Annotated in this window: 48 protein-coding genes and 1 pseudogene (2 of these 49 only partly in view); 33 read left to right on the top strand and 16 right to left on the bottom strand. The window is 71.2% G+C overall.

Annotated elements, in window-relative coordinates; genetic code table 11:
- Positions 1 to 952: the 3' portion of a chaperonin GroEL gene (groL, locus tag HHL10_RS09470; protein ID WP_169160111.1), read on the top strand. Its footprint begins 692 nt before the window's first position; the window shows 952 of its 1,644 coding nt (coding positions 693-1,644); its start codon lies beyond the left edge, outside the window; its stop codon occupies positions 950 to 952.
- Between the two features lie 229 nt (positions 953 to 1,181).
- Here the strand turns inward: groL and yihA are convergent, their stop codons facing one another.
- Positions 1,182 to 1,940, bottom strand: a complete 759-nt coding sequence (gene yihA, locus HHL10_RS09475) for a ribosome biogenesis GTP-binding protein YihA/YsxC (RefSeq protein ID WP_169160112.1) — start codon at positions 1,938 to 1,940, stop codon at positions 1,182 to 1,184.
- A 131-nt stretch (positions 1,941 to 2,071) separates the two neighbouring features.
- Between yihA and HHL10_RS09480 the strand changes: the two genes are divergently transcribed.
- From HHL10_RS09480 to msrQ, 5 genes are all read left to right on the top strand, one after another.
- The gene (locus tag HHL10_RS09480) at positions 2,072 to 2,635 is read left to right on the top strand and encodes a c-type cytochrome (RefSeq protein ID WP_375138948.1); all 564 of its coding nucleotides are present in this window, start codon (positions 2,072 to 2,074) and stop codon (positions 2,633 to 2,635) included.
- Between the two features lie 136 nt (positions 2,636 to 2,771).
- Entirely contained in the window at positions 2,772 to 4,931 is a 2,160-nt protein-coding gene (locus HHL10_RS09485) for a cytochrome c biogenesis protein ResB (protein WP_235971246.1), read from the top strand.
- Positions 4,928 to 6,289 (top strand): c-type cytochrome biogenesis protein CcsB, encoded by a 1,362-nt coding sequence (ccsB, locus tag HHL10_RS09490; RefSeq protein WP_169160114.1) that lies wholly within the window; start codon positions 4,928 to 4,930, stop codon positions 6,287 to 6,289. The genes HHL10_RS09485 and ccsB overlap by 4 nt, the downstream gene beginning before the upstream one ends.
- A gap of 165 nt (positions 6,290 to 6,454) precedes the next feature.
- Positions 6,455 to 7,447 carry a protein-methionine-sulfoxide reductase catalytic subunit MsrP gene (gene msrP, locus HHL10_RS09495; protein ID WP_169160115.1) on the top strand — a complete coding sequence of 331 codons (993 nt, stop codon included), beginning with the start codon at positions 6,455 to 6,457 and terminating at the stop codon, positions 7,445 to 7,447.
- Between the two features lie 10 nt (positions 7,448 to 7,457).
- The gene (gene msrQ, locus HHL10_RS09500; RefSeq protein ID WP_169160116.1) at positions 7,458 to 8,180 is read left to right on the top strand and encodes a protein-methionine-sulfoxide reductase heme-binding subunit MsrQ; all 723 of its coding nucleotides are present in this window, start codon (positions 7,458 to 7,460) and stop codon (positions 8,178 to 8,180) included.
- Positions 8,181 to 8,262: 82 nt separating this feature from the next.
- Here msrQ and uvrA read toward each other — a convergent pair whose 3' ends face one another.
- Positions 8,263 to 13,932, bottom strand: a complete 5,670-nt coding sequence (gene uvrA / locus HHL10_RS09505) for an excinuclease ABC subunit UvrA (protein ID WP_169160117.1) — start codon at positions 13,930 to 13,932, stop codon at positions 8,263 to 8,265.
- Between the two features lie 312 nt (positions 13,933 to 14,244).
- On the opposite strand from uvrA, the gene HHL10_RS09510 reads away from it, so the two are divergent.
- The 4 genes from HHL10_RS09510 to HHL10_RS09525 all read left to right on the top strand — a co-directional run bounded on the left by HHL10_RS09510 (position 14,245) and on the right by HHL10_RS09525 (position 17,662).
- The gene (locus HHL10_RS09510) at positions 14,245 to 14,682 is read left to right on the top strand and encodes a response regulator (RefSeq protein ID WP_169160118.1); all 438 of its coding nucleotides are present in this window, start codon (positions 14,245 to 14,247) and stop codon (positions 14,680 to 14,682) included.
- A 108-nt stretch (positions 14,683 to 14,790) separates the two neighbouring features.
- Complete coding sequence (locus tag HHL10_RS09515; protein WP_169160119.1) at positions 14,791 to 15,777, top strand: Bug family tripartite tricarboxylate transporter substrate binding protein; 987 nt, start codon at positions 14,791 to 14,793, stop codon at positions 15,775 to 15,777.
- A gap of 101 nt (positions 15,778 to 15,878) precedes the next feature.
- Positions 15,879 to 17,426 (top strand): malonate--CoA ligase, encoded by a 1,548-nt coding sequence (locus HHL10_RS09520; RefSeq protein ID WP_169160120.1) that lies wholly within the window; start codon positions 15,879 to 15,881, stop codon positions 17,424 to 17,426.
- A 5-nt stretch (positions 17,427 to 17,431) separates the two neighbouring features.
- Entirely contained in the window at positions 17,432 to 17,662 is a 231-nt protein-coding gene (locus tag HHL10_RS09525) for a cysteine-rich CWC family protein (protein ID WP_169160121.1), read from the top strand.
- 16 nt (positions 17,663 to 17,678) lie between these two features.
- Here the strand turns inward: HHL10_RS09525 and HHL10_RS09530 are convergent, their stop codons facing one another.
- The 6 genes from HHL10_RS09530 to HHL10_RS09555 form a co-directional block, all read right to left on the bottom strand.
- On the bottom strand, positions 17,679 to 17,855 hold the full coding sequence (locus tag HHL10_RS09530) for a hypothetical protein (protein ID WP_169160122.1): 177 nt from the start codon (positions 17,853 to 17,855) through the stop codon (positions 17,679 to 17,681).
- Positions 17,856 to 17,938: 83 nt separating this feature from the next.
- Positions 17,939 to 18,730: a hypothetical protein gene (locus HHL10_RS09535; RefSeq protein ID WP_169160123.1), complete on the bottom strand. Its 792-nt coding sequence runs from the start codon at positions 18,728 to 18,730 to the stop codon at positions 17,939 to 17,941.
- Positions 18,731 to 18,900: 170 nt separating this feature from the next.
- Complete coding sequence (locus tag HHL10_RS09540; protein WP_169160124.1) at positions 18,901 to 19,233, bottom strand: BON domain-containing protein; 333 nt, start codon at positions 19,231 to 19,233, stop codon at positions 18,901 to 18,903.
- A gap of 100 nt (positions 19,234 to 19,333) precedes the next feature.
- Complete coding sequence (locus HHL10_RS09545) at positions 19,334 to 20,632, bottom strand: glucarate dehydratase family protein (protein ID WP_169160125.1); 1,299 nt, start codon at positions 20,630 to 20,632, stop codon at positions 19,334 to 19,336.
- Positions 20,633 to 20,767: 135 nt separating this feature from the next.
- Positions 20,768 to 21,742, bottom strand: coding sequence for a Bug family tripartite tricarboxylate transporter substrate binding protein (locus HHL10_RS09550; protein WP_169160126.1), 975 nt, complete (start codon positions 21,740 to 21,742; stop codon positions 20,768 to 20,770).
- Between the two features lie 131 nt (positions 21,743 to 21,873).
- The gene (locus HHL10_RS09555) at positions 21,874 to 22,899 is read right to left on the bottom strand and encodes a LacI family DNA-binding transcriptional regulator (RefSeq protein WP_169160127.1); all 1,026 of its coding nucleotides are present in this window, start codon (positions 22,897 to 22,899) and stop codon (positions 21,874 to 21,876) included.
- 108 nt (positions 22,900 to 23,007) lie between these two features.
- On the opposite strand from HHL10_RS09555, the gene HHL10_RS09560 reads away from it, so the two are divergent.
- On the top strand, positions 23,008 to 23,298 hold the full coding sequence (locus HHL10_RS09560) for a hypothetical protein (protein WP_169160128.1): 291 nt from the start codon (positions 23,008 to 23,010) through the stop codon (positions 23,296 to 23,298).
- Between the two features lie 33 nt (positions 23,299 to 23,331).
- Here the strand turns inward: HHL10_RS09560 and HHL10_RS09565 are convergent, their stop codons facing one another.
- Positions 23,332 to 23,922, bottom strand: a complete 591-nt coding sequence (locus HHL10_RS09565) for an IMPACT family protein (RefSeq protein ID WP_169160129.1) — start codon at positions 23,920 to 23,922, stop codon at positions 23,332 to 23,334.
- 93 nt (positions 23,923 to 24,015) lie between these two features.
- On the opposite strand from HHL10_RS09565, the gene HHL10_RS09570 reads away from it, so the two are divergent.
- The 5 genes from HHL10_RS09570 to HHL10_RS09590 all read left to right on the top strand — a co-directional run bounded on the left by HHL10_RS09570 (position 24,016) and on the right by HHL10_RS09590 (position 27,600).
- Positions 24,016 to 24,231, top strand: coding sequence for an oxidoreductase-like domain-containing protein (locus HHL10_RS09570; protein WP_205832969.1), 216 nt, complete (start codon positions 24,016 to 24,018; stop codon positions 24,229 to 24,231).
- A gap of 119 nt (positions 24,232 to 24,350) precedes the next feature.
- The gene (locus HHL10_RS09575; protein WP_169160130.1) at positions 24,351 to 25,322 is read left to right on the top strand and encodes an MBL fold metallo-hydrolase; all 972 of its coding nucleotides are present in this window, start codon (positions 24,351 to 24,353) and stop codon (positions 25,320 to 25,322) included.
- Positions 25,323 to 25,463: 141 nt separating this feature from the next.
- A complete protein-coding gene (locus HHL10_RS09580) occupies positions 25,464 to 25,763 on the top strand; it encodes a hypothetical protein (protein WP_169160131.1) in 300 nt (99 codons plus the stop codon).
- A 147-nt stretch (positions 25,764 to 25,910) separates the two neighbouring features.
- The gene (locus HHL10_RS09585) at positions 25,911 to 26,654 is read left to right on the top strand and encodes a carbonic anhydrase (RefSeq protein WP_169160132.1); all 744 of its coding nucleotides are present in this window, start codon (positions 25,911 to 25,913) and stop codon (positions 26,652 to 26,654) included.
- A 16-nt stretch (positions 26,655 to 26,670) separates the two neighbouring features.
- A complete protein-coding gene (locus HHL10_RS09590) occupies positions 26,671 to 27,600 on the top strand; it encodes an alpha/beta hydrolase (protein ID WP_169160133.1) in 930 nt (309 codons plus the stop codon).
- 21 nt (positions 27,601 to 27,621) lie between these two features.
- Here HHL10_RS09590 and HHL10_RS09595 read toward each other — a convergent pair whose 3' ends face one another.
- The gene (locus HHL10_RS09595) at positions 27,622 to 30,534 is read right to left on the bottom strand and encodes an adenosylcobalamin-dependent ribonucleoside-diphosphate reductase (protein ID WP_169160134.1); all 2,913 of its coding nucleotides are present in this window, start codon (positions 30,532 to 30,534) and stop codon (positions 27,622 to 27,624) included.
- Between the two features lie 281 nt (positions 30,535 to 30,815).
- Positions 30,816 to 31,634 (bottom strand): uroporphyrinogen-III C-methyltransferase, encoded by an 819-nt coding sequence (gene cobA / locus HHL10_RS09600; RefSeq protein ID WP_169160135.1) that lies wholly within the window; start codon positions 31,632 to 31,634, stop codon positions 30,816 to 30,818.
- A gap of 147 nt (positions 31,635 to 31,781) precedes the next feature.
- Here cobA and HHL10_RS09605 point away from each other — a divergent pair, with 147 nt between their 5' ends.
- The 13 genes and pseudogenes from HHL10_RS09605 to HHL10_RS31160 all read left to right on the top strand — a co-directional run bounded on the left by HHL10_RS09605 (position 31,782) and on the right by HHL10_RS31160 (position 48,347).
- Entirely contained in the window at positions 31,782 to 33,518 is a 1,737-nt protein-coding gene (locus HHL10_RS09605; protein WP_169160136.1) for a nitrite reductase, read from the top strand.
- A gap of 105 nt (positions 33,519 to 33,623) precedes the next feature.
- Positions 33,624 to 33,938: a c-type cytochrome gene (locus tag HHL10_RS09610; protein ID WP_169160137.1), complete on the top strand. Its 315-nt coding sequence runs from the start codon at positions 33,624 to 33,626 to the stop codon at positions 33,936 to 33,938.
- 16 nt (positions 33,939 to 33,954) lie between these two features.
- Complete coding sequence (locus HHL10_RS09615; RefSeq protein ID WP_169160138.1) at positions 33,955 to 34,293, top strand: c-type cytochrome; 339 nt, start codon at positions 33,955 to 33,957, stop codon at positions 34,291 to 34,293.
- The gene (locus HHL10_RS09620) at positions 34,290 to 35,498 is read left to right on the top strand and encodes a cytochrome D1 domain-containing protein (protein WP_169160139.1); all 1,209 of its coding nucleotides are present in this window, start codon (positions 34,290 to 34,292) and stop codon (positions 35,496 to 35,498) included. The genes HHL10_RS09615 and HHL10_RS09620 overlap by 4 nt, the downstream gene beginning before the upstream one ends.
- Positions 35,495 to 36,478: a siroheme decarboxylase subunit beta gene (gene ahbB / locus HHL10_RS09625; RefSeq protein ID WP_169160140.1), complete on the top strand. Its 984-nt coding sequence runs from the start codon at positions 35,495 to 35,497 to the stop codon at positions 36,476 to 36,478. Before HHL10_RS09620 ends, ahbB (HHL10_RS09625) begins: the two co-directional genes overlap by 4 nt.
- Positions 36,471 to 36,908, top strand: a pseudogene (locus tag HHL10_RS31330) (Lrp/AsnC family transcriptional regulator); the annotation flags it as partial. The gene ahbB (HHL10_RS09625) and the pseudogene HHL10_RS31330, both read left to right, overlap by 8 nt.
- A 135-nt stretch (positions 36,909 to 37,043) precedes the next feature.
- Complete coding sequence (gene ahbB / locus HHL10_RS30170) at positions 37,044 to 37,553, top strand: siroheme decarboxylase subunit beta (protein WP_310734571.1); 510 nt, start codon at positions 37,044 to 37,046, stop codon at positions 37,551 to 37,553.
- Positions 37,554 to 37,556: 3 nt separating this feature from the next.
- Entirely contained in the window at positions 37,557 to 38,777 is a 1,221-nt protein-coding gene (nirJ, locus tag HHL10_RS09635) for a heme d1 biosynthesis radical SAM protein NirJ (RefSeq protein ID WP_169160142.1), read from the top strand.
- On the top strand, positions 38,774 to 40,411 hold the full coding sequence (locus HHL10_RS09640; RefSeq protein ID WP_169160143.1) for a nitrite reductase: 1,638 nt from the start codon (positions 38,774 to 38,776) through the stop codon (positions 40,409 to 40,411). The genes nirJ and HHL10_RS09640 overlap by 4 nt, the downstream gene beginning before the upstream one ends.
- A gap of 180 nt (positions 40,412 to 40,591) precedes the next feature.
- Entirely contained in the window at positions 40,592 to 41,887 is a 1,296-nt protein-coding gene (gene glf / locus HHL10_RS09645) for a UDP-galactopyranose mutase (RefSeq protein ID WP_310734572.1), read from the top strand.
- Positions 41,887 to 44,070 (top strand): SDR family oxidoreductase, encoded by a 2,184-nt coding sequence (locus HHL10_RS09650; RefSeq protein ID WP_169160145.1) that lies wholly within the window; start codon positions 41,887 to 41,889, stop codon positions 44,068 to 44,070. The genes glf and HHL10_RS09650 overlap by 1 nt, the downstream gene beginning before the upstream one ends.
- Before the next feature lie 289 nt (positions 44,071 to 44,359).
- Positions 44,360 to 46,297 carry a methyl-accepting chemotaxis protein gene (locus HHL10_RS31155; RefSeq protein WP_310734563.1) on the top strand — a complete coding sequence of 646 codons (1,938 nt, stop codon included), beginning with the start codon at positions 44,360 to 44,362 and terminating at the stop codon, positions 46,295 to 46,297.
- Positions 46,298 to 46,619: 322 nt separating this feature from the next.
- Positions 46,620 to 48,347 (top strand): methyl-accepting chemotaxis protein, encoded by a 1,728-nt coding sequence (locus HHL10_RS31160; protein ID WP_169160146.1) that lies wholly within the window; start codon positions 46,620 to 46,622, stop codon positions 48,345 to 48,347.
- A gap of 73 nt (positions 48,348 to 48,420) precedes the next feature.
- On the opposite strand, the gene ccoG is transcribed toward HHL10_RS31160, so the two are convergent.
- The 5 genes from ccoG to HHL10_RS09685 all read right to left on the bottom strand — a co-directional run bounded on the left by ccoG (position 48,421) and on the right by HHL10_RS09685 (position 53,181).
- Positions 48,421 to 49,845, bottom strand: coding sequence for a cytochrome c oxidase accessory protein CcoG (ccoG, locus tag HHL10_RS09665; protein ID WP_169160147.1), 1,425 nt, complete (start codon positions 49,843 to 49,845; stop codon positions 48,421 to 48,423).
- Between the two features lie 132 nt (positions 49,846 to 49,977).
- Complete coding sequence (locus HHL10_RS09670) at positions 49,978 to 50,472, bottom strand: RrF2 family transcriptional regulator (protein WP_169160148.1); 495 nt, start codon at positions 50,470 to 50,472, stop codon at positions 49,978 to 49,980.
- A gap of 41 nt (positions 50,473 to 50,513) precedes the next feature.
- Positions 50,514 to 51,716: an NnrS family protein gene (locus HHL10_RS09675; protein ID WP_169160149.1), complete on the bottom strand. Its 1,203-nt coding sequence runs from the start codon at positions 51,714 to 51,716 to the stop codon at positions 50,514 to 50,516.
- A complete protein-coding gene (locus tag HHL10_RS09680) occupies positions 51,713 to 52,804 on the bottom strand; it encodes a DUF8744 domain-containing protein (RefSeq protein ID WP_235971249.1) in 1,092 nt (363 codons plus the stop codon). Before HHL10_RS09680 ends, HHL10_RS09675 begins: the two co-directional genes overlap by 4 nt.
- A gap of 17 nt (positions 52,805 to 52,821) precedes the next feature.
- Positions 52,822 to 53,181 (bottom strand): metal-sulfur cluster assembly factor, encoded by a 360-nt coding sequence (locus HHL10_RS09685; protein ID WP_169160150.1) that lies wholly within the window; start codon positions 53,179 to 53,181, stop codon positions 52,822 to 52,824.
- A gap of 179 nt (positions 53,182 to 53,360) precedes the next feature.
- On the opposite strand from HHL10_RS09685, the gene HHL10_RS09690 reads away from it, so the two are divergent.
- The 4 genes from HHL10_RS09690 to HHL10_RS09705 all read left to right on the top strand — a co-directional run.
- Positions 53,361 to 54,353, top strand: coding sequence for a recombination-associated protein RdgC (locus HHL10_RS09690; RefSeq protein WP_169160151.1), 993 nt, complete (start codon positions 53,361 to 53,363; stop codon positions 54,351 to 54,353).
- A 40-nt stretch (positions 54,354 to 54,393) separates the two neighbouring features.
- Positions 54,394 to 55,725: an erythromycin esterase family protein gene (locus HHL10_RS09695; protein WP_169160152.1), complete on the top strand. Its 1,332-nt coding sequence runs from the start codon at positions 54,394 to 54,396 to the stop codon at positions 55,723 to 55,725.
- A gap of 152 nt (positions 55,726 to 55,877) precedes the next feature.
- A complete protein-coding gene (locus HHL10_RS09700; protein ID WP_169160153.1) occupies positions 55,878 to 56,270 on the top strand; it encodes a TraR/DksA family transcriptional regulator in 393 nt (130 codons plus the stop codon).
- A 323-nt stretch (positions 56,271 to 56,593) separates the two neighbouring features.
- On the top strand, positions 56,594 to 56,674 hold the 5' portion of the coding sequence (locus HHL10_RS09705; protein ID WP_169160154.1) for a cation:proton antiporter domain-containing protein. 1,635 nt of this gene lie beyond the right edge of the window; the window shows 81 of its 1,716 coding nt (coding positions 1-81); its start codon is at positions 56,594 to 56,596; its stop codon lies beyond the right edge, outside the window.

A 56,674-nucleotide genomic window follows, 5' to 3' on the forward strand; every position in this document is an offset into this window, starting at 1 on the left:
CGACCTGCTGCCCACGCTGGAGCAGGTGGCCAAGGCCGGCCGTCCGCTGCTGATCATCGCCGAGGAAGTTGAAGGCGAGGCGCTGGCCACGCTGGTGGTCAACACCATCCGCGGCATCCTGAAGGTCGTGGCCGTCAAGGCCCCGGGCTTCGGCGACCGCCGCAAGGCCATGCTGGAAGACATCGCCATCCTGACGGGCGGCAAGGTCATCGCCGAGGAAGTGGGCCTGACGCTGGAGAAGGTGACGCTGGCCGACCTGGGCCAGGCCAAGCGCGTCGAAGTGGGCAAGGAAAACACCACGATCATCGACGGCGCCGGCGCCGGGGCCGACATCGAGGCCCGCGTCAAGCAGATCCGCATCCAGATCGAGGAAGCCACCTCCGACTACGACCGCGAGAAGCTGCAAGAGCGCGTGGCCAAGCTGGCCGGCGGCGTGGCCGTCATCAAGGTCGGTGCCGCCACCGAAGTCGAGATGAAGGAGAAGAAGGCCCGCGTGGAAGACGCGCTGCACGCCACCCGTGCCGCCGTTGAAGAGGGCATCGTCGCCGGCGGCGGCGTGGCCCTGCTGCGCGCCCGCCAGTCCGCTGGCGAGATCAAGGGCGACAACGCCGACCAGGACGCCGGCATCAAGCTGGTCCTGAAGGCCATCGAAGCCCCGCTGCGCGAGATCGTGGGCAACGCCGGTGGCGAGCCGAGCGTGGTGGTGAACGCCGTGCTGGCCGGTCAAGGCAACTACGGCTTCAACGCCGCCAACGACACCTACGGCGACATGATCGAGATGGGCATCCTGGACCCGACCAAGGTGACCCGCACCGCGCTGCAGAACGCCGCCTCGGTGGCCTCGCTGATGCTGACGACCGAAGCCATGGTCGCCGAGGCTCCCAAGGAAGACGCTCCGGCCATGCCGGGCGGCGGCATGGGCGGCATGGGCGGCATGGGCATGGACATGTAATGTCCGGCGCCCTGTAGTCCTACAGAGCCCCAACGAAAAGCCCGCGGCGAGAGCCGCGGGCTTTTTTCATGGCGCCGGCGCTTTGCCGAGACCGGATGTCGCCAAGCCGGCAGTCCCGGTGGTCCCGGCACTCACATCGGGCGGATCGTTTCCTGGGCGTTCGCGAATCCCGCGCTCAGCGTCACCCAGCGGGAGCGTTGTCCCCTGCAGGATGACAACGCTGGACCGTTCAGCCTTCGGCCTTGGGCGCCTGCTCCTGCACGGCCCCGTCCTCTTCCGGCGGCACCATGCTCGGCTCCGGCGCCTCCACGCGCACATGCTCCCGGGTCCAGGTGCGCAGCGTCAGCGCGGCGTCGCCCAGACCGGACTTCTTGAGCGCGGAGAACAGCAGCACGCCGATGTCGGCCTCGTCGGTGCTGAGCTCGCCCAGCACCTCGGAGGCGGCGCGCAGCGCGGCGTCGGCTTCCTTGCGCGAGAGCTTGTCGGCCTTGGTCAGCAGCACCAGCAGCTTCACCTCGCCGTTCTGCACGCGCGGGGCGATGAAGCCCAGCAGCTGCTTGTCCAGGTCGGTGAAGCCCAGGCGCGGGTCCACCATCAGCACCACGCCGGCGAGGTTGCGCCGCACTTCCAGGTAGTCGGCCATCACTTGCTGCCAGCGCAGCTTGGCCGAGCGCTCCACCGCGGCGTAGCCGTAGCCCGGCAGGTCGGCGAAGACGGCATCGGGCGCGTCCTTCGGCCCCAGGTGGAACAGGTTGATGTGCTGCGTGCGCCCGGGCGTCTTGGAGGCGAAGGCCAGGCGCTTTTGCTGCGCCAGGGTGTTGATGGCCGTGGACTTGCCGGCGTTGCTGCGGCCGACGAAGGCGATCTCGGGCAGTTCGGTGACGGGCAGCTGGTCGAGCCGGCTGGCGGTGGTCAGGAATCGCGCCGTGTGGGTCCAGGACAGTGCGGACTTGGCATCGGCTTCCACCGGTGTAAGGGACGTGTGCATGAGGCATTGTAAAATTTCAAGGTTTGCCCCCATTGACCCTTTCGGCAGCCATACCAATGAAGTCGATCCTTGCACGCACTCTCCAGACGGCGCTTGCGCCGGCCCTCGCGTTCGCTCTGGCGGCGCCGCTCATGGCTGCCGAACCGGCCGCCCCGGCCAAGCCGGACCTGGCCAAGGGCCAGGCCACGGCCCAGGTCTGCGCCGCCTGCCACGCCGCCGACGGCACGCGCGGCATCCCGAGCAACCCGATCCTGCAGGGCCAGCACCCGGAGTACCTGGTCAAGCAGCTGACCGAGTTCAAGGCCGGCAAGCGCCAGAACCCAATCATGCAGGGCATGGCCGCGTCGCTGAGCGAGGAGGACATGCGCAACGTCGCCGCCTTCTACGCCAGCAAGCAGGCCGAACCCGGTGCGGCCACCGACAAGGACCTGGTGCTGCTGGGCGAGAAGATCTACCGCGGCGGCATCGCCGAGCGCAACGTGCCGGCCTGCGCCGGCTGCCACAGCCCCAGCGGCGCCGGCATTCCCGCGCAGTACCCGCGCCTGGCCGGCCAGCATGCCGAGTACACCGCGGCCCAGCTCAACGCCTTCCGCGCCGGCGCGCGCGCCAACAGCACGCAGATGGTGGGCGTGGCCGCCAAGATGAACGACCGCGAGATCAAGGCGGTTTCCGACTACATCGCCGGGCTGCGCTGAACCGCAGCGCCCGCGCGTTCCCCCTGTAGTACCCCGAGGCCGGTCTTGCACCGGCCTTTTTTGATGGTGCCGTGCCGACCTTTCACGCTTGTCCGTTATCAAGCGGGGTACATGCACTGACCCGGACAATCCCGCGATGACCGTCTCCGCCCCCGCCGCGCGCGCGCCTCAGCAGCGGCTGCGCGACACCCTTGAGCTGGTGTCGTCGATGCGCTTTGCCATCGCGCTGCTGACCGTGATCTGCATCGCCTCGGTGATCGGCACCGTCGTCAAGCAGCACGAACCGCTCAACAACTACGTCAACCAGTTCGGCCCGTTCTGGGCCGAGGTGTTCGGCGCGGTGAACCTCTACAGCGTCTACAGCGCCTGGTGGTTCCTGCTGATCCTGGCCTTCCTGGTGATCTCCACCAGCCTGTGCATCGCGCGCAACACGCCGCGCTTCCTGGCCGACATGCGCTCGTTCAAGGAGAGCGTGCGCGAGTCGGCGCTGAAAGCCTTCCACCACAAGGCGCAGGGGCTGCTGCCCGGCGAGACGCCGCAGGCCAGCCTGGAGCGGGTGTCGGCGCTGCTGACGGGCAACGGCTGGAAGGCCAAGGTGCAGCAGCGGCCCAACGGCACCATGATCGCCGCGCGCAAGGGCGCGGCCAACAAGCTGGGCTATATCGCCGCGCACTCGGCCATCGTGCTGATCTGCCTGGGCGGCCTCTTCGACGGCGACCTGATCGTGCGCGCGCAGATGCTGCTGCTGGGCAAGACGCCGTACCAGGGCGGCGGGCTGATCCGCGACGTCCAGCCCGAGCACCGGCTCTCGCCCGTGAACCCCACCTTCCGCGGCAACCTGCTGGTGCCCGAGGGCGCGCGCGCGGGCACCGCGGTGCTGAACATGTCCGACGGCGTGGTGCTGCAGGACCTGCCCTTCGACATCGAGCTCAAGAAGTTCATCGTCGAGTACTACGAAACGGGCATGCCCAAGCTCTTCGCCAGCGAGATCGTGATCCACGACCACGAGAGCGGCAAAGCCACGCCCGCCACCGTCAAGGTCAACGAGCCCGCCTTCCACCGCGGCATCGCCATCTACCAGAGCAGCTTCGACGACGGCGGCTCGCGGCTCAAGCTCAACGCCATCCCGATGAAGCCCGGCGTGCAGCCCTTCACCATCGCCGGCACGGTGGGCGACAGCACGCCGCTGGAAAAGGTGGGCCAGCCCTACACGCTGGAGCTCACCGGGCTGCGCGTGATCAACGTCGAGAACCTGGGCGGCGGCAAGGGCAGCGACTCCGGTGCCGACGTGCGCAAGGTCGATCTGGTCGGCTCGCTGCAGCAGCACCTGGGCTCGGGCGCCAAGTCGCAGGGCGACAAGCAGCTGCACAACATCGGCCCCTCGGTGAGCTACAAGCTGCGCGACGCCAGCGGCCAGGCGCGCGAGTTCACCAACTACCAGCTGCCGGTGGAGATCGACGGGCAGCGCGTGCTGCTGGCCGGCCTGCGCGAGAACCCCAACGAGTCCTTCCGCTTCCTGCGCATTCCCGTGGACGAGCAGGACAGCGTGCAGGGCTGGCTGCACCTGCGCCAGGCGCTGGCCGACCCGGCCGCGCGCGAGCTGGCCGCGCGCCGCTATGCGCAGAAGGCCTCGCCCGCCGACAAGCCCGAGACCACGATGCAGCTGCAGGTGACGGCGCAGCGCGCGCTGGGCCTGTTCGCCGGCGCGGACAAGCCCGAGCCGGCCGCCGCCGCGGCAACCTCCGCAGCCTCGGGCGCCGCCGCCGCGCCGGCAGCGGAAACCACGCCCGGCGGCCTGGCCTCGCTGGCGCGCTTCATCGAGACCAACGTGCCCGAGAGCGAGCGCCCGCGCGTGTCGGAGGTGCTGCTGCGCATCCTCAACGGCAGCCTGTTCGAGCTGCTCAACCTCAGCCGCGAGCGTGCCGGGCAGCCGGCCATGGGGCCCAGCGAGAAGACCGAGGCCTTCATGACGCAGGCGGTGGTGTCGCTGTCCGACAGCTTCTACTACCCCGTGCCCGTGCTGCTGCAGCTCGACGACTTCCAGCAGGTGCAGGCCAGCGTGTTCCAGCTGGCGCGCGCGCCGGGCAAGAAGCTCGTCTACCTCGGCGCGGTGCTGCTGATCCTGGGCGTATTCGCCATGTTGTATGTGCGGGAACGCCGGCTGTGGGTCTGGGTCGAAGCGCAGGATCAGGGCTCGCGCATCACCACTGCCCTGTCCACCACGCGGCGCACCATGGACGCCGATACCGAATTCGAGCTGCTCAAGAAGGCCATCCTCAAGGACGCTGCCGCATGAACACCGTTGCCTCCCCCACGACCACCACCACTCTCGTGCTGGGCCGCAGCCACCCGCTGGCCGGCCGCAGCCTCTACGACTGGCTGTTCGCCCTGCTTGCCGTTGCCGGCGCCGTGTTCGCGTTCTCGCGCTACGGCGAGGCGATGGACGTGTACGAGAAGGGCATCCTCATCGGCAGTGTGCCGGCCGTGATCTGGCTGGGCTGGTTCTGGGGCCCGCTGCGCACGCTGATGCTGGGCGTGACGGCCGCCACGCTGCTGGCGATCTCGCTCTACAGCCGCACCCCCGACGCCTTTGGCGCCGACCTCGCGGCCGGCGAGAAGGTGTTCCTGCTCAAGTATTTCCTGTCCAGCCAGAGCGCGATCCTGTGGATGTCGGTGCTGTGCTTCATGAGCACGGTCTTCTACTGGTTCGGCTTCGCCGGCCAGGGGCAGGACAACGTGGCGCAGCGCCTGGGCTCCAAGATCGCCTGGGCCGCGGTGTTCATGGCGCTGACCGGCACCATGGTGCGCTGGTGGGAGAGCCACCAGATCGGCGCGGGCATCGGCCACATCCCGGTGAGCAACCTCTACGAGGTGTTCGTGCTGTTCTGCTGGCTCACCGCCCTGTTCTATCTCTACTTCGAGCAGCACTACCGCACGCGCGCGCTGGGCGCATTCGTGATGCTGGTGGTCAGCGCCGCGGTGGGCTTCCTGCTCTGGTACACGGTGGAGCGCGAGGCGCAGCAGATCCAGCCGCTGGTGCCCGCCCTGCAGAGCTGGTGGATGAAGCTGCACGTGCCGGCCAACTTCATCGGCTACGGCACCTTCGCGCTGTCGGCCATGGTGGCCTTCGCCTACCTGCTCAAGCAGCAGGCCACGGCCACGCGCTGGTGGCAGCTCGCGCCGCTGGGGCTGCTGGGCATCGTGCTGTGCTTCGAGCCGATCGTGTTCCGCCAGAGCGCGCAGAGCGCCAGCAGCAGCTTCTGGGTCGTGTACTTCGGCATCAGCACGCTGATCGTGGGCGGCATCCTGGCCGGGCGCCGCGCCATCGCCGCCAAGCTGCCCGCGCTGGAGCTGCTGGATGACCTCATGTACAAGGCCATCGCCGTCGGCTTCGCCTTCTTCACCATCGCCACCATCCTGGGCGCCTTCTGGGCCGCCGAGGCCTGGGGCGGCTACTGGAGCTGGGACCCGAAGGAGACCTGGGCGCTGATCGTGTGGCTGAACTACGCCGCCTGGCTGCACATGCGGCTGATGAAGGGCCTGCGCGGCAGCATGTCGGCCTGGTGGGCACTGGCCGGCCTGGTGGTCACGACCTTCGCCTTCCTGGGCGTGAACATGTTCCTCTCCGGCCTGCACTCCTACGGCGAGCTGTGAGGAGCCGCCCCGGCTGAGCACGCGAACGGCGCCCCGCGGGGCGCCGTTTTCATTGGGGCGCCCGGCATCCTGCTGTCAGTTTCATCACGCAAAGATCACATCGCTGCGCCGCCAGGAACTTCCCCGGGGCGTGCGAGGTCAGCCCAGTCCAGGAAGGACCCCACCATGCATTTCCTCAAGGACCGCGGTTTCAACCACCCCATCGCCTCCGAGATCACGCCGCAGGCGGTTTATGAGCAGCGCCGCCAGCTGCTGCGCACCCTGGCCGCCGGCGCCGCGGGCGGAGTGCTGGCCACCTGGGCCGCGCGCGACGCCCGCGCCGCCTTTGCCGGCCCCGGCAAGCACCCCAAGCTCACGGCCGCCGCCAGCACCGTGGCCGGCGCCAGCACCATGGAAAAGGTGACGGCCTACGACGACGCCACCACCTACAACAACTTCTACGAGTTCGGCACCGACAAGTCCGACCCGGCCGCCAACGCCGGCAAGCTGAAGACGCGGCCCTGGACCGTGGCAGTAGAGGGCGCCGTCGCCAAACCGCAGGTTTTTGATATCGAACAGCTTTTAAAACTGGCGCCGCTGGAGGAGCGCATCTACCGCCTGCGCTGCGTGGAGGGCTGGTCGATGGTGATCCCGTGGATCGGCTTCTCGCTGTCGGAAGTGATCAAGCGCGTCGAGCCCACCGGCAACGCCAAGTACGTGGAGTTCGTGACCCTGGCCGACCCGAAGCAGATGCCCTACGTGGGCTCGCGCGTGCTGGACTGGCCCTATGTCGAAGGCCTGCGCATGGACGAGGCCCTGCACCCGCTGACCATGCTGGTGTTCGGCATGTACGGCGAGGTGCTGCCGAACCAGAACGGCGCGCCGCTGCGCCTGGCCGTGCCCTGGAAATACGGCTTCAAGAGCGGCAAGTCGATCGTGAAGATCCGCTTCGTGGAGCAGCAGCCGCGCACGGCCTGGGTGAAGTCCGCGGCGCAGGAGTACGGCTTCTATTCCAACGTGAACCCCAACGTGGACCACCCGCGCTGGAGCCAGGCCACCGAGCGGCGCATCGGCGAAGGCGGCCTGTTCGCCAAGAAGCGCCCCACGCTGCTGTTCAACGGCTACGAGGCGCAGGTCGGCCAGCTCTACGCCGGCATGGACCTGAAGAAGAACTACTGAGGAGCCGAGCGTGGCGAACCCTGCGATCGCCGGCGCGGCGAGGAAGAAACCGTTGCTGCTGCACCCGGCCGCGAAGCCGGTGCTGCTGGCGCTCCTGCTGCTGCCGCTGGCCTACCTGGTGTGGGCGGCGGCCACCGACAGCCTGGGCGCGAACCCGGCCGAGGCGCTGATCCGCCGCAGCGGCGACTGGACCCTGCGCCTGCTGTGCGCCACGCTGGCCGTCACGCCGCTGCGCGTGCTGCTGAAGCAGCCGGCGCTGGCGCGCTTTCGGCGCATGCTGGGCGTGGCGACCTTCGGCTACGCCCTGCTGCACTTCGTCTGCTACGCCGTGCTGGACCAGGGGCTGGACCTCGGCGTGATCCTCAAGGACATCGCCAAGCGCCCCTTCATCCTGGTCGGCACCGCGGCGCTGCTGCTGATGGCGCCGCTGGCCCTGACCTCCTTCAACCGCGCCATCAAGGCGCTGGGTGCGGCACGCTGGCAGCGGCTGCACAAAGGCGTCTACGCCATCGCGCTGCTGGCGCTGCTGCACTTCTTCTGGATGAAGGCGGGGAAGAACGACTTCGGGGAGTGGTCGATCTACGCGGCCGTGATCGCGGCGCTGCTGGGGTGGCGGGTGTGGGAGGCAAGGCGGAAGGCGGCGCAGCCCACGGCTGGCGTGGCGCCAGCCGCCGCGAAGCGCCCAGTGCGTCAGCCTTCCCTCGCCCGCGAAGCGGGAGAGGGGCAGGGGTGAGGGCGCGGGCCTAGAAACAGCGCTGCCTGCGGCAGTGCCCCTTCCCTCTCCCCCGCTCCGCGGTGGCGAGGGGAATTCCGGCTCACCGCGCCAGCACCGGCCCCAGCGCCTTCCCCGTATGGCTCCCGGCCTTGACCAGCGCCTCCGGCGGCCCGGCCACGACGAGCTTGCCGCCGCCGCTGCCGCCTTCAGGCCCCAGGTCCAGCACCCAGTCGGCCTCGGCGATCAGGTCCAGGTCGTGCTCGATCACCACCACGCTGTGCCCGCCGGCCACCAGCCGGTGCAGCACGTGGATCAGCCGCTCCACGTCCGCCATGTGCAGGCCGACAGTCGGCTCGTCCAGCACGTACAGCGTATGCGGCGCCTTCTGCCCGCGCCGGCCCACCTCGTCGCGCACCTTGGACAGCTCCGTCACCAGCTTGATGCGCTGCGCCTCGCCGCCCGACAGCGTCGGTGAAGGCTGGCCCAGCGTCAGGTAGCCCAGCCCCACGTCCTTGAGCAGCTGCAGCGGGTGTGCGATGCCCGGCATCGAGGCGAAGAACTCCACCGCCTCATCCACTGCCATGTTCAGCACGTCGCCGATGCTCTTGCCGCGCCAGGTAACGGCCAGGGTTTCCGGGTTGAAGCGCTGGCCGTGGCACACGTCGCAGGGCAGCTTCACGTCGGGCAGGAAGCTCATCTCGATGGTTCTCAAACCCTGGCCTTCGCAGGCCGGGCAGCGCCCCTCACCGGTGTTGAAGCTGAAGCGCCCCGGCCCGTAGCCGCGCGCCTTGGCTTCCAGCGTCTGCGAGAACAGCTTTCTGATGGCATCCCAGAAGCCGATGTAGGTGGCGGGGCAGGAGCGAGGCGTCTTGCCGATGGGCGTCTGGTCCACCTCCAGCACGCGGTCCACGTGCAGCCAACCCTCCACCGCGCCGCAGCCGGTGAGCGACACGCCCTTGCCTCGCGCCGCGACCAGCGCCTGCACGTTGGCCAGCAGCACGTCGCGCGCCAGCGTGCTCTTGCCCGAACCGCTCACGCCCGTGACGGCCACCAGCCGGCGCAGCGGCACGCCCACGTCCACGCTCTGCAGGTTATGCAAGTTCGCCTTGCGCACGCGCAGCCACTGCACGCTGTCGTCCACCGGGCGCCGCGCCTCGATGGGGTGCTTCAGCGGCTGCGCCAGGAAGCGGCCGGTGACGGACTCGGGCTGCGCCGCCAGCTCCTCGGCCGTGCCCTGCGCCACCACCTGCCCGCCGCGCCGGCCCGCGCCGGGGCCGATGTCGATGATGTGGTCGGCGCGGCGGATGGTGTCCTCGTCGTGCTCGACCACCACCAGCGTGTTGCCGCGGCTGCCCAGCTCCTGCAGCGCGTCGAGCAGGATGCCGTTGTCGCGCGGGTGCAGGCCGATGGTGGGCTCGTCCAGCACGTAGCACACGCCCTGCAGGTTGCTGCCCAGCTGCGCCGCCAGGCGGATGCGCTGCGCCTCGCCGCCGGAGAGCGTGGGCGCGGCGCGGTCCAGCGTCAGGTAGCCCAGGCCCACCGCCTCCAGGAACTTCAGGCGGCTGGCGATCTCGGTGACGACGTCGCGCGCGATGTCGGCGTCGCGCCCGTCCAGCCGCAGGCCGTCGACCCACTCGCGCGCCTGCTGCACCGACCACGAGGCCACGTCGCTGATCGGCAGCTCGGCGAACTTCACCGCCAGCGACACCGGATTCAGCCGCGCCCCGTGGCAGGCCGGGCAGGCCCGCTCGGTAAGGCCCTCGGCCTCCGTCTCCTCGGACGGAAAACTCTGCTCGCGGCCGCGGTTGTCCTCGTCGCGCACCGAGTCGTCATAGACCTTGCGCTGCTCGCGCGAAAGCAGAAGGCCGGTGCCCACGCACTCCCCGCACCAGCCGTGCTTGCTGTTGTAGGAGAACATGCGCGGGTCCAGCTCCGGGTAGCTCGTCCCGCAGGTCGGACAGGCGCGCTTGGTCGAGAAGACTTTCACCTTGCACAGCCCGGCCGTGGGCTGGCCGCAGGCCATGGCGTCGCGCAGGCCGTCCAGCGGATGCAGCAGGTGCATCACGCCCTTGCCGTGCTCCAGCGCCTTGTGCAGCAGCTCACGCAGGCGGTTTTCGTTCTCCGGCGTGATCACCAGGTCGCCGACGGGCAGCTCGACGGTGTGCTCCTTGAAACGGTCCAGGCGCGGGAAGGGCTGCACCGGTACGAATTCGCCGTCCACGCGCAGGTGCGTGTGGCCGCGCGCCAGCGCCCACTTGGCCAGGTCGGTGTACAGGCCCTTGCGGTTCACCACCAGCGGCGCCAGCAGCCCCACATGCTGGCCGCGGTGCTCGCGCAGCAGCTGCGCGGCAATGCTCTCGGCGCTCTGCGGCGTCACCGGCGTGCCGTCGTGGATGCAGTGCTGCAGGCCCAGCTTCACCCACAGCAGCCGCAGGAAGTGCCAGACCTCGGTGGTGGTCGCCACCGTGCTCTTGCGCCCGCCGCGCGACAGCCGCTGCTCGATCGCCACCGTGGGCGGGATGCCGTAGACCGCATCGACTTCCGGCCGCCCCGCCGGCTGCACGATGGAGCGCGCATAGGCATTGAGCGATTCCAGGTAGCGGCGCTGGCCCTCGTTGAACAGGATGTCGAAGGCCAGCGTGCTCTTGCCCGAGCCCGAGACGCCGGTGATGACGCTGAAGCGCCCGTGCGGGATCTCCACGTCCAGGCCCTTCAGGTTGTGCTCGTGGGCGTTGACGATGCGGATGGCATTCGCCGGCGCCGCCACGCGCCGCGCCTGGATCAGCGCCTGCAGCGGCGTGCCCTCCTCCACCGCGCCGTCCAGCCCCAGCGCGCGCTCGTAGGCGCGCAGCGCGCGGCCGGTGTGCGAGTCGGGGTGCGACTTGATCTCCTCCGGCGTGCAGGCCGCCACCAGCTCGCCGCCGCCCTCGCCGCCCTCGGGGCCGAGGTCGATCAGCCAGTCGGCGGCGCGGATCACGTCCAGGTTATGCTCGATGACGATCAGCGAGTGACCCGCCTCCAGCAGCTTGCGCAGCGCGCGCATCAGCCGGGCGATGTCCTCGAAGTGCAGGCCGGTGGTGGGCTCGTCGAACAGGAACAGCGTGCCCTTCCTGGCCAGCGACTGCTTGCTCTTGGACGCGGACTGCGCCGCCTCGGCCAGGAAGCCGGCGAGCTTCAGCCGCTGCGCCTCGCCGCCGGAGAGCGTGGGCACGGGCTGGCCCAGGCGCAGGTAGTCCAGGCCCACGTCCACGATGGGCTGCAGCGCGCGCGCCACCTCGCGGTCCTCGCGGAAGCGCTGCAGCGCCTCGCTCACCGTCAGCTCCAGCACGTCGGCGATGCTCAGTTCGCCGCCCGTCACCTCCGCCGGCAGCCGGCGCTCGATCTTCACGTCCAGGATCTCGGGCCGGTAGCGGCGGCCTTCGCAGTCCGGACAGCGCAGGTACACGTCGGACAGGAACTGCATTTCCACGTGCTCGAAACCCGAGCCGCCGCAGGTCGGGCAGCGGCCGTCGCCGGCGTTGAAGCTGAACATGCCCGCGCCGTAGCCGCGCTCGCGCGCCAGCGGCGCGTCCGCGAACAGCTTTCTGATCTCGTCGAAGGCACCGACGTAGCTGGCGGGGTTGGAACGCGCCGTCTTGCCGATGGGGCTCTGGTCCACGAACACCGCTTCGGCCAGCATCTCCGCGCCCAGCAGCCGCTCATGCGCGCCCGGCGTCTCGGTGGGCTTGCCGAAGTGGCGCGCCAGCGCCGGATAGAGCACGTCCTGCATCAGCGTGCTCTTGCCCGAGCCCGACACGCCGGTGACCACCACCAGGCGCTGCAGCGGGAACTCCACCGTCACGTCCTTGAGGTTGTGCTCGCGCGCGCCCTCCAGGATCAGCCGCGGCGTGTTGGGTGCGACGAAGCGCTTGATGGTGCCGCCCACATGCTTGCGCGCGCCCAGGTACGCGCCGGTGAGCGTGTCGGCCTGGCGCGCCGCGTCGGGCGTGCCGTCGAAGACGATGGCGCCGCCGCGCTCGCCCGGGCCCGGGCCCATGTCGATGAGGCGGTCGGCCGCCAGCATCACCGCCGGGTCGTGCTCCACCACCACCAGCGTGTTGCCCGCGTCGCGCAGGCGCTGCATGGCCTGCACGATGCGGTCCATGTCGCGCGGGTGCAGGCCGATGCTGGGCTCGTCCAGCACGAACAGCGTGTTCACCAGCGAGGTGCCCAGCGCCGTGGTCAGGTTGATGCGCTGCACCTCGCCGCCGGAGAGGGAGCGGCTCTGCCGGTCCAGCGTCAGGTAGCCCAGGCCCACGTCGCCCAGGTAGCGCAGCCGCGTGCGCACCTCGTCGAACAGCAGCTCCATCGCCGCCTGCTCGGCCTGGGGCTTGTCGCCGCTGTGGGTGTCCAGGCTGTCGAAGAAGCTCCGCAATCGCTGCAGCGAGAGCTGCATCAGGTCGTGCAGGTGCAGGCCCGGCAACGCCTCCAGCTGCTCGCGCGACCAGCTCACGCCGGCCGGCATGAAACGCTTATCCGGCGGCAGCACCGCGTCGGCCTGTTCCTTGGTGCCGATGCGCCACAGCAGCGCCTCGGTCTTGAGCCGCGCGCCGCGGCAGGTGGGGCACTCGGTGTAGCTGCGGTACTTGGACAGCAGCACCCGGATGTGCATCTTGTAGGCCTTGCTCTCCAGGTAGTCGAAGAAGCGGCGCACGCCGTACCACTGCTTGTTCCAGTTGCCGGTCCAGTGGGGCGAGCCGTTGAGCACCCAGTCCTTCTGCGCTTGCGAGAGCTGCGCCCAGGCCGTGTCGCGCGGGATGCCGGCCTCGCCGGCGTACTTGATCAGGTCGTCCTGGCACTCCTTCCAGGCCGGGGTCTGCATCGGCTTGATGGCGCCGCCGCGCAGCGTCTTGCGCTCGTCGGGGACCACCAGCCCCATGTCCACGCCGATGACGCGCCCGAAGCCTTTGCAGGTCTCGCAGGCGCCGAAGGGCGAGTTGAAGGAGAAGAGGGACGGCTGCGGCTGGGCGTAGCGGATGTCGCTCTCGGGGCAGTGCAGCCCGGTGGAGAACTTCCACAGCTCCTCGCCCTCGTCCTGCAGCACGTAGACGTTGAGGCGTGCGCTGCCACGTTTCAGCGCCAGCTCGATGGCCTCCATGGCCCGCACCTGCTCGACGTTGCCGATGCGGAAGCGGTCCGCCACTACGTCCAGCAGCTTCCTTTCCCCGACCGTGCGCTCGGCCTGCACGCGCGTGAAGCCGCTGGCGGCGAGCCATTGCTCCACTTCCTCGGCGGTGGTGTTGGCCGGCAGCTCCACCGGGAAGGTCAGCGCCAGGCGCGGGTCGCCATGCATGGCGGCGCGGCGCTGCAGCTCGGCGTAGATCGTCTCCGGCGTGTCGTGGCGCACCGGCAGCGCGGTCTGGCGGTCGAACAGGTCGGCCGCGCGCGCGAACAGCAGCTTCAGGTGGTCGTTGAGCTCGGTCATCGTGCCGACCGTGGAGCGGCTGGTGCGCACCGGGTTGGTCTGGTCGATGGCGATGGCCGGCGGCACGCCCTCGACGCGGTCCACCGCCGGGCGGTCCATGCGGTCCAGGAACTGGCGCGCGTAGGCGCTGAAGGTCTCCACGTAGCGGCGCTGGCCTTCGGCGTAGAGGGTGTCGAACACCAGGCTGGACTTGCCCGAGCCGCTGGGGCCGGTGACCACCGTCATCTCGCCGGTGCGGATGTCCAGGTCCAGGTTCTTGAGGTTGTGCTGGCGCGCGCCGCGGATGCGGATGACTCCGGAACTCATGGAATGGTCTTTGTGCAAAGAGGCGGGGGATTCTAGGGAGGCTGGAAGTCCCGGCCCTGTGGTAGGGCTGCCCGGGAAAGGCCTGGGAGAGCAATCCCGCGGCCTGGTGAGCGCGCGCACCGCCCGGCCGGGACGGTGCGCGGCGCTTTCAGCGCTCTTCCCGCGTGCAAAGTGCCGCTACACGGCCCAATCCCGGCAACCCCCCGGGATCGCCGGTTGAAAGGCCGGTGCTAGCATGCATGTCCTTCCGCGCAAGGCGTGGAGGCCGGCCTACCGAGCCGGTAGTCACAGGCACCCCGCATGGAGAGCTGCATGAATTCGGTGCCTCAAGCGCCCGTGGATGCGTCCGCTGCCGGCTCCACTCCCGGCCCGGTGCTCCTGGTGGAGGACCACCCGGTCAACCAGATGATCGCCCTGGAGATGCTCAAAGCCTTGGGCCTGCAGGTGCTCACCGCCGACGATGGCGCCCAGGCCCTGGAGCGCTGCGAAGCCACGCCGCCGCGCCTGGTGTTGATGGACCTGCAGATGCCGGTGATGGACGGGCTGCAGGCCACGCGCAAGCTGCGCGAGATGCAGCAGCAGGGCAAGCTGCCCGGCTTTCCGATCCTGGCGCTGACCGCCCACGCCCTGGCCAGCGACCGCGAGATGGCCCTGGCCGCCGGCATGGACGACTACCTCACGAAACCCATCGTCTTCGACACCCTGCGCCGCGCCCTGGCGCGCTGGCTGCCGGAGCTGCCGGCCGGCTGACAACTTCTTCTTACACTGCGACCGGGCCCGGCCCGTCGCGGTCGTGGCCCCAAGCAGTTCCATCCACCCCTGAGCGCCCATCCACAGAGGCGCCACCGGAGACAAGCCATGACCCATCGCCGCACGCTGCTGGCCGTTGCCGCAGCCACCGCCACCCTCGCCTGCTCGCCCGTCTGGGCCCAGGGCGCCGCCTCCAGCTGGCCCACCAAACCCGTGACCATCGTGGTGCCCTTCCCGGCTGGCGGCGGCACCGACACCTTCGCGCGCCCGCTGTTCGCGGCCCTGACCAAGAACACCGGCCGCCAGTTCATCATCGACAACAAGGGCGGCGCCGGCGGCACCCTGGGCGCCGGCCTGGCGGCGCGCATGCCGGCCGACGGCTACAGCTTCTTCATGGGCGGCGTGCACCACGCCATCGCCCCGTCCATGTACCCGAAGCTGGACTACAACCTGGAGAAGGATTTCATTCCGGTCGGCCTGGTGTCGAACGTGCCGCAGGTGGTGGTGGTCAACGCCGCCAAGTCGCCCGCGAAGGACCTGGCGGGCCTGCTGGCCCAGATGCGCGCCCGCCCGGGGCAGCTCACCTACGCCTCGGCCGGCAACGGCACCTCGCACCACCTGGCCGGCGAGCTGTTCAAGCTGCAGACCAAGACCTTCATCACCCACATCCCCTACCGCGGCGCGGGCCCGGCGCTGCAGGACTTGATGGCTGGCCAGGTGGACATGATGTTCGACGGCCTGGGCTCCTCGGCCGGCCACATCCGCAGCGGGCGCCTGAAGGGCTTGGCCGTGGCCGGCGAGCGCCGCGCGCCCGGCTTCCCCGACATCCCCACCGCGCGCGAGCTGGGCGTGCCGGACTACGTGGTCAGCACCTGGTACGGCTTGTGGGCGCCCAAGGGCACGCCGCGCGAAGCCATCGAGCGCATGCAGGCCGAGCTGAAGAAGGCGCTCAACGCCGACGAGCTGAAGACCTCCTGGACCGGTCTGGGCAGCGAGACGCCCGACCTGTGGGGCGAGGCCTTCGGCACCTTCGCGGCCAAGGAAACCAAGCGCTGGGCCGAGGTGGTGAAAGCCTCCGGTGCCCGGCTGGAATGAGCTGAGCCTGCTTCCCCTCAAGGCCGCCGCCCGGCGGCGGCCTGCACACTTCGAGACCGACCGAGTCGAACCCGCAGTTCCCCCGTTTTCCGATCTTCCCCATGAGCAACCTCTACGCCGCGCTGCGCGCGGGCTTCCCTGCCGATCTGGACCGTTGCGCCATCGAGGCGCTGGACGCCCCGGGCGGCCCGCTGCGCTACAGCTGGCACGACCTGGAGCGCGGCAGCGCCATGATCGCCAACCTGCTGCTGTCCCTGGAGATCGCGCCGAGCGCCGACGGCGTGCCGCCGCGCGTGGCGGTGCAGGTGGACAAGAGCGTCGAGGCGCTAATGCTGTACTTGGGCGTGCTGCGCGCCGGCATGGTGTACCTGCCGCTGAACAACGCCTACCAGGCGGCGGAGGTGGAGTATTTCGTGGGCAACGCCGAGCCGGCGGTGGTGGTGTGCGCGCCCAGGAATTTCGGCTGGATCAGCCGCATTGCCTTCAATGCCGGCGCGGAACACGTGTTCACCCTGGGCGAGGAGCGCGACGGCACGCTGCTGCAGCGCGCCGCGGCGCAGCCGGACGTGCAGGAGCCGGTGGCGCGCAGCGCCGACGACCTGGCCGCCATCCTCTACACCAGCGGCACCACCGGCCGCAGCAAGGGCGCGATGCTCAGCCACGGCAACCTGCTGAGCAACGCGCAGGTGCTCAAGGACTACTGGGACTGGCAGAGCGACGACGTGCTCATCCACGCCCTGCCGATCTTCCACGTGCACGGCCTGTTCGTGGCCTCGCACGGCGCGCTGCTCAACGGCAGCCCGATGCTGTGGCTCAACAAGTTCGACCCGCGCGCCGTGATCGCGCAGCTGCCGCGCGCCACCGTGTTCATGGGCGTGCCCACGCTGTACGTGCGCCTGCTGGCCGACCCGGGCCTGACGCGCGAGGCCTGCAGCCGCATGCGGCTGTTCATCTCCGGCTCGGCGCCGCTGCTGATCGAGACCTTCAAGGACTGGCAGGAGCGCAGCGGCCACACCATCCTGGAGCGCTACGGCATGAGCGAGACCGCCATGCTCAGCTCGAATCCGTGCAAGCCGCAGGACGGCGCGCGCCGCGGCGGCACGGTGGGCAAGCCGCTGCCGGGCGTGGGCATCCGCGTGGTGGACGACAGTGGGAAACCTTGCGCGGCCGACGAGATCGGCCATATCCAGGTCACCGGCCCGAACGTGTTTGCCGGCTACTGGCGCATGCCGGAAAAGACCAAGGAGGAATTCACCGCCGACGGCTGGTTCAAGACCGGTGACGTGGGCCGATTCGAATCCGACGGTTATCTGGTGATCGTGGGCCGCAGCAAGGATTTGATCATCTCTGGTGGCTACAACGTCTACCCGGCCGAGGTGGAAAGTTTTATCAATGAGCTGCCCGGGGTCGCGGAGAGCGCCGTCGTCGGCGTGCCGCATCCCGACTTCGGCGAGGCGGTGATTGCCGTGGTCATTCCCCGCCCCGGCGCCACGCTGGACGCGGCTGAAATCATTGCCAGGCTGAAATCCGGCATCGCCGGCTTCAAGGTGCCCAAGCAGGTTTTCATCAGCCCCGAATTGCCGCGCAACGCGATGGGCAAGGTGCAGAAGAACCTGCTGCGCGACCAGTACCGCACCCTTTTCGCCTGAACCCCATGAGTGACGCCGCGAATGTGAAACCCCTGGACGACCGCTGCCCGCGCTGCGGGGGCGGTTTTCACTGCGGCGTCAACGACGCCGGGCCCTGCCCCTGCACCACCGTGACGCTGAGCACGGAATTGCAGGGGCGGTTGAGGGAGAAATGGTCCAGCTGCTTGTGCGTGTCGTGCCTGGTGGCGCTGGCGGGCGGGGCCGCGCTGGAAATCCAAGAAGCGCAGGCCCAATAAATTGATATATCGATTTTCAAGCCACCCAATCCACCCGCCCCACCATCCCCGCCGCGGTTCCATCCTCCTGCAGCCCAACCCCGCTCGTGCGCAGCACCCCCTGCTGCACGTTCTGGGCATTCTTGAAGGCAAAAGGCGCGGGGGTGTTTTGCACGGAAATCGCGCCGCCATCCGCGCTCAACAAATCCTGCAATTGATGCTGTGCCGCGTGCGGCACCCGCTCAAAGCGCCGGGGCGGCCGGGCGCCTCAGGCCCGGGGCCGCGCCGGGTCGGGCTTCACCGGGTGGGCGGCACCGTGGCGCTCGGATCGAAGGCCAGGACACCGCGTCCGACCATCAGCGGCCGGCCCGCCTCGTCGCCGCCTTCCACGCCCACGTCGAAAGTGAAGGCATGGTCGGCCAGCTCCGACACCGGGCCGGGATAGCTCACCTCCAGCCGCGGCAGGCCGACGTGGTTGATGCGGACCTCCAGGCTCTGGGTGTTCAGCGTGGCGCGGTCCATTTCCAGCAGCACCGTGAAGCCGATGCTGGCGCCGTCCACGGTCGTGACGTTGCCCGAGGCCGTGAACTGCAGCGTCCCGGTGACGACCTGGTGGGTCAGTTCGGCCACGACCTCGTCGCGGGCGCCGGAGGCCGCGGCAATTTGCGCGGGCGTGGATCGGGACACGGCCGGGGACGAGGCCAGCGCGGTGCCGCCGGTCTGGAACATCGGCCCCAGGTCCATGCTGTTGAACACGCCCAGCTGCTTGCCGGTGAGCTGTTCCAGGATGCGGCGGATGGTGTGCGCCTGCAGGGTGGGCGTGACGGTGGCCTGGCGCCGCTCGCCGGCGTCAATGACCTGCAGCGTGCCCTGAGCCCGCGCCGTGGCGGCCAGCCCAGTGTTGCCCCGCACCGCCGCCGCGGCCCGGCCCGCGGCCGAGATGTGCACCGACACGGCGGCATGGGCCTGGCTGGTGGGCGAGGCCAGCGTGGACTGCTCGGTGGCTACGCGCGGCGTTTCCCGGCCATTGGGCTGTACGCCCGCAGTCTGGGCCACGACCGACTGCAGACCCGCACTGGCGATCTTCATGGGCTCCCTCCGTTCGCAAATTGTTAAGCACTTGTGAACTGAGGTAACGGCACTTTCTGCGCAATATTGAGCGCTTTGTGTGGCCGACCACACCGCACCAAGGCCGTGCATGTGCTTGGCGGAAGAAGCCCAAGAGGAGTTCAGGCGGCCAAAGGAGCCGCCTCGGCCGGTCAGCCGGTGATCATCAGCTGGTTGTCCACCGACTTCACGCCGTCGATGGCGCGCGCCATGGCCTCCGCCTTCTGGCGTGCCGCGAAGGTCTTCACCTCGCCCTTGAGGCGCACGAAGCCCTGCGTGGAGTCCACGTTGATCTTGAAGGCGCTCAGGTCGGAGTCAGCGGCGAACTTGGCCTTCAGCTCCGTGACGATCTTGGCGTCGTCCACCGCCTGGCCGACGGTGCGGTGCGGGGCGCCGTCGGTCCGGTCCGGGCTGCCGGCCAGGGTGCCGCAGCCGGCGAGAAAGGCACTGGCCACCAGCGCGGGGATCAGGAGCTGCTTCTTCATGGGTCCTCCGTAAGGGTCCTGTTGATGGGATGCCGCGCCCGGGCCGCCCCGCAGGGCGCCACGCGGCGGGCGGTCTCCCATGGCAAGCCGCGTGCCCCGCTCAGAACCTCGGGCTCTTCCCGCTGAAGTCCGGCTGGTACTTGCGCATCTGCTTGAGGTCGTCGCGGTTGCGCACGCCGCAGCTCAGGTACTGCTCGTGCAGGCGTGCCAGCGCCGCGCGGTCCAGCTCCACGCCCAGGCCGGGCTTGCCCGGGACCGCCACCGCGCCGTCCTCGAAGGCAATGCGCCCGCCGGCGATGACTTCCTCCTCCTGCCAGGGATAGTGCGTGTCGCAGGCGTGGCTGACGTTGGGCACGGCGGCGGCCACGTGCGTCATCGCCATCAGGCTGATGCCCAGGTGCGAGTTGCTGTGCATGGACAGGCCCAGGTCGAAGACTTCGCACATGCGCCCAAGCGCCTGCGTGGCGCGCAGGCCGCCCCAGTAGTGGTGGTCGGACAGCACGATCCGCACGCCCCGGCCCAGTTCCACGTTGCGCCGGAACTCCTCCATGGTCGTGACGACCATGTTGGTCGCCAGCGGCGACTTGCAGTGCTTGGCCAGCACCGTCATGCCTTCCAGCGTGGGCGTCGGGTCCTCGTAGTATTCCAGCAGCTCGTCCAGCTCCTCGGCGGCCTGGATGCAGGTTTCCAGCGACCAGTTGGCGTTGGGGTCCAGGCGCAGCGGGTGCTTGGGGAAGGCCTCGCGCAGCGCGCGCATGGTGGCGATCTCGTGCGCGGGCTCGAACACGCCGCCTTTGACCTTGATGCTCTGGAAGCCGTAGAGCTCCACCATGCGCCGGGCCTGCGCCACCATCTGCTCGGGGCTCAAGCCCTCGCCCCAGGCGTCGGGCGCATACGGCTTCTCGATGTGCTCGGCGAACTTGTAGAAGAGATAAGCGCTGTAGGGCACGGCCTTGCGCACCGCGCCGCCGAGCAGGTCCACCACCGGTGCGTTGAGCAGCTGGCCCTGCAGGTCCAGCATCGCCACCTCGAAGGCGCTGGTCACCTTAGCCGCGTTCTTGGCCGTGTGCGAGCCCGGCGCCAGCGTGAACTCCACCGCGCCCGCGTTGAGCGCCGCCGCAGCGGCCGGCTTGAAGGCGGCGCGCACGCGCTGCTCCATCTCGTTGAGGTCGAAGGGCGACAGGCCCTGCAGCAGCGGCTTGGCCGTCTCCAGCGCGCGCAGCATGGGCTCGTCGCCATAGGTCTCGCCCAGGCCGACGCGGCCGTCGCTGGTCTCGATCTCGACGATGGCGCGCAGCGCCCAGGGCTCGTGGATGCCGCTGGCGTTCAGCAGCGGGCCGTCGCGGAAGGCGATGGGCGTGATGCGGACGTGCCGGATGAGGTTGTCGCGGTGCTTCATGGAGTTTGTGGTGCTTACTGACCCGTTCGCCCTGAGGTATCGAAGGGCGAATCCGGGAGGCTGCAGCGCCCGCCCGTGCTTCGATACCTCAGCACGAACGGGCTATCAGAGTGCGTAGTTCGGTAGACGGTTGGTTCACTCCGCGCTGGCGCCGGTCTTCTTGACCAGCGCGCCCAGGCGCGGGATGTCGCTGCGCATCAGCGCGGCCAGCTGCTCGGGGCCGCCGCCGACGACCTCCATGCCGAACTGCTGTTCCAGCTTGGACTTCAGCTCCGGCGTCTGCAGCACCTTGGCGATCTCGGTGGACAGGCGCTGCACCACCTCCCTGGGCGTGCCCTTGGGCGCGTACACCGCCTGCCACGACACGAGGTTGAAGCCGGGCATGCCGGCCTCGGCCATGGTGGGCACCTCCGGCGCCAGCACCGAGCGCTTCTGCGAGGTCACGGCCAGCACTTTCAGCTTGCCGCCCTTGGCCAGTGGCAGGCCGGCGGTGAGCTGGTCGAACAGGAAGGGCACGTTGCCCGCCACCACGTCCTGCAGCGCCTGCGGGCTGCCCTTGTAGGGCACGTGCGTCATGGGCACGCCCAGCGTGTCGGCCAGCAGCGCGCCGGTGAGGTGCGTGGAGGTGCCGGCGCCGGACGAGGCGTAGGAGGCCTCCTTGGGATGCTTCCTGATCCAGGCCACGAGCTCCTGCACCGAGTTCACGCCCAGCGCCGGGTTGACCATCAGCGCGTTGGGCACGTAGGCGATGAGGCTGACCGGCTCGAAGTCCTTGACCGGGTCGTAGGGCAGGCTCTTGTAGAGCGTGGCGTTGATGGCGTGCGTGCTGATGGTGCCGCCGATGAGCGTGTAGCCGTCCGGCGCGGCCTTGGCCACCGCCGTCACGCCGATGACGCCGCCCGCGCCGGCGCGGTTGTCCACCACCACCGTCTGCTTCAGCGCCGCCTGCAGCCCCTGCGCCACGGTGCGCGCCACCACGTCGGTGGAACCGCCCGGCGCGAAGGGCACGACCCAGGTGATGGGCTTGCTCGGATAGCCCTGCGCCAGCGAGCCGCCGCACAGGGCGGCGGCGAGCGGCAGGGCGAGAAGGAAGCGGCGCGGAAGGGTCATGGCACAGGCTTTCAGAACAACAGCCACCACGGCTTGCAGCCACGGTAGCGCTACCAAATGAAAGTGTGATGGTAGCGCTACCGAAGATGATGAGACCAAGGGTTTTCCTAACCTGGAAAGGTTCTAAGGCTTCAGGTGCTCTCGCGCTGGATGACGCTGAAGCCCACGTCGATCACCTTCCCCGCCACCTCGCGCCCCTCTACGCGCTCCAGGATGAAGCGCGCCGCGTGGCGGCCGATGGCGGTGCCGTCGATGCGCACGGTGGTGAGCGCCGGGTACAGCGACGCGGCGAAGGGCATGTCGCCGAAGCCGGCAATGGCCAGGTCCTGCGGCACGCGCAAGCCCCGCGACTGCGCCTCGGCCAGCGCGCCCAGCGCCAGTGCGTCGGAGGCGCAGAACACGGCCCGCGTCTGCGGCGCCCGCTCCAGCAACTGCCGCAACCCGGCGCGGCCCTCGGGCACGCCGGTGGGGGCCGGCAGCGCCAACGCCGGCACCGCCTCGCAGCCCAGCTCCTGCGCGCGCCGGATGAAACCCTGCTGCCGCCGCAGCGCCCGGGCATCGTCGCCGCCCAGCACCGCCAGGCGCCGGTGCCCGCGCGCGACGAGGTGGTCCGCCATGGCTGCGGCGGCGGCCTCGTGCGAGAAGCCGACCAGCATGTCGATGGGCGTGGGCGTGAAATCCCAGGTCTCCACCACCGGCAGCCCGCTGGCCTGCAGGCGGCGCCGGCCCTGCGCCGAGTGCACCACGCCGGTGAGCACCAGGCCGTCGGGGCGGCGGCCGAGGATCTGCTCCAGCAGCTCGTCCTCGCGCGACTCGGCGTAGCCGCTCTGGCCCAGCATGAGCTGGTAGCCCTGCCCGGCCAGCGCCTCGGTCAGCGCCTGCACCGTCTCCATGAACACCGGCGCGGCGATGCTGGGCACCACCGCCGCCACCAGCCGGCTGCGCCGCGAGGCCAGCCCGCCGGCCAGCAGGTTGGGCACGTAGCCGGTGCGCTGTACCGCCTCGCGCACGCGTTGCAGCACCTGCGGCGACACCTGCGAAGGCGTGTTGAGCGCGCGCGAGGCGGTGATGGGGGCCACGCCCGCGATGCGGGCCACGTCGCCCAGCGTGATGCCGCCACCGCTGCGGCGCCGGCGGGTCGAAGTCGTGTCGTCCATGCCGGGATTGTGCGCCGGCCGGGACAGGCGCTGACAGCGCTACCAACCTGCCGACCCGTGCACGGGGCACAGGGCTTGCCGCGTAACGGGCAACTTCAAGGAGCCGCCATGATCAAGTCCGACACCATCCCCACCGCCCCCAAGGAGACGCCGCCCAACGGCACGCCCGGCCCGGCCGGCAAGTCGGTGCCCGACACCACGCGCGCCGTGGGCAACACCGCGCAGAGCAGCGGCAGCGGGAGCGACGGCACCACGCAGAGCGCCGACTGGCTGGCCGAGGCGCGCGTGGGCGGCGGCACGCCCGCCGCCGACGAGCCCAAGGGCCCGCCGATGCGCTCCGGCAGCGGCGGCGCGGACCGCGAAGGCCACACCGAGGAGTCGCACCGGGGGCAGTACTGACCGGGCCGGACGGGCGCCGCGGCGGCCCGCGGCTCACTCCGCCCTGAGCCACCCCACCTTGCCCTGCCCCAGCTCGTTGATGCGGGCCACGAAGGCGGCGGTACGGTCCTCCGGCCCGGTGAAGCTCAGCTCCACCAGGCTGCCGTGCCGGACCTCGCCCAGGTTGAAGCCGGCGGCCTCGATCTCGCGGCGCAGCAGGCCTTCCAGCGCGTAGGGCACGCTGCAGCGCAAGGCCTGCAGGCGCTGCAGCGGCACCTTCTCGGCCTTGAGCAGCGCCTGCGCCACGCTGTCGGTGTAGGCGCGCACCAGGCCGCCGGCGCCCAGCTTCACGCCGCCGAAGTAGCGCACCACGGTGGCCAGCACGCCTTCGAGCTGCTGGCGGCGCAGCACCTCCAGCATCGGGCGCCCGGCCGTGCCGCCGGGCTCGCCGTCGTCCACCGCCGCGGACTGCCCGCCCGCCAGCAGCGCCCAGCACACATGCGTGGCGGTGGGGTGCTGGGCGCGCAGCGCGGCCACGCGCGCCAGCGCCGCGGCGCGGTCGGGCACGGGCTCCACGCAGCCGATGAAGCGGCTCTTCTGGATCAGCAGTTCGCTGTGGCAGGCGGCGGCAAGGGTCAAGGGCATGGGCGCGATTGTCCGCCCGCGCGCAAGCCCCGAGGCGGTGGGTGGCGGGCACGGGCGCGGGACAATCGCGGCCGTTCCGACGGAGTGATTCCCTTGAGCCGCGACCTCTTCACCGACCGCGACACCGCACGCGCCCTCTTCGCCCACCTGCAGCAGCGCGCCCAGGCCGTGGGCGTGGCCCTGCCTCCGCCCCCGGAGGAGCCCACCACCTGCTGCGGCCGCGGCTGCAACGGCTGCGTCTGGGACGGCTTCTATGACGCCGCCGCCTACTGGTGGGAGGAAGCGAACTGGCGGCTGGAGGACGCGTAACGCGCCCCGTGGCGCGCGGGGCGCCGCAGGCGCCTCGTTTACCGTCCGCTACACCCGGAGCGCGGGCTTGCGCGGCGCCCTATATGCTGTCCGCCCCGACTTTCGTTGAGAACTCCACGATGCTGCGTTCCCTGCTTGGCGGCCTGGCCGCCTCCCTGATGGTCCTGGGCACGGCCCAGGCCGCCGCGCCCCAGGTCAAGACCCAGCCCGGCTACTACCGCCTGATGCTGGGCGAGTTCGAGGTCACGGCGCTGTCCGACGGCACCGTCAAGCTGCCGATGGACAAGATGCTGCATGCGCGCCCCGGCCAGGTGGAGCAGCAGTACGCGCGGGCCTTCGTGCCGCTGCCCGCGGAGGTGTCGGTCAACGCCTACCTGGTCAACACCGGCACGAAGCTGGTGCTCATCGATGCCGGCGCGGCGGGGCTGTTCGGCCCCACCCTGGGCAAGCTGATCGACAACCTGCGCGCCGCGGGCTACCAGCCCGAGCAGGTGGACGAGGTCTACCTGACGCACCTGCACTCCGACCATGCCGGCGGCCTGGTGCAGGGCGGCCAGCGCCTGTTCCCCAACGCCGTGGTGCGCGCCGAGCGCGCCGACGCGGACTTCTGGCTCAACCCCGCGAGCCTGGAGAAGGCGCCCGCGGAGGCCAAGGACGCCTTCCGCAATGCCATGGCGGTGCTCAAGCCCTACGCGGACGCGGGCAAGTTCCAGACCTTCGACAGCGGCGCCGAGCTCGTGCCCGGCATCCAGGCCGTGCCGCTGCACGGCCACACGCCCGGCCACAACGGCTTCCTGGTGCGCAGCCAGGGCCAGCGCCTGCTGGTGTGGGGCGACGTGATGCATGCCGCGCCGGTGCAGATGAAGGACCCGGGCGTGACCATCCAGTTCGACAGCGACACGCGCAGCGCCGCGGCGACGCGGCGCAAGGTGATGGCCGAGGTGGCGCGCGAGGGCACCTGGGTGGCCGGCGCGCACCTGTCCTTCCCCGGCCTGGGCCACCTGCGCGCCGTGGGCAAGGGCTATGAGTGGGTGCCGGCCCACTACAGCATTCCGGCCGCGGCGCCGGCTTCCGCCGCCGCGTCCAAGTAAGGCGGCTCGCACCGCCGCGCCCGTTCGCAACCGGGCAAGGCTTCAGGGCGGCGCCGGTATGCCGCCTGCCCTGATTCCGGCAGTCCGCGCGGCCCGCACCCGGGCCGTGCAGGTTTTTCCAAGACTGCCGGAACCATGCCGATGAGCGAACTGATCGATCTCCTGCAATGGCCCGCCATGGTGGCCACGCTGGTGGCCTCCTGGATGGTGGGCTCGCAGCGCAAGTACAAGCGCAACTGGGGCTTCTGGCTCTTCATCCTCAGCAACGTGCTGTGGTTCGTCTGGGGCTGGCAGAACCACGCCTGGGCCCTGATCACGCTGCAGGTGGGGCTGTTCGTGCTCAACCTGCGCGGAGCGCGCAAGAACGACCCGGAGAAGATCCCCGAGCAGGGCGAGGCGCGCCAGGGCGCGCGCGTCGGCCAGCCCGCTTCCTCGCCCTGAGGCGGCCGGCGTCCGCCGCCCCACGCCGGGCGGCAGGCGTCTGCGGCACGGGGCACCGCGCCCGGTGCAGCCTGGCTGGCGCTGACGCCAGGGCGCTTCCCGAACCCGCCGGCCGGCCGCCGCGGCGGCCCGACAAGGAGACCCGCGATGAAGTGCCTGCCCTCGCCTTTCCTGTCCCGGCGCACCTTCTTCCGCCATGCCTGCTGCGGCGCCTGCGGCGGCCTCGCCGCCTTCATGTTGCCGGCCCTGGCCGCCGAAGGCCGGCGTACCACGCTCAGCGCCAACGAGGCGCTGGCGCGGCTGAAACAGGGCAACGCCGACTTCCTGGCCGACCGCCAGGCGCCCGAGCCGCCGACGCGGCATCACGAGCGGCGCATGGAGATCGCGCGCAGCCAGACGCCTTTCGCGGTGCTGTTGGGCTGCTCCGACAGCCGCGTGCCGCCGGAGCTGTTGTTCGGCGCCGGGCTGGGCGAGCTGTTCATCGTGCGCAACGCCGGCAACACGGTGGACACCGTGGCGCTGGGCAGCATCGAGTACGGCGTGCAGGTGCTGGGCGCGCCGCTGGTGGTGGTGCTGGGCCACGAGCGCTGCGGCGCGGTGGACGCGGCCATGGCCGTGGTGCAGAAGAACGCCACCTTCCCCGGCAGCATCGGCCCGATGGTGGAGCCCATCATCCCGGCCGTGCTCAAGGCGCGCAGCGCCGCCGGCAACGAGAAGCTCAAGGATGACGAACTGCTCGACCTGTCGGTACGCGAGAACGTGCGCCGCACCGTGCTGCGGCTGCGCGAGTCGGAGCCCTCGCTGATCGAGCCGCAGCGCGCGGGCCGGCTGCGCGTGGTGGGCGCGCGCTACGACCTCGACGACGGCAAGGTGGACTTCTTCGTCGAGTAGCCGTCGCGGTGAGGGCATGGCAAGGCAGCCTGAGCGGGCCCCGGCCCGACCGGTGCGGCGCTGCCGCCCCGACCGGCGCGTGGCCCGGGCCATCGCGGCGCTGCTGGGCGTCGCGGCCCTGGCCGTGCTGCTGCACAGCCTGCTGTTCCTGGCCGTCGAGTTCGCGGCCTTCGAAACCCCGCCGCCCGGCACGCCGCGGCCCGAGGCGCTGGGCGTGCCCTCGCAGCGCTTCACCTTCGCCAGCGCCGACCGGGTGCTGCATGCCTCCTGGGTGCCGGCGGCCGACCCCCGCGCGCCGGCGCTGCTGGTCTTCCACGGCGACGAGGAGGAGATCTCGCGCTGGGCCGCGGTGCAGGCGCGGCTGCACGCCGCGGGCATCGCCTCGCTGGTGTTCGACTACAGCGGCTACGGTGCCAGCAGCGGCCGGCCGACGCTGGCGCGGCTGCGCCAGGACGGCGTGGCGGCCTGGGAACGCTTCGTCGCCCTGACGCCGCGGGCGCGCCGGCGCGTCGCGCTGGGCTTCTCGCTGGGCTCGGCGGTGCTGCTGGACGCGGCGCCGCGGCTGCAGCCGGCGCCGCAGGGCCTGGTCCTCGGCGCGCCCTTTGCCTCGGCGCGCGAGATGGCCGTCACCACCGGCCTGGTGCCGCACTGGCTGGCGCGGCTGCTGCCGGACCTGTGGAACAACGAGGAGCAGATCGCCCGGATCGGCCTGCCGCTGCTGATCGTGCATGGCCGCGACGACGAACTCATCCCGGTGCGCGATGCCCTGCGCCTGTGCCGCGCCGCGCGCGCACCGCGGCGCCTGGTGCTGGTGGACGACCTGCCGCACGACGCGCCGCTGGAGCCGGCGCGGTCGGCGGGGTTCTGGGCGCCGGTGGTGGCGTGGGTGCGGGGGGAGGAAGCCGCCACCGCCACCAGCGCGGCAGGCAGCGGGTGCGTGGGCTGAGCCCGCAGGGCAACGGGCCGCCTACCCGCACACCCCCACGTACCCGCAGGCCGTGCAGAAGTCGCAGCCGTCCTTGTGGATGACGGTGGCGTTGCCGCATTCCGGGCAGGGCTTGCCGGCCATGGGGCTGACGCTGGCGCCGGCGACGCGGCCGGGCGTGGGGCTCTCCAGGATGCCCATCTCGCGCATCGGGTAGCCCTGCTCGTCCAGCAGCCCGAGCATGGCGTAGCGGTGGATGATCAGCCGCGCGATGTAGGCCACCGTGCTGGGCCACACCTGCTGGCGCCGCTCGCCCGGCACCGGGGCCATGAAGTGGCCCAGCGGCTCGCCCACGTTGAGCAGCTTGCGCAGCTTCATGCCGATCCAGGCCGGGTCCAGCACCCTCATGTCCAGCGACAGCAGCCGCGCCAGCCCGTCCAGCGCGCGCGGGTAGTTGCCGGCGAAACCGACGGCGCAGGGCCGCGTCACCGAGCCGCCGTCCCCGTCCTTGGCCGCCAGCGTCACTTCCTTGAGCGTCAGGGTGAAGGTCTCGCCGGTGGCGGGGTTGTCCACGTCCACGGCCCAGGCCAGCGTGCCGGAGGTGCCGGTGCGCGGCTCCTCGCGGCTGAACATGGCGTCCAGCACGGGCGTCGGCCCGGCCTCGGCGGCCTCGCCCAGGGCGCCGAGCTGCTCGCAGCGCCAGCGCACCACGGCCGCGGTGGCGGCCACCACGCCGGGGAAGAGCCGGCGCTCGCCATGCGGCGGGAACGGCATCTCGAAGGCCCGCTCCTCGGCCACCGTCGCCAGCGCATCGAGTTTCAATTTCAGCCAGGCGGCGTCGTTGGCGCGCATGTCCATGGACAGGGTCTTGGCCAGCGCCGCCAAGCCGCGCGGCTGCTCCGCGCCGTTGACCCAGATCTCGAAGGGCAGCGTCTTGCCGAACAGGCCCAGCCCCGGTCCCTCGGCCGGCAGCTCGCCCACGAACAGCGCGAACTCGCCGTGGGGGTGCTTGATCATGTAGGTCCACGACGGGTTGCCCGCGCTCAGCTCCGGGCGCCCGGGCCAGCGCAGCGAGGCCAGCACCGGCGCGGGCAGCCGCTCCAGGCGCAGGCGCTGGTTCATGCCGGTGTCGCCCTGCAGCGGCTCGGGCTTGGCGCTGGTGGGCGTGCCCACGCTCAGCACCGCGCCCAGCACGTTGTTGGGCCGGTAGGTGGCCAAGCCCTTGAGGCCGGACTTCCAGGCCGTCAGGTACAGGCCCTGGAAGTCGGCATAGGGGTAGTCCTCGGGCACGTTGACGGTCTTGCTGATGGAGGTGTCGATGTACGGCGCCACGGCCGCCACCATTGCCGCATGGGCCTCGGCGCTCATCTCCAGCGCGGTGACGAAGCTGCGCGGCAGCGGCGCGTCGATGCCGTGCAGGTGGCGGTACAGGCGCCAGGCATGGTCCTCCACCGCGTACTCCTTGAAGCCGCCGTCGGCCATGCGCTTGCGCCGCGTGTAGCTCCAGCTGAAGGGCGGCTCGATGCCGTTGCTGGCGTTGTCGGCGAAGGCCAGGCTGATGGTGCCCGTGGGCGCGATGGACAGCAGGTGCGAGTTGCGCAGCCCGTGCGCGCGGATGCGCTCCTTGAGCGCCGCCGGCAGCCGCGAGGCGAAGCTGCCCTTGCGCAGGTAGAGGTCGGCGTTGAAGAGCGGGAAGGCGCCGCGCTCCCGGGCCAGCTCGACCGAGGCCGCATAGGCCGCGTCGCGCATGACCTCGCTGATGCGCCGCGCCATCTCGCGCGCGGGCTCCTCGTCGTAGCGCAGGTTGAGCATCGCCAGCGCGTCGCCCAGCCCCGTGAAGCCCAGGCCGACGCGGCGCTTGCTGGCCGCCTCCTGTGCCTGCTGCGGCAGCGGCCAGACGGTGACGTCGAGCACGTTGTCGAGCATGCGGGTGGCCGACGTTACGGTCTCAACAAAAGCCGCCTCGTCGAAGCGGGCCCGAGGCGAGAATGGATCGCTCACAAACACCGTCAGATTGACGCTGCCGAGGCAGCAACAACCATAACTTGGAAGTGGCTGTTCGCCGCAGGGGTTGGTCGCCGCGATCGTCTCGCAGTACCCCAGGTTGTTGTCCACGTTGATGCGGTCCAGGAACAGCACGCCCGGCTCGGCGTGGTCGTAGGTGCTGCGCATGATCTGGTCCCACAGCGCGCGCGCGGGCAGCTTGCGGTACACCCACAGCCCGTCGCCGCGCTGGTAGGCGCCGGCGGCCTTCAGGGCCTCGCCCGGCGCGGCGCGGTGCACCAGCTCGACCTCGGCGTCGTCCACCACGGACTGCATGAAGGCGTCGGTGACGCCCACCGAGATGTTGAAGTTCTTCAGGTCGCCCTCGTCCTTGGCATGGATGAAGCCTTCGATGTCCGGGTGGTCGCAGCGCAGCACGCCCATCTGCGCGCCGCGGCGGCTGCCGGCGCTCTCCACCGTCTCGCAGCTGCGGTCGAACACGCGCATGTAGCTCACGGGCCCCGAGGCGTTGCTGCGCGTGCTCGCCACCCAGGCGCCGGCGGGGCGGATGCGCGAGAAGTCGTAGCCCACGCCGCCGCCGCGGCGCATGGTCTCGGCCGCCTCGGTCAGCGCGGTGTAGATGCCGGGAAAGCCGTCCTCGGCCACGGCGATGGAGTCGCCCACCGGTTGAACGAAGCAGTTGATGAGCGTGGCGCTGAGGTCCGTGCCCGCGGCGGAGTTGATGCGCCCGGCGGGCACGAAACCGTGGCGCTGCGCCTCCAGGAAGCGCTGCTCCCAGTGAGCGCGCGCTTCGGGCGCCTCCACCGCGGCCAGCGCGCGCGCCACGCGCGCGCGCACTTCGTCCACGCTGCGTTCGCCGTCCTTGGCGTATTTCTCCAGCAGCACCTCCTGGCTGATGGGCTGCGCCGGCAGGTTGGCGACGGTGGGTTGGCCGAGGGTGGATTCGCTCATCGAAGAACTCCCAATCGGGCCCGCCGCGGCGCGGGCCGGGTACGAGGTGGCGGGGGCAGTATCACCGGCGGCCAGCCTCCAGAGAAACGGCAGTCCGCATGCCTGTTGCAGTGGCGCAAAGCGGCTTGCCATGAAGAAAAAAGGGCCGGCAATGCCGGCCCCGTAACGCCACCGCGGCCGGCCGGAGCCGGCGGGCGGTGCACGAAGGGTGGACACAAAAAACAAGCGGTTGCCTTACCCGCTCAGGTTCCTCCTTCAGGTCAACGGGATCACGAAAGTCCTCACGAAAAGACGGCTTGGCCGCGCGGCGCCAGTTGGGCATGCAGCGCGACCACGCCGCCGACGATCAGCAGCGCCGGCGGGCGCACCTCGTGCAGCCGTGCCAGCACCGGCAGCGTCTGCAGCGTGCCCACCACGCGGCGGCTGCCCGGCTGCGAGGCGCGCTCCACCAGCGCCGCGGGCGTGTCCGCGGCCAGGCCGTGCAGCATCAGTTGCGCGCACACCGTGGGCAGCGTGCCCACGCCCATGTAGATCACCACGGTCTGGCGCGGTCGCGCCAGCGCGGCCCAATCCATGTCCAGGATGTCGGTGTTGTCGGCGCGGCGGTGGCCGGTGGCCAGCACCACCGAGGCGGCATGGTCGCGGTGCGTCAGCGGCATGCCGGACTCGGCCGCGGCGGCCTGCGCCGCGCTGATGCCGGGCACCACCTCGAAGGGCACGCCCGCGGCGGCCAGCGCCTGCACCTCCTCGCCGCCGCGGCCGAAGATGTAGGGGTCGCCGCCCTTGAGCCGCACCAGCGCGCGCCCGCTGCGCGCCAGCCGCACCATCAGCGCGCAGATGTCCTCCTGCGGCAGCGTGTGGTGCGCGCTTTCCTTGCCCACGTAGATCAGGTCCGCGCCCGTCGGCACCAGGCGCAGCACCTCGCGCGACACCAGGTGGTCGTACAGCACCAGAGAGGCGCCGCGCAGCGCGCGCTCGGCGCGCACGGTCAGCAGGTCCGGGTCGCCGGGGCCGGCGCCCACCAGCGTGACGCGGGCCGCGCGCGGCGCCAGCGCAGCCGGCGCGGGGCTGAAGTGCAGCGGTTCGTCGAGGACGCTCATGGCGGGGCCGTTCGTGTCGTTTGCGTTGGTTGCCATGGTTCCGCGAGGCCGCGCCGGCGTCCTTGAACCAGTTCAAGGACGGCATGCGGGTGCGCGCGGAGCATCACTCCCGGCACAGCACGACGCTGCCTCTCACGGAGAACCCGCATGAAGTCCAACAAGCTCACCCCCCTGGCCGCCGCGGCCTTCATCGCGGCCGTGGCACTGCAGGCGCAGGCGCAGGACACCAAGCCCCACGTCTCGCCGCCCGAGGTCGGCTACCAGGCCGGCACCTCGCCGCTGGCCCATGAGCCCATGTACCAGAGCAACAATCCCAAGGCCCCGCCGATGACGCAGGCCGAGTTCGACAAGGCGCGCAAGATCTACTTCGAGCGCTGCGCGGGCTGCCACGGCGTGCTGCGCAAGGGCGCGACCGGCAAGCCGCTGACGCCCGACATCACGCTGGAAAAGGGCACCGACTACCTCAAGGTCTTCATCGCCTACGGCTCCGCCGCGGGCATGCCCAACTGGCTGACCTCGGGCGAGTTCGACGACAAGGAAGTCGATCTCATGGCCCGCTACATCCAGCAGGACCCGCCGCAGCCGCCGGAGTGGGGCCTGGCCGAGATGAAGGGCACCTGGAAGGTGCTGATCCCGCCCGAGAAGCGCCCGACGAAGAAGGAGAACCACTACAACATCGCCAACATCTTCTCCACCACGCTGCGCGACAGCGGCGAGGTGGCGCTCATCGACGGCGACACCAAGCAGATCATCAACATCGTCAAGACCGGCTACGCGGTGCACATCTCGCGCACCTCGGCCTCCGGGCGCTTCCTGTACGTGATCGGGCGCGACGGCAGGGTCAACATGATCGACCTGTGGATGCCCAAGCCCGACAACGTGGCCGAGATCCGCATCGGCCTGGAAGCGCGCTCGGTGGACACCAGCAAGTACAAGGGCAAGGACGGCGACTTCACCGACAAGCTCGCCATCGCCGGCGCCTACTGGCCGCCGCAGTACGTGATCATGAAGGGCGACACGCTGGAGCCGCTCAAGATCATGGGCACCCGCGGCATGACCGTGGACAAGCAGGAGTACCACCCCGAGCCGCGCGTGGCCTCGATCGTGGCCTCGCACTACAAGCCCGAGTTCATCGTCAACGTCAAGGAAACCGGCAAGACGCTGATGGTGGACTACTCCAACCTTGATGCCATCAAGGTGACCGAGGTGGCCAACGCCCGCTTCCTGCACGACGGCGGCTGGGATTCGAGCAAGCGCTACTTCATGGTGGCGGCCAACCAGTCCAACAAGGTCGGCGTGATCGACGCCAAGGAGGACAAGCTCGCCGCGCTGGTGGACGTGGGCAAGATCCCGCACCCGGGCCGCGGCGCCAACTTCACGCACCCGAAGTTCGGCCCGGTGTGGGCCACGGGCCACCTGGGCGACGAGACCATCTCCCTGATCGGCACCGACCCCGAGAAGCACAAGGGCCAGGCCTTCAAGGTGGTGCAGACGCTCAAGGGCCAGGGCGGCGGCAACCTGTTCCTCAAGAGCCACCCGAAGTCGCAGCACCTGTACGTGGACACGCCGCTCAACCCCGACCCGAAGCTGTCGCAGTCGGTGGCGGTGTACGACATCAGGAACCTCGACAAGGGCTTCACCGTGCTGCCCATCGCCGAGTGGGCGGGCCTGAAGGACGGCGGCGCGATGCGCGTGGTGCAGCCCGAGTTCAACAAGGCCGGCGACGAGGTCTGGTTCTCGGTGTGGTCGGCCAAGGACAAGCAAAGCGCCCTGGTCGTGGTGGACGACAAGACCCTCAAGCTCAAGGCCGTGATCAAGGACCCGCGCCTGGTCACGCCCACGGGCCACTTCAACATCCACAACACCCAGCACGACGTGTACTGAGCGTCGCTGTTGAGCCTGCAACGGGCTGATGCCTGGCCCTCCCCTCGCCCGCTTGCGGGAGAGGGGCAGGGGTGAGGGCCGCAGCCCCGCCAAGGACACACCACCATGAGATCCCTGCTGATCGCCACCGCCGCCGCAACCGCGGCGCTGCTGAGCGCCCCCGCCTTCGCCGATGCCGACGCGGCGCTGAACAAGGCCGGCTGCATGGCCTGCCATGCCAAGGACAAGAAGCTCGTCGGCCCGGCCTTCAAGGACATCGCCGTCAAGTACAAGGGCCAGGACGCCGTGGCCCAGCTCACGGCCAAGGTGCGCAAGGGCGGCGCGGGCAGCTTCGGCCCGATCCCCATGCCGCCGCACGACGCCGCCAAGATTGGCGACGCCGACCTGCAGGCCGTGGTCGAGCAGATCCTCAAGTCCTGAGAACGGGCCGACGACCATGAAGCCGCTGCTGTCCGCCCTGGCGCTGGCGCTCGCCTGCGCCGGCGCGCCGGCCCAGGAGGCCGCGCCGCAGCCCGGGGCCGCGCGCCAGGCGCAGCTGCTGCGGTTGCTGCGCCAGGACTGCGGCTCCTGCCACGGCATGCGGCTCACCGGCGGGCTCGGCCCCGCCCTCACGCGCCAGGCGCTGGCGCAGATACCGCCGGACAGCCTGGCCGCCACCATCTTTCACGGCCGGCCGGGCACGCCCATGCCCGGCTGGAGCAGCTTCATGAGCGCCGAGGAGGCGCAATGGCTCGCCCAGCGCCTGCGCGCGGGCGTGCCGGAGGAATCGCGATGATCAACCGCCGCCAGTGGCTGCAGTCCGCCGCCGGCAGCGCCGCGCTGGCCGGCCTGGCCGGCTGCGCCACGCCGTCCCTGCTCTCCCCCGCCACGCCCTCCACCGGCACCGGCGACCTCGGCGTGGTGGTCGAGCGCGCCGATGGCAAGCTCGCCATCGTCAACACCAGCCGGCCGCGCGTGCTGGCCGAGGTCGCCGGCCTGGGCGACCTCTCGCACGCCTCGGTGGTGTTCTCGCGTGACGGCGCCAGCGCCTTCGTCTTCGGCCGCGATGGCGCCCTGAGCCGCGTGGACCTGCTGCAGCAAAGGATCACCGGCCGCGTGCTGCAGGCCGGCAACTCCATCGGCGGCGCCATCTCGCAGGACGGCCGCCTCGTCGCCGCGCAGAACTACCAGCCCGGCGGCATCAAGGTGTTCGACGCGCACACGCTGGCGCTGGTGGCCGACATCCCGGCCGCCGATGCCGATGGCAAGCCTTCGCGCGTGGTGGGCCTGGCCGACCTGCCGGGCCACCGCTTCATCTACTCGCTGTTCGATGCGGGCGAAATCTGGATCGCGGACCTCGCCGATCCCAAGTCGCCCCAGCTCACGAAATTCCGCGACGTGGGCAAACAACCCTACGACGCGCTGGTTACCCCCGACGGCCGCCACTACATCGCCGGCCTGTTCGGCGAGGACGGGCTGGCGCTGATCGACCTGTGGGAGGCGCAGCCGCGTGCGCGCCGCATCCTGGCCGGCTACGGCCGCGGCGAGGCGCCGCTGCCGGTGTTCAAGATGCCGCACCTGCGCGGCTGGGCCGTGGCCGGGCGCCGCGCCTACCTGCCCGCCATCGGGCGCCACGAGGTGCTGGTGGTGGACACCGAGAGCTGGACCGAGGTCGGCCGCATCCCCGTGGCCGGGCAGCCGGTGTTCGTGATGGCGCGCCCCGACGGGCGCCAGGTGTGGGTGAACTTCGCCGTGCCCGACTACCACCGCGTGCAGGTCATCGACACGCCCACGCAGCGCGTGGTGCGCACGCTGGAGCCCGGCGCCGCGGTGCTGCACCTGGAGTTCACGCCGCGCGGCGAGGCGGTGTGGATCAGCTCGCGCGACGCCAATCGCGTCTCGGTGGTCGCCACCGACAGCTTCGAAACGCTGGCGCAGCTGCCGCTGGCCTCGCCCAGCGGCATCTTCTTCACCAGCCGCGCCGGGAGGGTGGGACTGTGAGCACCGCCCTGCGCCTGCTCAACGACTGGCAGCACGGCTTTCCGCTGCTGCCGCGTCCCTTCGAGGCCCTGGGCGCCGAGGTGGGCTGCGACGGCGCCGAGGTGCTGCGCCAATACCGCGCGCTGCGGGCCGAGGGCTCGCTCAGCCGCATCGGCGGCGTGTTTGCCGCGGGCGCGGGCGGCGCCGCGGCGCTGTGCGCCTACGCGGTGCCGCCGCAGCAGCTCGAGGCCGTGGCCGCCCTCGTGTCGGCGCACGCCGGCGTCAACCACAACTACGAGCGCGAGCACCGCTTCAACCTGTGGTTCGTGATGACGGGCAGCAGCCGCGCCGCGGTGGAGGCCGCCGTCGCCGGGCTGGATGTCGCCACCGGGCTGACGGCGCTGCGCCTGCCCATGCTGCGCGCCTACCGCATCGACCTCGGTTTCGACTTGCTGGGCGCCACGCGGCGCGGCGCGGGCCCGGCCCGGGCCACCACCGGCGCCGCGGTGGAAGCCATCGACCGCCCGCTGGCCGCGCTGGCCGGCGAGGGGCTGCCGCTGGCCGATGAGCCCTACGCCGCCTGGGCCGCGCAACTGGGCCGCGGCACCGGCGCGGTGCTCGGCACGCTGCGGGGCTGGCTGGCGCGCGGCACCCTGCGGCGCTTCGGCGTGGTGGTGCGCCACCACGAGCTGGGCTTCGACCAGAACGCGATGTGCGTGTTCGACGTGCCCGATGCGCAGGTCGATGCCGCCGGCGCGCTGCTGGCGCGGCAGGACGGCGTGACGCTGTGCTACCGCCGCGCCCGCGCCCCGGGCTGGCCCTTCAACCTCTACGCCATGGTGCATGGGCGCGAGCGCGCGCAGGTGCTGGCGCAGGTCGAGGCCGCCGCGGCGGCTGCCGGCCTGCTGTCCGGGCCGCGCGCCGTGCTCTTCAGCCGCCGCCGCTTCACCCAGCGCGGCGCGCGCTACTTCGGCACGCCGCAGGAGCTTCAACATGCCTGATCAAGCCTCACTCCCGGCCGCCACCCGCTGCGCGGGCAACGACGGCCGCGCCCCGGACGCGCCGCAGCCACCGCTGAGCCTGGCCGACGCACTGCTGATCGAGGAACTGCACGGCGGCTTCCCGCTGTCGGAGCGCCCCTTTGCCGAGGTGGGACAGCGCCTGGGCATGGGCGAGGCGCAGGTGATCCAGCGGCTGCACCGGCTGCTCGCGCGCGGGCTGCTCACGCGCTTCGGGCCGCTGTTCCAGATCGAGCGCGCCGGCGGCCTGTTCGTGCTGGCCGCCATGGAGGTGCCCGAGGAGCGCTTCGACGCCGTGGCCGCGCTGCTGCAGGCCATGCCCGAGGTGGCGCACAACTACCGGCGCGAGCACCGGCTCAACATGTGGTTCGTGGTCGCGGGCGAGACGCCGGCGCTGGCGCAGGCGGCGCTGTCGCGCATCGGCCAGGCCACCGGGCTGCAGGTGCTGGCCTTCCCCAAGGAGCGCGAGTACCACGTCGAGCTGCGGCTGCCGCTGCGCGCCGCCGCCGGCGGCGAGGACGCGCCCTGCCCCAAGCAGCCGCTGCCCGTGCCGCAGGGCGACAGCCAGCCGCTCACCGACTTCGAGCGCGCGCTGGTGGCCGCCACGCAGAGCGGCCTGCCGCTGGTCGAGCGTCCCTACGAGGCCGTGGGCGCGGTGGTCGGGGCCGACGCGCTCGATGTGCGCCGCACGCTGGCCGACATGCTCGCGCGCGGCCTGATCCGCCGCATCGGCGCCGTGCCGCACCACGTGCGGCTGGGCTTCACCGCCAACGGCATGAGCGTGTGGGACGTGGACGACGCGCAGGTCGATGCGCTGGGCGAGGCCGTGGGCCGGCTGCCCGGCGTGAGCCACTGCTACCGCCGCCCGCGCCACGCGCCGGGCTGGCCCTACAACCTGTTCGCGATGCTGCACGGCCGCTCGCGCGAGGCGGTGCTGGCGCAGGCGCGCGGCATCGCCGAGCTGCTGGGGCCGGCCTGCCGCGGGCACGACATCCTGTTCAGCAGCGCGGTGCTCAAGAAGACCGGGCTGCGCCTTCACCCCACCACCGGGGACTGAGCCATGTTCCGCATCTCCCACTACATGCACGCGCTGGCGCAGGCCGAGTGCAAGGGCACCTACCCGCTGGCCGCCAGCCGCAAGCCGCGCGGCCCGGTCGTAATCTGGAACCTCATCCGCCGCTGCAACCTCACCTGCAAGCACTGCTACGCCTTCTCGGCCGACCACGAGTACGCGGGCGAGTTGGGCACCGAAGAGGTCTTCGGCGTCATGGACGACCTGAAGGCCTTCGGCGTGCCGGTGCTGATCCTCTCCGGCGGCGAGCCGCTGCTGCGGCCCGACATCCTGGACATCGGCCGCCGCGCGCGCGAGATGCGCTTCTACACGGGGCTGTCCACCAATGGCACGCTCATCGACGCCGGCTGGGCCGACCGCATCGCCGAAGTCGGCTTCGATTACGTGGGCATCAGCCTGGACGGCATCGGCGCGGTGCACGACCGCTTCAGGCGGCTGGAGGGCGCCTTCGACAGCAGCCTGGGCGCCGTGCGGCTGCTGCGCGACCGCGGCGTGCGCGTGGGCCTGCGCTACACCATGACCGACATGAACGCGCAGGACCTGGTGCCGCTGCTGGAGCTCATGCGCGCCGAGGGCATCCCCAAGTTCTACTTCTCGCACCTGAATTACGCCGGGCGCGGCAACCTGCACCGCGGGCGCGACGCGCGCTTCACCGCCACGCGCGCGGCACTGTACGGGCTGTTCGACCGCGCCTGGGAAGACGCCCGGCGCGGCGGCAACGAGGAGTACGTCACCGGCAACAACGACGCCGACGGCCCCTTCCTGCTGATGTGGGCGCGCGAGCGCCTGCCGCAGTGGGCGCCGCAGTTGCAGGCGCACCTGCGCCAGTGGGGCGGCAACGCCTCGGGGCTGAACGTGGCCAACATCGACAACCTGGGCCACGTACACCCCGACACCATGTGGTGGCACCACGACCTGGGCAGCGTGCGCGAGCGGCCCTTCTCGCGGATCTGGAACGACCTCTCCGACCCGCTGATGGCCGGCCTCAAGCAGCAGCCGCGCGCCGTGGGCGGACGCTGCGCCGGCTGCCAGTACCTGGCCATCTGCGGCGGCAACACCCGGGTGCGCGCGCAACAGCTCACCGGCAACGCCTGGGCCGAGGACCCGGGCTGCTACCTCGACGACGCCGAGATCGGGCTGGCGCAGCCGGCGCGGCGCATCGAGATCACGCCCTTCGGCGCGCAGCCGCGCGCGGCGAGGGCGTCATGAGACCGGCGCTGCACACCGCGGGGCGCCTGGCGCTGGCTGCCGGGCTCGTCGCCCTGGGCGTGGACCTGGCCCGCGCCGCCGACGCGCCACCGCCCTCCCCGGCCGCCCTCTACGAGCAGCACTGCGTGGCCTGCCACGGCGCGCAGCGCCTGGGCGGCATGGGCCCGGCGCTGCTGCCGCAGAGCCTGGAGCGGCTCAAGCCCGCCGAGGCGCAACGCGTCATCGCCCAGGGCCGCGCCGCCACGCAGATGCCGGCCTTCGCCGAAAAGCTTTCGGGTACGGAGATCCAGGCGCTGGCGCAGTGGATCTACGCGCCCGTGTCGCCCGCACCCAGCTGGAGCGAGGCCGACATCCGCGCCTCGCGCACCGAGACGCCCCAGGCCAAGGAGTTGCCCAACAAGCCGCAGTGGAAAGCCGACCCCATGAACCTGTTCGTGGTGGTGGAAGGCGGCGACCATCACGTGTCGCTGGTCGATGGCGACCGCTTCGAGGTGATCCACCGCTTCGCCTCGCGCTTCGCGCTGCACGGCGGCCCGAAGTTCAGCCCGGACGGGCGCTTCGTCTACTTCGGCTCGCGCGACGGCTGGATCACCAAGTACGACCTGTGGAACCTGCAGGTGGTGGCCGAGGTGCGCGCGGGATTGAACATGCGCAACGTGGCCGTGAGCGGCGACGGCCGGTGGGTGATGGCGGCCAACTACCTGCCGCACACGCTGGCGCTGTTCGATGCCAACCTCAACCTCGTGAAGAGCTACGCCGCCGCCACGCTGGACGGCAAGGCCAGCTCGCGCGTCTCGGCCGTGTACGACGCCGCGCCGCGCAAGAGTTTCGTCGTGGCGCTCAAGGACATTGCGGAGCTGTGGGAGATCAGCTACGACCCCAAGGCCGAGCCGATCTTCGACGGCTACGTGCACGACTACAAGATGGGCGAAGGCATCGCCACGCCCGGCACCTTCGGCGTGCGCCGCACGCGGCTGGACGAGCCGCTGGACGACTTCTTCTTCGACCAGAGCTACCGGTACGCGCTGGGTGCCACGCGGCCCAAGGAGAAGGCGGCGGCGCCGGCCGCCTCGGCGGCTTCGGACGCCGGGGCGGCACCGGTGCCCACGGCGCAGGTGGTGAACCTGGACATCCGCAAGAAGGTGGCCGAGCTGCCCATTGCCGGCATGCCGCACCTGGGCTCGGGCATCACCTTCGCGTGGCAGGGCACCACGGTGCTGGCCAGCCCGAACCTGCAGGGCGGCGCCATCGACGTGATCGACATGAAGAGCTGGAAGCCGCTGCGCAGCATCGCCACGCCGGGCCCGGGCTTCTTCATGCGCAGCCACGAGGCCACGCCCTACGCCTGGACCGACTCGATGATGAGCCCGGGCGCGAAGGACACGCTCACGCTCATCGACAAGCGCACGCTGCAGGTGGCGGCGCAGATCCGCGAGCCCGGGCGCACGTTGGCGCACACCGAGTTCACCAAGGACGGCCGCTACGCGCTGGTCAGCGTCTGGGAGATGGACGGCGCGCTCATCGTCTTCGACGCCACCACGCTCAAGGAAGTGAAGCGTCTGCCCATGAGCAAGCCGGTGGGCAAGTACAACGTGTGGAACAAGATCACGCGGTCGGAGGGGACCTCGCATTGAGGTTTGCATCACTGGACATCCGACCGGGGACCACGGCCCGCTGCCGCCGCGCAGCGGGCCGTTTTTGCACGCCCGCTGCGACCCACCCCGCCCCACTCCCCAGGAAAAACCCTCGGCACGTGCATTGCCGCTGAAGCCTTTGACCTTTCAAAGCTTCAACAGGAGATGCCCGTGGGTTCCATCAATGCCCCCGGCCTGGTCGCGCCTTTGCGTCCGGCCGCCGCCTCTGGCGGATTCGATGTGCTCGTGGTCGGCGCCGGCTTTGCCGGCAGCGTGCTGGCCGAGCGGCTGGCCAGCCAGCTCGGGCTGCGCGTGCTCATCGTCGACAAGCGCACGCACATCGGCGGCAACGCGCACGACCGCTACGACGACGCCGGGCTGCTCATCCACCCCTACGGGCCGCACATCTTCCACACCAACTCGGCCGATGTCTTCGACTACCTGTCGCAGTTCACCGAGTGGCGTCCCTACCAGCACCGCGTGCTCGCCAGCGTCGATGGGCAGCTGCTGCCCATGCCCATCAACCTCGACACCGTCAACCGCCTCTACGGCATGAGCCTGACGGCGCTGCAGATGGAGGAATTCCTGGCCTCCATGGCCGAGAAGATCGAGCGCGTGAAGACCTCCGAGGACATGGTGGTCTCCAAGGTCGGGCGCGACCTCTACAACAAGTTCTTCCGCAACTACACGCGCAAGCAGTGGGGCCTGGACCCGTCCGAGCTCGACGCCAGCGTCACCGCGCGCGTGCCCACGCGCTGCAACCGCGACGCGCGCTACTTCACGGACACCTACCAGGCCATGCCGCGCGCGGGCTACACGCGCATGTTCGAGCGCATGCTCGCGCACCCGAACATCAAGCTCATGCTCAACACCGACTACCGCGAGATCGAGCACCTGATCCCGTGGCGGCACATGGTCTACACCGGGCCCATCGACAGCTACTTCCACTACCGCCACGGCCGGCTGCCCTACCGCAGCCTGCGCTTCGAGCACGTGACGCTGCCGCAGGAGCGCTTCCAGGAAGTGGGCACGGTCAACTATCCCAACGACTACGCCTACACCCGCATCACCGAGTTCAAGCACCTCACCGGCCAGGCCCATGCCCAGACCTCCGTGGTGTACGAGTATCCCTGCGACGAGGGCGACCCCTACTACCCCGTGCCGCGGCCGCAGAACGCCGAGGTCTACCGCCTCTACCAGGAGGAGGCCGACAAGCTCTCCAACGTGAGCTTCGTGGGCCGGCTGGCGACCTACAAGTACTACAACATGGACCAGGTGGTGGCCCAGGCGCTGGCCACCTTCAAGCGGCTCAAGGGCGAGCTCAGCGCCAACGAGACGCTGCGCCCCGCCACGGGCGCGTCCGCCACGGCGCTGGAAGGCAGCACGGCCGCCGCCGTGCTGGCCGCGGCGCCGGCGCGAACGCGCCGCGAGCTGCCCGCGTCCGGCGCGACGCTCAACGGCACGACCGCCTCGTGATGGCGGGGCTGGAGCTGTGGGCCGCCCCCGAGGCGACCGTCAATCGCGTCGGCGACCGCTACCTTGATCAGCTCCAGTGCAGCGGCTTCGCCGAGCGGCTCGATGATCTGGACCGCCTGGCCTCGCTGGGTGCGCGGCGCATCCGCTTCCCGCTGCTGTGGGAGCGCACCGAGCAGCCTGACGGCACGTCGGACTTCACTTGGGCCGACGCGCGCATGGCGCGGCTGCGCGAGCTGAAGCTGGAGCCGATCGTGGGCCTGCTGCACCACGGCAGCGGCCCCATGCACACCAGCCTGCTCGACCCGGATTTCCCCGCCAAGCTGGAGGCCTACGCGCGCGCGGTGGCCGAGCGCTACCCCTGGGCCACCGACTGGACCCCCGTCAACGAGCCCGTGACCACGGCGCGCTTCTCGGGCCTGTACGGCCTGTGGTACCCGCACCGCGCCGACGGCCACGGCTTCGTGCGCGCGCTGATGAACGAGGTGCTGGGCACGGCCGCCGCGATGCGCGCCATCCGCACCGTGCAGCCGCGGGCGCGGCTGGTGCAGACCGAGGACATCGGCTTCATCCACTCCACGCCCGAGCTGCAGTACCAGGCGCGGCACGACAACGCCCGGCGCTGGCTGGCGCTGGACCTGCTCGCCGGCCGCGTGGACGAGCGCCACCCGATGCGCGGCTACCTGCTCGCCCATGGCGCCACCGAGGCGGAGCTGGCCGCGCTGCGCGAGCCCGACGCCGACATGCTCATCGGCATCAACTGCTACGTCACCAGCGAGCGCTTCCTGGACCACCGGCTGGAGCGCTACCCGGCGCACCTGCACGGCGGCAACGGCCGCGACCGCTACGTCGACACCGAGGCCGTGCGCGTGCTCGGCGCGCACGTGGGCGGCTTCGAGGCGCGGCTGCGCGAGGTGGCGGCGCGCTATCCGCAATACCCGCTGGCCATCACCGAGGTCCACATCGGCTGCACCCGCGAGGAGCAGATGCGCTGGCTGGTGCAGACCTGGAACACCGCACAGCAGCTGCGCGAACAGGGCGTCCGGCTGCAGGCGCTGACGCTGTGGGCCGCCTTCGGCACCTTCGACTGGGACAGCCTCGTCACGCAGCCGCGCGGCCGCTACGAGAGCGGCGCCTGGGACGTGCGCGGCCCCGTGCCGCGCGAAACCGCGCTGGCGGCGCTGGCGCGCGACCTGGGCGCCGGGCGCGCGCCCGCGCATCCGGTGCTGCAGGGCCCGGGCTGGTGGCAGCGCGAGGAGCGCCATGCCTACCCGCCGCACGGCGAGGTACAGGCCCGGCGCTGCGGCGGACGGCCGCTGCTGATCGTGGGCGCGCGCGGCACGCTGGGCCAGGCCTTCGCGCGGCTGTGCCGCCAGCGCGGCCTGCCCTACCGGCTGCTGCGCCGCGACGAGCTCGACATCACCCGCAGCGCCGACGTGCGCGCCCTGCTGGAGGCCAGCAACGCCTGGGCCGTCATCAATGCCGCGGGCTACGTGCGCGTGGATGACGCCGAGTCCGACCCGCGCCAGTGGCACGACAACGCGCTGGGCCCGATCACGCTGGCGCGCGCCTGTGCCCGCGCGGGCGTGCCGCTGCTGAGCTTCTCCAGCGACCTGGTGTTCGACGGGCGCCAGCAGCACCCCTACCGCGAGAGCGACCCGGTCAACCCGCTCAATGCCTACGGCCTGGCCAAGGCCCGCGCCGAGCAGGCGCTCACCCGGCTGCCGCAGGCGCTGGTGGTGCGCACCAGCGCCTTCTTCGGCCCCTGGGACCGCTACAACTTCCTGCACGTGGGCCTGGAACGCCTGGCGCGCGGCGAGCCGTGGACGGCGCCGCACGACCAGGTCGTCTCGCCCACCTACGTGCCCGACCTGGTACACGCCTGCCTGGACCTGCTCATCGACGGCCAGAGCGGCCTGTGGCACGTGGCCAACCGCGGCGCGGTGAGCTGGTACGACTTCGCCTGCAGCGCCGCCGAGGCCGCCGGGCACCCGCGCCACCTGGTGCAGGGCGTGGGCAGCGACACGCTGGGGCTGCGCGCCGCGCGCCCGCCCTACAGCGTGCTGGGCAGCGAGCACGGCGAGTTCACCGCCGCGCTGGACGACGCGCTGCAGCGCTTCCTGGCCGACGCGCCCCGCTTGCTGAACGAGGCGCCGCCGGCGGCAGCCTTCGGCATCGGCCGTTGAAAATTGCGCACAAGCCTTCCCGCTGTGCTTTCGCCTGGATCAAGGAAAGTGCAGCGCATTGATTTCTCGCAGTAATTCTTCGTTACATTGCGCGGCATGATCCTGCGCCCGCTGCGGTGCGGGCCACTCCATCCCTAGTACGGTGCCAGGTCCGCCTGCAGGTGGGCCCGGCTTGCTGACGACCACCCTGGAGGACGACCATGCCGGCCATCTTGCAGCTCGGCGCAGGCTTTATTTGCGCCACGCCAGCCTCTCTCTTCCCCCTGCACGCCCGCATGGGAGGTGGCTCATGAGCATGAGCACGCTGTCGTTTCTGGCTCCGGGCCGGGCTGGGCGCATGACGGTGGCGCGGCGCCTGCTGCTGGCCTTCGGCGCCGTCGTGCTGGTGCTGCTGACCGTGGCCGGCGTGTCGCTGTACAGCGCCTACCGGCTGCAGGCGGCCGAACAGGCCAGCGCGCGGGCCCAGCAGGCGCTGGTGGCCTCCAGCGGCATGCTGCAGGACATGCTGGGCATGCAGGCCGGCGTGCGCGGCTTCCTGCTCAGCGGCGACGAGCGCTTCCTCGCCACCTGGGAGACCGGCCGCAAGACCTTCGACCAGCACTGGAGCCAGGCCCGGCAGTTCGCCCAGGGCGACGAGGAACAGGAGCGCCGGCTCGACCTCATGAAGACGCGGCGCACCGAGTTCGAGGAGGTGGCCACGCCGATGATGAGCCAGCGGCGCAGCATCGCCACCGGCCAGGGCTACATGGCGGACCTGGTGGGCGAGTTCATGAACGGCATGGACCAGGCCGCCATGGACAACTTCCGCGCCGTGCATGCCGAGTTCGACAAGGCCCAGGGCGTGCTACTGGCCACCAGCAGCGCCACCACGGAGTCCACGCGCAGCGCCAACATGGCGGTGCTCTTCACCGGCCCGCTGCTGGCGGTAGGGCTGGCGCTGGCGCTGGGGGTGTGGATCGCGCGCAGCGTCAGCCGGCAGCTCGGCGGCGAGCCCGAGCAGGCGGCGCAGGCGGTGCGCGAGATCGCGCAGGGCAACCTCGGCGTCGAGCTGGCCGGCCACCGCGGCGCCCGCGACGACAGCCTCATGGCGGCCATGGCTGGCATGCGCGACCAGCTGGTGCGCACCGTGGGCGAGGTGCGGCGCAATGCCGAGGGCGTGGCCACGGCCAGCGCGCAGATCGCCCAGGGCAACCAGGACCTGAGCCGGCGCACCGAGCAGCAGGCCTCGTCGCTGCAGGAAACGGCCGCGGCGATGGACGAGCTCGGCAGCACCGTGCGCCACAACGCCGACAACGCCCAGCAGGCCAACCAGCTCGCGCAGGGCGCCTCGGAAGTGGCCGTGCGCGGCGGCACGGTCGTGGCGCAGGTGGTGGACACCATGCGCGGCATCGAGGACAGCTCCAAGAAGATCGCCGACATCATCGGCGTGATCGACGGCATCGCCTTCCAGACCAACATCCTGGCGCTCAATGCCGCGGTGGAGGCCGCGCGCGCCGGCGAGGCCGGCCGCGGCTTCGCGGTGGTGGCCGGCGAGGTGCGCAGCCTGGCGCAGCGCAGCGCCGAGGCGGCCAAGCAGATCAAGAACCTCATCACCGAGAGCGTGCAGCGCGTGGGCATGGGCTCGGACCTGGCCGACGAGGCCGGCCGCACCATGGAGGAGGTGGTCACCGCCATCAAGCGCGTGACCGACCTGGTGGGCGAGATCAGCCATGCCAGCCAGGAGCAGAGCCAGGGCGTGAGCCAGGTCGCCGAGGCCGTGACGCAGATGGACCGCGCCACGCAGCAGAACGCCGCGCTGGTGGAGGAAAGCGCCGCGGCCGCCGAGAGCCTGAGCCAGCAGGCGCAGCGCCTGGTGGAAGCCGTGGCGGTGTTCCGGCTCGCGGCCGGGGACATGGCGCTGGCCGCCGCCGGTGCCGGCACGCGCATGGCGCCGGCCCCCAGCCGCCCCGCCCTGCCCGCCCTGCCCGCCCGGGCTGCCGCGGTGCCGGCCGTGCGCCCCGCCGCCCCGGAGCAGCCCGCCGCGCCGGCCGCCGTTGCGCCCACCGCCACGGCCACCGGCTGGGACGGCAGCGAGCGCCGCAGCCCCACCCGCGCCAGCAACGTCACGCGGCCCGACTTCCAGCGCCAGGCGCCGCGCGACGCCGGTGCGCCGGCTGCGGCCGCCGGCACCGCCAGCCGCACCAGCACCGGCACGGACGACGAAGACGGGGAGTGGACCTCGTTCTAAGCCGGCCCGCGCCCGCGCACCAGACCTCGCCTCGTCCGCGGCTTGCGGGCGGCGCGAGGTCTTTTTCCTGAAGCCCGCCGCTGTCCGTTTTTTCGGGCCGCTTATCACAAGTCAAAGGCAAACACATCAAGATTTGCTAAGGGTTTTGTAAATATTCGTTGTTAGATTGATCTACAGCAGCGGCGCACTTTGAGGGGAAGTCCGCGGAACTCCCCAGGTCGGTTGTGCACGCGGGCCTCGTGGCCTGCTGCGCGCCAGGCCCGGCTCCCAGCCGGGACAGGTGCTCGCCGCGGTGTTTCATCCAACAAATGCAGGACCCCACATGAAACTTGCCAACTTCCGCATCGGGCATCGCCTTGGCGCGGCCTTCGGTCTCGTCCTTCTGATGGCGCTGGCCTCGTCGGGGCTGGGCATCCATCAGCTCGGCCAGATCCAGGGCAACCTGGACCGGATCGTCCAGGAGAACAACGCCAAGATCACGATCAGCCACCAGATGAACGACGCGATCCATCAGGTGCTGCGCTCCATGCGCACGCTGATGCTGCTGGAGGACAAGGCCGCCATCGAGGCCGAGGGCCAGAAGATCGTCCAGTTCCGCGACGCCTACGACCGCGCGCGCGAGGCGCTGGGGCGACTGCCCGCCAGCGAGGAGTTCAAGACGCACCTGGCGCGCGTGGACGAGGCCCGCAACGCCTCGCGCCCGGCCAACAACAAGGTGATCCAGCTCGGCCTGTCCGGCCAGCGCCAGGAGGCCGTGGCGGCGCTGATCCAGGAATCGCAGCCCCTGACCCAGCGCTGGCAGGACCTGCTGGAGGAGAACATCCGCCTGCAGGAAGCCACCAACCAGCGCAGCAGCGACGAGGCCGCGGCGGCCTACGTCTCGGCGCGCAACCTGCTCATCGCCAGCGCGCTGGCGATGCTGGCGGCCTCGGCGCTGCTGGCCTGGCGCATCACCCGCTCCATCACGCGGCCGCTGCGCAACGCCTGCGAGGTGGCGCTGCGCGTGGCCGAGGGCGACCTCACCACCGGCGTGCACGCCGAGGGCCATGACGAGGCGGCGCAGTTGCTGCGCGCGCTGGCCACCATGGAGCAGAAGCTCACCCACACCGTGGCCCATGTGCGCCGCAACGCCGAGGGCGTGGCCACGGCCAGCGCGCAGATCGCCCAGGGCAACCACGACCTGAGCCAGCGCACCGAGGAGCAGGCCGCCTCGCTGCAGCAGACGGCCGCCTCCATGGGCCAGCTCGGCGGCACCGTGCGCCACAACACCGACAGCGCCCAGCAGGCCAACCAGCTCGCGCAGGGCGCCTCGGACGTGGCCGCGCGCGGCGGCCGGGTGGTGGCCCAGGTGGTCGAGACCATGAAGGGCATCGAGGCCAGCTCCAAGAAGATCGCCGACATCATCGGCGTCATCGACGGCATCGCGTTCCAGACCAACATCCTGGCGCTCAACGCCGCGGTGGAGGCCGCGCGCGCCGGCGAGGCCGGCCGCGGCTTCGCGGTGGTGGCCGGCGAGGTGCGCAGCCTGGCGCAGCGCAGCGCCGAGGCCGCCAAGGAGATCAAGGACCTCATCACCGACAGCGTGCAGCGCGTGGGCATGGGCTCGGACCTGGCCGACGAGGCCGGCCACACCATGGAGGAGGTGGTCACGGCCATCAAGCGAGTCACGGACCTGATGGGCGAGATCAGCACCGCCAGCGCCGAGCAGTTCCGCGGCGTGTCGGAGGTGGGCAAGGCCATGGGCCAGATGGACCAGGTCACGCAGCAGAACGCCGCGCTGGTGGAGGAAAGCGCCGCCGCGGCCGACAGCCTCAAGAACCAGGCGCAGCGCCTGGTGGAGGCGGTGGCGGTGTTCCGCCTGCTGCACGAAGAGCATGCCCCCGTGGCCTTCTCCGCGCCGCAGGAGGAAGCCGCCAACCGCGACATGGGCCACTCCGCCAGCAACGTCGCGCACCCCGACTTCAAGCGCCGCAGCGCCGCCAAGGCGCCCGCCCTGGCCACCGACGCGGACCAGGCCCGCACCGGCACGGACGACTGGACGACGTTCTGAAGCCCGGGGGCGACAGGCCCTGCGCCAACGAAAAAGGGGCCGCGAGGCCCCTTTTCTCATTCAGCCCAACGCCTCAGCGCGGCACCACGAAGGTCGTCTTCTCCCGCACCACCTGCTGCGAGCCGTCGGGCAGCAGCCGGGCCACCTCCACCAGCACCGGGCTGGAGCGGCCCTGCAGCTGCTGCGCCTCCTCGCCCGGGATCTGCAGCTGCAGCGGCAGCGAGCCGATCTGCGCCGCCGGCACTTCCAGCTCCGAGGCGCCGGCGATGGTCAGCCCCGGCAGCCCGCTGACGCTGACGCGGTAGCGCGCCGCGCTCTCGGTGCCGTTCATGAGCTGCAGCCGGTACACGTTCTCCACGCGGCCGTCCTCGACCATGCGCGCCAGCGTGTTGCGGTCCTTGATCAGGTCCACGTGGAAGGGGTTGCGCAGCGCCAGGCTGGCGATGAAGGCGATGCTTACCGCCGCCAGCAGCGCACCGTAGATCAGCACGCGCGGACGCAGCACGCGGGCGAACATCTGCGCGCGGCTGAGCGCCTGCGCCACGCCGTTTTCGGTGGAGTAGCGGATCAGGCCCTTGGCGTAGCCCATCTTGTCCATCACGCCGTTGCACACGTCGATGCAGGCGGCGCAGCCGATGCACTCGACCTGCAGCCCGTTGCGGATGTCGATGCCGGTGGGGCAGACCTGCACGCACAGGCCGCAGTCGATGCAGTCGCCCTTGCCCAGTGCCTTGGGGTCGGCCGAGCGCGGGCGCGAGCCGCGCGGGTCGCCGCGGGGGGCGTCGTAGGTGATGATCATCGAGTCGCGGTCGATGAGCGCGCCCTGGAAGCGCGCGTAGGGGCACATGTAGGTGCACACCTGCTCGCGCATGAAGCCGGCGTTGCCCCAGGTGGCGAAGCCGTAGAACAGCACCCAGAACGCTTCCCAGCCGGTGAGGCTGAAACTCATCAGCTCGGCCGTGAGGGTGCGGATGGGCGTGAAGTAGCCCACGAAGCTGAAGCCGGTGACCAGCGCGATCAGCACCCACGCCACATGCTTGCCGCCCTTGCGCAGCAGCTTTTCAGCGCTCCACGGCGCCTTGTCGAGCCGCATGCGCGCGATGCGGTCGCCCTCGGTGTGGCGCTCGACCCACATGAAGATCTGCGTGTAGACCGACTGCGGGCAGGCGTAGCCGCACCACAGCCGCCCGGCCACCGCGGTGAAGAAGAACAGGCCCAGCGCCGAGATCACCAGCAGCGCCGTCAGGTAGATCAGGTCCTGCGGGTACAGCACCAGCCCGAACAGGAAGAAGCGGCGCTGCTCCAGGTCGAACAGCAGGGCCTGGCGATCGTTCCACTGCAGCCAGGGCGCGCCGTAGAAGAACAGCTGCGTCAGCCACACCATCACCCAGCGCCAGCGCGCGAACCAGCCGCTGACGGCCTTGGGATAGATCTTGGCTTGCTTCTGGTAGAGCGAGACGGACTGGATGGGGATGACCTTGGCGGCGGGCTTGCTCACGGGAAATCGCTTTCGGAGATGCGCGCGAAATGTATCTTCAGGCGGAAGGCACAGCGTCGCGCTCGACGTTGCGGCGGCACGAAAGGGGAACCAACGGGAATTCCTGCCGGGCGCGCGGTATTGATCAGGGGGTCAGGCGGCGGCGGTGGGCAGCGCCGCCGGGCGCAGCAGCCGCACGGGCTGCGGCGCGCCGGGCAGCACGTCGGCCAGGGTGTGGGCGTCGAGGTGCTGCATGAAGCGCTGCAGCGCGCCGCCGATCACGCCGGTCAGGGCGCATTGCCCGTCGAGCGCGCAACCGCCGGCGGGCGGCGGCGCGGTGTCGTCGCAGCCGCAGTCGTGGCCGCCGACGGCCAGGCATTCGACCAGCGCGAAATCGGGCTCCATGCAGCGCACCACGGCGCCCAGGTGGATCTGCTCGGCCGGCAGCGCCAGCCGCATGCCGCCGCCCTTGCCGCGCACCGTCTCCAGCCAGCCGCCCAGCGCCAGGCGGTGCGTGACCTTCATCAGGTGCGCCTCGGAGATGCCGTAGGCGCGCGCGACCTCGGCGATGGTGCACAGGCGCTGCGGGTGCTGGCCCACGTGCATCAGCAGCCGCAGGGCGTAGTCGGTCATGGCGGTCAGGCGCATGGCGGGGGTGTCCTTGTTCTTGTCGGATAGCCTGGATTGTTTCAGCCCGGCTTGCCGTCCAGGCGCGGCCGGGTCAGCGCCGGCCAGTAGCGCACGGCATAGAGGCCGAAACCCGCGGACCACAGCGCGGCCGAGCACAGCAGCGCGTGCACATAGCCTGCCGGCCACAGCAGCGGCCCGCCCACGCGCACCACGCCCGCGGCCAGCACCAGGGCGTAGCAGGCGACGTCGAAGCCGTCGGCGCGCAAGGGGCGCCCGGTGTGGCCGCGCGCGGTGCGGGTCATCATGGCGATGGTCAACCCGCCGATGGCACCCACCGTCAGCGCGTGGGTGGCGAAGCTGCTGGGCAGCAGGTCCAGCGCCGCGGCGGCACGCAGCGCCAGGTGCAGCGGAATCCACAGGTAGGCCGCGTGCAGCACCCACACCAGCGGCACGCGCAGCGTCTTCCAGGGCTGCCACAGCGCCAGCCGCGCGCCGTGCAGCAGCGCGGCCACCGCGGCGATGGAGAACACCACCACGCCCGGCAGCCCCAGCGCGTCGGCCACCAGCAGCGCCAGCACGCTGGCGAGGGCGCCCTGCTCGATGCGCGGATGGCGCGTGGCCTGCGTGCCCGGCACGCCGTTGTTGGTGAACATCGGGATCACGCGCCCGCCCATGACGGCCATCATGAACAGCACCACGTCCAGCCCGATCTGGATGCCGGCCCAGCCCGGCAGCAGGCTCAAGCCCAGGCGCTCGGCATGCACCAGCGCCGCGCCCAGCGCCATCAGCACCAGCAGCCCGGCAAAGAAGTAGTTGCGCTGGTTGTTGCCGCGGCGCAGCGCCCGGAACAGGCCCCAGGCCGCCAGCAGCGGGAAGGCGACGTTGGCCACGGCCGCCGCCACGCCCCAGGGCGTGAGCACCAGCACCCGCGCCAGCAGCCACAGCGCGGCCAGCGCCATCAGCGCGCGGCCGCTGGGCGTGTCCTGCCCCGACCAGTTGCGCCCGGCGGTGAACAGGAAGCCCACCACCACCGCCAGCGTGAAGCCGAACACCATCTCGTGCGCGTGCCACAGCGGCCCGGCCAGGTAGGCCCCGCCCAGCACGCCGCTGAACTGCAGCGCCCACAGCGCGATGGACAGCGCCGCGAAGCCGCTGGCCAGCAGGTAGAAGGGCCGGAAGCCCAGCGCCCACAGGGCCCAGCCTTGCGGACGCGGTGCGGGGGCGCCGCGCGGCGCCTCCTCGATCTTGAGCAGCACCGTCATGTGCGTTCCCTCTTCAGTTCCATTGCGCGCCAGCGCCAGGCGGCGCGCCCCATCACCAGCGCGAACAGCGCGATGGCCGCGGCATTGAGCGCCGCGCCCGCGCCGCGCCAGGCCGGGTCCACCAGCCGCAGCGCCAGCGAGGCGTGCAGCAGCGCCAGCGGCAGGTAGAAGGCGGCGTCGAACTGCACCTTGATGCGCGCCACCGCCGGCAGGATCACCGGCGCGTGCCCCATCACCATGCAGAAGATGAAGCCCAGCCCCAGCGCGTGCAGCGCGGCGTCGCGGGTGTCGAAGCCCAGCGCCATGCCGGCCCAGGCCACGCCCGCCAGCGCCAGCCAGGCGTAGCCGCCGAGCAGGCACAGCGCCATGTAGCGCGTCAGGCCCTGCGCGCGCACCGTGCGCCGGGCGATATCGAAGGCGGCCAGCCACAGCGCCAGGCCCAGCAGCGCCAGCCCGAACAGCGCGCCCGACAGCGCCGCGCCGGCCAGCAGCGCGCACAGCAGGGCCACCAGCAGCGGCTGCGCCGCGGCGCGGCGGCGCATCAGCCGCGTCATCTCCAGCCGCTCGGCGGCGATGGTGATGACGAGGAAGGCGAACCAGGCGGCCAGCATCGCGTCGTCGTGCAGCCCCAGCGCCAGCCGCACGCAGCCCGTGAGCCAGGCCAGCGCCGACACCAGCAGCAGGATGGTGTGCGGCGCGGCCTGCTTCTGGACGATGGCGAGATTCACCGCCACGAAGCCCAGCGCCGCCGCCGCGAAGGCCAACGCGCCGGCCTGCGGCCACCCGGCCAGCAGCGCCACGCCGCCCAGCAGTGCCAGCAGCGGCACCGCGAAGGCCGCGCGCCGCTTGAGCGCCACCGCGCGCTCGATGCCGACCACCGCGCCGAAGAAGGCGCAGATCATCAGCGCCGCGTGCTGCGCCGCCGCCTGGCCGACGAGGGCGTTTTGAGCGACCGGCAGCCCCGCGCGCAGCAGCCCGCCGGCGACGGCCAGCAGCAGCAGCGACGCCAGCACCGGCGCCAGCAGCAGCCGGCCCCAGCGCAGCGCGCGCGTGGGGCCTCCGGTGCGCCGGGGCAGGACGGCCGCCATCGCCTTCTCCCTCTCCATCACCAGCGCATGAAGCGCCGCGCGCTCTCGCTCATGCGCTCGGGCGTCCAGGGCGGCTCGTAGGTCAGTTCCACCTCCAGCGGCAGCGCCGGCGGCAGCACGCGGTCCAGTTCGGCCTGCACGTCCTCGACGATCACGTCCGTCACCGGGCAGGCAGCGGAGGTCATGGTCATGAGCACATGCGCCCCGTCGGCGCCGACGCGCACGCGGTAGATCAGGCCCACGTCCACGATGGACAGCGCCACCTCCGGGTCCACCACGCGGCGCAGCGCCTGCGTCACCGGCGCGCGCAGCGCCTCGTCGCCCTCGAACTCGAAGCGCGGCGCCTCGGCCTGCGGATCTGGAACGGGAGCGGACATGGCGGCCTCGATTCAAAGATGTGCGAAAGATGAATCTATGGTGCGCTTGTGCCGGCCCGGCGCGGTTGACCTATCTCAAACCGCCCGGCCGCACCCGCCGCGGCGTGGACAATGCGCCCCTCGCGCCGGGCCACCCCGGCCGGCGCCCCGTCCCTTCCCTCCTCGCTCTCCCATTTGCCATGTTCAAGAACCTGCACCTGCTGCGCATCGCTCCCGGCTGGACGGCCGACGCGGCGCAGGCCGAAGAGCGCCTGGCGCGCGAACCCTTCCAGCCCTGCGGCGCCACCCAGCCCGAGAGCGCCGGCTGGGTGCCGCCGCGCGGCACGCCGCACGCGCCGCTGATCGAGCTGGTCCAGGGCCAGTGGCTGCTGGCGCTGATGACCGAACGCAAGATGCTGCCCAGCTCGGTCGTGAAGGACCGCAGCGCCGAGATCGCCGCGCGGCTGGAGCAGGAGCGCGGCTACAAGCCCGGCCGCCGCGAGGCCAAGGAGATCAAGGAGCAGGCCACGCTGGAGCTGCTGCCGCTGGCCTTCACCAAGCGCGCCTACACCCGCATCTGGATCGACCCCCAGGCCGGGCTGCTGGCCATCGACGGCAGCGCCACGCAGGCCGAAGGCGTGGTGACGCTGCTGGTCAAGGCGCTGGACGGCTTTGCCGTGCTGCCGCTGCAGACCCAGCAGTCGCCCGCGGGCTGCATGGCGGCCTGGCTGGCCGAGGGCGAGGCGCCGGGCAGCTTCTTCCTGGACCGCGAGTGCGAGCTGAAGTCGCCCGACGAGATGCGCTCGGTGGTGCGCTACGCGCGCCACGCGCTGGACACCGACGAGGTGAAGCAGCACATCGCCGCGGGCAAGCGGCCGACGCGGCTGGCGCTGTCCTGGAACGAGCGCGTGGCCTTCACGCTCACCGACACGCTGCAGCTCAAGAAGATCGAGTTCCTGGACACCGCGCTCGAAGGCCGTGACGGCGTGGCCGAGGACGAGGCCTTCGACGCCGACGCCGCCATCGCCACCGGCGAGCTGCGCCGTCTCATTCCCGCGCTGCTGGAGGCGCTGGGCGGCGAGCAGGCCGAGGGGCAGCCCGCCGCGGCGTCCGCCCCGGCCGCCGCGCCGGCTCCCGCAAGCACCGAGGCCCCGGCGGAAACCGCCGACAGCGCCGACGCCGCGCCCTGGTGAGCCCGCGCGCCGGGGCATGGCGCTTGCCGCCCCGGTGGGCATGAGACACGACCCTGCCCTGGACCCGGTGCGCCGCGCCGCGCGGCCGCTGGACGATCTCGATGACGTGGACGCCGTGGTGCGCGCCGCCGCCGGCGCGCAGCTGGTGCTGCTGGGCGAGGCCACGCACGGCACGCGCGAGTTCTACGCGCTGCGCGCGGCCATCACGCGCCGGCTCATCGAGCAGCATGGCTTCGACGGCGTGGCGCTGGAGGCGGACTGGCCCGACGCGCAGCGCGTGCACCGCTTCGTGCAGGGCGGCCTGGACGACGCCAACGCGCGCCAGGCGCTGGAGAGCTTCACGCGCTTCCCGCGCTGGATGTGGCGCAACCGCGAGTTCCTGCGCCTGGTGCAGTGGCTGCGCGCCTACAACGACCTGCAGCCGCAGCACCGCCGCGCCGGCGTCTACGGGCTGGACCTCTACAGCCTGCACGGCTCGATCCAGGCGGTGCTGGCCTACCTGGAGCAGCACGAGCCGCAGATGGCGCGCCAGGCGCGCGAGCGCTACGGCTGCTTCGACCATTTCCTGGACGACCCGCAGCGCTACGGGCAGGCGGCGCACTTCGGCCTGAGCGAGGGCTGCCAGCGCGAGGTGCTGCAACAGTTGCAGGCGATGATGGCCAAGTCCGTGCCGCGCATCGAGGAGGGCCGCCAGACGGAGGACGATCTCTTCCACGCCCAGCTCAACGCGCTGGTGGTGCGCAACGCCGAGCGCTACTACCGGATCATGTTCCAGGGCTCCAACGCCTCCTGGAACCAGCGCGACCGCCACATGCACCAGGTGCTGCAGCGCGTGCGCGAGCACCTCACGCGCACGCGCGGGCACCCGGCGCGGCTGGTGGTGTGGGCCCACAACTCGCACCTGGGCGACGCGCGCGCGACCGAGATGGGCGCCGACGGCCAGCTCAACCTGGGCCAGCTCGTGCGCGAGGCCGCCGGGCCGGGCGAGAGCTTCAACCTGGGCTTCAGCACCGACCACGGCAGCGTGGCGGCGGCCTCGGACTGGGACGCGCCGGTGGAGTTCAAGCGCGTCACGCCGGCGCGGCCGGACAGCTGGGAGGGCCTGCTGCACGACACCGGGCTGGACCTGTTCCTACTGCCGCTGGGCGGCGACGAGCTGCAGCGGCTGCTGGCGCCGCCGCGGCTGGAGCGCGCCATCGGCGTGATCTACCGGCCCGAGACCGAGCGCCAGAGCCACTACTTCGAGGCCTCGCTGTCGCAGCAGTTCGACGCCGTGCTGCACGTGGACCGCAGCCACGCCCTGCACCCCCTCGACGGTGCCGCGCCGCCGCAGGTGCTGGAGGAGCCGGAGACGTTCCCGAGCGGGTTGTGACTTCCTCTCCCCGTTCACCCTGAGCTTGTCGAAGGGCCTGTGGACAGTCGTGCAGCAGGGCTTCGACGGGCTCAGCCCGAACGGAACACCACGGCACACGGCTTGCCGCCCAGGCGGTTCAGCAAAACAGCCCACATCCCAGGAGGTGCCCCATGTCCGCCCTGACCCCCGAACAGCTCCAGACCCTGCAGGACCTGCTGTCGCAGCGCGAGGCCGAGCTCGGCGCCGAGCTGCGCGACGCGCGCGAGGCGCGCGAGGAGCGCCCCAGTGCGCAAGGCCCGCTGGTGGACGACCAGGCGGCGCAGGGTGAAGAGCGCATCCGCACCGGCGTCGAGCACATCGAGATGGAGCGCGACCAGCTGGAGCTGCGCGACATCGACGACGCGCGCGCCCGCATCGCCGAGGGCAGCTACGGCGAATGCGTGGACTGCGGCTGCGACATCCCCTACCAGCGGCTGCACGCCCAGCCCACCGCCGCGCGCTGCGTGGATTGCCAGGAGCGCTGGGAAAAGACGCACGAGACGGTGCCGCGCTACACGGCCTGAGGCGCGCAGCCCGGCCAACTCCGGCCCGGTTCGGGCAGCAGCCCGGCCTGTCCAGAAAAGCTGAACAGTGGCCGCACTCTTTGCGGTTATTGTCCAGCTTGCCTGACCAATTGCCCTCCGCCTTCCTGGGCTGAACGCCTGGGCCGCCCCGGGCGGCCGTGCACGGCAGGCGACTCCAACTTTTTTCGCCTCCGGGTGAACCGGCGGTGCCGCAACGCGCTCCTACCGGGCAACTGCCACTGTCCCGAACCTCACCGCGGGTCCGGCCGGGGATGGCGGGCCTTTCGCGGCCGGCCCCTTCCGAGCCAGCCCGCCGCCCGCCTATGCACGCTCCCGTCCCGCTCATCGCCACCCTGGCCGCCGCCTTCGCGCTGTCCCTCCTGCTCGGCTTCCTGGCCGTGCGC

Origin of the sequence: Azohydromonas caseinilytica (assembly GCF_012927045.1) — a bacterium.
In the GTDB taxonomy this organism is placed as follows: domain Bacteria; phylum Pseudomonadota; class Gammaproteobacteria; order Burkholderiales; family Burkholderiaceae_C; genus Azohydromonas; species Azohydromonas caseinilytica.

Bases quoted from the DNA above. Each gene is read 5' to 3' on its own strand.
- yihA (WP_169160112.1), bottom strand. From the start codon at position 1,940: ATGCACACGTCCCTTACACCGGTGGAAGCCGATGCCAAGTCCGCACTG.
- HHL10_RS09480 (WP_375138948.1), top strand. From the start codon at position 2,072: ATGGCTGCCGAACCGGCCGCCCCGGCCAAGCCGGACCTGGCCAAGGGC.
- HHL10_RS09485 (WP_235971246.1), top strand. From the start codon at position 2,772: ATGACCGTCTCCGCCCCCGCCGCGCGCGCGCCTCAGCAGCGGCTGCGC.
- ccsB (WP_169160114.1), top strand. From the start codon at position 4,928: ATGAACACCGTTGCCTCCCCCACGACCACCACCACTCTCGTGCTGGGC.
- msrP (WP_169160115.1), top strand. From the start codon at position 6,455: ATGCATTTCCTCAAGGACCGCGGTTTCAACCACCCCATCGCCTCCGAG.
- uvrA (WP_169160117.1), bottom strand. From the start codon at position 13,932: ATGAGTTCCGGAGTCATCCGCATCCGCGGCGCGCGCCAGCACAACCTC.
- HHL10_RS09510 (WP_169160118.1), top strand. From the start codon at position 14,245: ATGAATTCGGTGCCTCAAGCGCCCGTGGATGCGTCCGCTGCCGGCTCC.
- HHL10_RS09515 (WP_169160119.1), top strand. From the start codon at position 14,791: ATGACCCATCGCCGCACGCTGCTGGCCGTTGCCGCAGCCACCGCCACC.
- HHL10_RS09520 (WP_169160120.1), top strand. From the start codon at position 15,879: ATGAGCAACCTCTACGCCGCGCTGCGCGCGGGCTTCCCTGCCGATCTG.
- HHL10_RS09525 (WP_169160121.1), top strand. From the start codon at position 17,432: ATGAGTGACGCCGCGAATGTGAAACCCCTGGACGACCGCTGCCCGCGC.
- HHL10_RS09535 (WP_169160123.1), bottom strand. From the start codon at position 18,730: ATGAAGATCGCCAGTGCGGGTCTGCAGTCGGTCGTGGCCCAGACTGCG.
- HHL10_RS09540 (WP_169160124.1), bottom strand. From the start codon at position 19,233: ATGAAGAAGCAGCTCCTGATCCCCGCGCTGGTGGCCAGTGCCTTTCTC.
- HHL10_RS09545 (WP_169160125.1), bottom strand. From the start codon at position 20,632: ATGAAGCACCGCGACAACCTCATCCGGCACGTCCGCATCACGCCCATC.
- HHL10_RS09550 (WP_169160126.1), bottom strand. From the start codon at position 21,742: ATGACCCTTCCGCGCCGCTTCCTTCTCGCCCTGCCGCTCGCCGCCGCC.
- HHL10_RS09555 (WP_169160127.1), bottom strand. From the start codon at position 22,899: ATGGACGACACGACTTCGACCCGCCGGCGCCGCAGCGGTGGCGGCATC.
- HHL10_RS09560 (WP_169160128.1), top strand. From the start codon at position 23,008: ATGATCAAGTCCGACACCATCCCCACCGCCCCCAAGGAGACGCCGCCC.
- HHL10_RS09565 (WP_169160129.1), bottom strand. From the start codon at position 23,922: ATGCCCTTGACCCTTGCCGCCGCCTGCCACAGCGAACTGCTGATCCAG.
- HHL10_RS09575 (WP_169160130.1), top strand. From the start codon at position 24,351: ATGCTGCGTTCCCTGCTTGGCGGCCTGGCCGCCTCCCTGATGGTCCTG.
- HHL10_RS09580 (WP_169160131.1), top strand. From the start codon at position 25,464: ATGAGCGAACTGATCGATCTCCTGCAATGGCCCGCCATGGTGGCCACG.
- HHL10_RS09585 (WP_169160132.1), top strand. From the start codon at position 25,911: ATGAAGTGCCTGCCCTCGCCTTTCCTGTCCCGGCGCACCTTCTTCCGC.
- HHL10_RS09590 (WP_169160133.1), top strand. From the start codon at position 26,671: ATGGCAAGGCAGCCTGAGCGGGCCCCGGCCCGACCGGTGCGGCGCTGC.
- HHL10_RS09595 (WP_169160134.1), bottom strand. From the start codon at position 30,534: ATGAGCGAATCCACCCTCGGCCAACCCACCGTCGCCAACCTGCCGGCG.
- cobA (WP_169160135.1), bottom strand. From the start codon at position 31,634: ATGAGCGTCCTCGACGAACCGCTGCACTTCAGCCCCGCGCCGGCTGCG.
- HHL10_RS09605 (WP_169160136.1), top strand. From the start codon at position 31,782: ATGAAGTCCAACAAGCTCACCCCCCTGGCCGCCGCGGCCTTCATCGCG.
- HHL10_RS09610 (WP_169160137.1), top strand. From the start codon at position 33,624: ATGAGATCCCTGCTGATCGCCACCGCCGCCGCAACCGCGGCGCTGCTG.
- HHL10_RS09615 (WP_169160138.1), top strand. From the start codon at position 33,955: ATGAAGCCGCTGCTGTCCGCCCTGGCGCTGGCGCTCGCCTGCGCCGGC.
- HHL10_RS09620 (WP_169160139.1), top strand. From the start codon at position 34,290: ATGATCAACCGCCGCCAGTGGCTGCAGTCCGCCGCCGGCAGCGCCGCG.
- nirJ (WP_169160142.1), top strand. From the start codon at position 37,557: ATGTTCCGCATCTCCCACTACATGCACGCGCTGGCGCAGGCCGAGTGC.
- HHL10_RS09640 (WP_169160143.1), top strand. From the start codon at position 38,774: ATGAGACCGGCGCTGCACACCGCGGGGCGCCTGGCGCTGGCTGCCGGG.
- HHL10_RS09650 (WP_169160145.1), top strand. From the start codon at position 41,887: ATGGCGGGGCTGGAGCTGTGGGCCGCCCCCGAGGCGACCGTCAATCGC.
- HHL10_RS31155 (WP_310734563.1), top strand. From the start codon at position 44,360: ATGAGCATGAGCACGCTGTCGTTTCTGGCTCCGGGCCGGGCTGGGCGC.
- HHL10_RS31160 (WP_169160146.1), top strand. From the start codon at position 46,620: ATGAAACTTGCCAACTTCCGCATCGGGCATCGCCTTGGCGCGGCCTTC.
- HHL10_RS09670 (WP_169160148.1), bottom strand. From the start codon at position 50,472: ATGCGCCTGACCGCCATGACCGACTACGCCCTGCGGCTGCTGATGCAC.
- HHL10_RS09675 (WP_169160149.1), bottom strand. From the start codon at position 51,716: ATGACGGTGCTGCTCAAGATCGAGGAGGCGCCGCGCGGCGCCCCCGCA.
- HHL10_RS09680 (WP_235971249.1), bottom strand. From the start codon at position 52,804: ATGGCGGCCGTCCTGCCCCGGCGCACCGGAGGCCCCACGCGCGCGCTG.
- HHL10_RS09685 (WP_169160150.1), bottom strand. From the start codon at position 53,181: ATGTCCGCTCCCGTTCCAGATCCGCAGGCCGAGGCGCCGCGCTTCGAG.
- HHL10_RS09690 (WP_169160151.1), top strand. From the start codon at position 53,361: ATGTTCAAGAACCTGCACCTGCTGCGCATCGCTCCCGGCTGGACGGCC.
- HHL10_RS09695 (WP_169160152.1), top strand. From the start codon at position 54,394: ATGAGACACGACCCTGCCCTGGACCCGGTGCGCCGCGCCGCGCGGCCG.
- HHL10_RS09700 (WP_169160153.1), top strand. From the start codon at position 55,878: ATGTCCGCCCTGACCCCCGAACAGCTCCAGACCCTGCAGGACCTGCTG.